50 protein-coding genes and 1 pseudogene (1 of these 51 running past the window's edge) are annotated in these 57,671 nt (G+C 69.1%); 34 read left to right on the top strand and 17 right to left on the bottom strand.

The features are described from left to right. The 10 genes in view from ACFVYE_RS38455 to ACFVYE_RS38410 are tightly spaced (at most 45 nt apart) and all read right to left on the bottom strand, a layout consistent with a single transcriptional unit that may run on beyond the window. Positions 1–66: the 5' portion of a polysaccharide lyase 8 family protein gene (locus tag ACFVYE_RS38455; RefSeq protein WP_389608497.1), read on the bottom strand. Its footprint begins 2,358 nt before the window's first position; only the first 66 of its 2,424 coding nucleotides appear in the window; its start codon is at positions 64–66; its stop codon lies beyond the left edge, outside the window. A 10-nt stretch (positions 67–76) separates the two neighbouring features. Beyond that, a complete protein-coding gene (locus ACFVYE_RS38450; RefSeq protein WP_383964812.1) occupies positions 77–1,234 on the bottom strand; it encodes an SGNH/GDSL hydrolase family protein in 1,158 nt (385 codons plus the stop codon). Beyond that, complete coding sequence (locus tag ACFVYE_RS38445) at positions 1,231–2,310, bottom strand: DUF1565 domain-containing protein (RefSeq protein WP_389608496.1); 1,080 nt, start codon at positions 2,308–2,310, stop codon at positions 1,231–1,233. The genes ACFVYE_RS38450 and ACFVYE_RS38445 overlap by 4 nt, the downstream gene beginning before the upstream one ends. Beyond that, positions 2,307–2,909, bottom strand: a complete 603-nt coding sequence (locus ACFVYE_RS38440; protein WP_383964818.1) for a DUF624 domain-containing protein — start codon at positions 2,907–2,909, stop codon at positions 2,307–2,309. Before ACFVYE_RS38440 ends, ACFVYE_RS38445 begins: the two co-directional genes overlap by 4 nt. 2 nt (positions 2,910–2,911) lie before the next feature. Next, positions 2,912–4,897, bottom strand: coding sequence for a hypothetical protein (locus tag ACFVYE_RS38435; protein ID WP_383964821.1), 1,986 nt, complete (start codon positions 4,895–4,897; stop codon positions 2,912–2,914). Between the two features lie 3 nt (positions 4,898–4,900). Next, a complete protein-coding gene (locus ACFVYE_RS38430) occupies positions 4,901–6,691 on the bottom strand; it encodes a heparinase II/III family protein (RefSeq protein WP_389608495.1) in 1,791 nt (596 codons plus the stop codon). Continuing rightward, positions 6,679–7,443, bottom strand: a complete 765-nt coding sequence (locus ACFVYE_RS38425; protein WP_383964827.1) for an SDR family NAD(P)-dependent oxidoreductase — start codon at positions 7,441–7,443, stop codon at positions 6,679–6,681. The genes ACFVYE_RS38430 and ACFVYE_RS38425 overlap by 13 nt, the downstream gene beginning before the upstream one ends. 45 nt (positions 7,444–7,488) lie before the next feature. Further along, positions 7,489–8,412, bottom strand: coding sequence for a carbohydrate ABC transporter permease (locus ACFVYE_RS38420; RefSeq protein ID WP_383964830.1), 924 nt, complete (start codon positions 8,410–8,412; stop codon positions 7,489–7,491). Beyond that, complete coding sequence (locus ACFVYE_RS38415) at positions 8,399–9,367, bottom strand: sugar ABC transporter permease (protein ID WP_327277172.1); 969 nt, start codon at positions 9,365–9,367, stop codon at positions 8,399–8,401. The genes ACFVYE_RS38420 and ACFVYE_RS38415 overlap by 14 nt, the downstream gene beginning before the upstream one ends. A gap of 12 nt (positions 9,368–9,379) precedes the next feature. Then, on the bottom strand, positions 9,380–10,648 hold the full coding sequence (locus tag ACFVYE_RS38410; protein WP_383964833.1) for an ABC transporter substrate-binding protein: 1,269 nt from the start codon (positions 10,646–10,648) through the stop codon (positions 9,380–9,382). A 226-nt stretch (positions 10,649–10,874) separates the two neighbouring features. Here ACFVYE_RS38410 and ACFVYE_RS38405 point away from each other — a divergent pair, with 226 nt between their 5' ends. Together ACFVYE_RS38405 and ACFVYE_RS38400 are read left to right on the top strand one after the other, a co-directional pair. After that, positions 10,875–11,984 (top strand): LacI family DNA-binding transcriptional regulator, encoded by a 1,110-nt coding sequence (locus tag ACFVYE_RS38405; protein ID WP_389608494.1) that lies wholly within the window; start codon positions 10,875–10,877, stop codon positions 11,982–11,984. Positions 11,985–12,120: 136 nt separating this feature from the next. Next, positions 12,121–12,447 (top strand): SIS domain-containing protein, encoded by a 327-nt coding sequence (locus ACFVYE_RS38400; protein WP_389608493.1) that lies wholly within the window; start codon positions 12,121–12,123, stop codon positions 12,445–12,447. Positions 12,448–12,509: 62 nt separating this feature from the next. Here ACFVYE_RS38400 and ACFVYE_RS38395 read toward each other — a convergent pair whose 3' ends face one another. Continuing rightward, positions 12,510–13,856: an endo-1,4-beta-xylanase gene (locus ACFVYE_RS38395; protein ID WP_389608499.1), complete on the bottom strand. Its 1,347-nt coding sequence runs from the start codon at positions 13,854–13,856 to the stop codon at positions 12,510–12,512. 989 nt (positions 13,857–14,845) lie between these two features. Here ACFVYE_RS38395 and ACFVYE_RS38390 point away from each other — a divergent pair. The 5 genes from ACFVYE_RS38390 to ACFVYE_RS38370 are packed head-to-tail and all read left to right on the top strand — an operon-like array spanning position 14,846 to position 19,595. After that, positions 14,846–15,664, top strand: a complete 819-nt coding sequence (locus tag ACFVYE_RS38390) for an ABC transporter substrate-binding protein (RefSeq protein WP_383964842.1) — start codon at positions 14,846–14,848, stop codon at positions 15,662–15,664. Between the two features lies 1 nt (position 15,665). Beyond that, the gene (locus tag ACFVYE_RS38385; RefSeq protein ID WP_383964845.1) at positions 15,666–16,652 is read left to right on the top strand and encodes an amino acid ABC transporter permease; all 987 of its coding nucleotides are present in this window, start codon (positions 15,666–15,668) and stop codon (positions 16,650–16,652) included. A gap of 14 nt (positions 16,653–16,666) precedes the next feature. After that, a complete protein-coding gene (locus ACFVYE_RS38380; protein WP_389608498.1) occupies positions 16,667–17,419 on the top strand; it encodes an amino acid ABC transporter ATP-binding protein in 753 nt (250 codons plus the stop codon). After that, on the top strand, positions 17,419–18,669 hold the full coding sequence (locus ACFVYE_RS38375) for a M20/M25/M40 family metallo-hydrolase (RefSeq protein ID WP_389608492.1): 1,251 nt from the start codon (positions 17,419–17,421) through the stop codon (positions 18,667–18,669). Before ACFVYE_RS38380 ends, ACFVYE_RS38375 begins: the two co-directional genes overlap by 1 nt. 26 nt (positions 18,670–18,695) lie before the next feature. Then, on the top strand, positions 18,696–19,595 hold the full coding sequence (locus ACFVYE_RS38370) for a MurR/RpiR family transcriptional regulator (RefSeq protein WP_383964853.1): 900 nt from the start codon (positions 18,696–18,698) through the stop codon (positions 19,593–19,595). Positions 19,596–19,639: 44 nt separating this feature from the next. Here ACFVYE_RS38370 and ACFVYE_RS38365 read toward each other — a convergent pair. Continuing rightward, positions 19,640–20,233: pseudogene (locus tag ACFVYE_RS38365) on the bottom strand (MFS transporter); the annotation flags it as partial. Positions 20,234–20,387: 154 nt separating this feature from the next. Next, positions 20,388–21,263: a phosphotransferase gene (locus tag ACFVYE_RS38360; RefSeq protein ID WP_383964856.1), complete on the bottom strand. Its 876-nt coding sequence runs from the start codon at positions 21,261–21,263 to the stop codon at positions 20,388–20,390. Between the two features lie 228 nt (positions 21,264–21,491). Between ACFVYE_RS38360 and ACFVYE_RS38355 the strand changes: the two genes are divergently transcribed. After that, positions 21,492–22,112, top strand: a complete 621-nt coding sequence (locus ACFVYE_RS38355; protein WP_383964858.1) for a LysE/ArgO family amino acid transporter — start codon at positions 21,492–21,494, stop codon at positions 22,110–22,112. Positions 22,113–22,175: 63 nt separating this feature from the next. On the opposite strand, the gene ACFVYE_RS38350 is transcribed toward ACFVYE_RS38355, so the two are convergent. Beyond that, on the bottom strand, positions 22,176–24,026 hold the full coding sequence (locus ACFVYE_RS38350; RefSeq protein WP_389608491.1) for a serine hydrolase: 1,851 nt from the start codon (positions 24,024–24,026) through the stop codon (positions 22,176–22,178). Between the two features lie 182 nt (positions 24,027–24,208). On the opposite strand from ACFVYE_RS38350, the gene ACFVYE_RS38345 reads away from it, so the two are divergent. The 16 genes from ACFVYE_RS38345 to ACFVYE_RS38270 all read left to right on the top strand — a co-directional run bounded on the left by ACFVYE_RS38345 (position 24,209) and on the right by ACFVYE_RS38270 (position 40,297). After that, the gene (locus ACFVYE_RS38345) at positions 24,209–25,318 is read left to right on the top strand and encodes an NAD(P)H-dependent flavin oxidoreductase (RefSeq protein WP_383978299.1); all 1,110 of its coding nucleotides are present in this window, start codon (positions 24,209–24,211) and stop codon (positions 25,316–25,318) included. Next, positions 25,315–26,865 (top strand): acyl-CoA synthetase, encoded by a 1,551-nt coding sequence (locus tag ACFVYE_RS38340; protein WP_383978301.1) that lies wholly within the window; start codon positions 25,315–25,317, stop codon positions 26,863–26,865. Before ACFVYE_RS38345 ends, ACFVYE_RS38340 begins: the two co-directional genes overlap by 4 nt. A gap of 169 nt (positions 26,866–27,034) precedes the next feature. Beyond that, entirely contained in the window at positions 27,035–27,298 is a 264-nt protein-coding gene (locus tag ACFVYE_RS38335) for a hypothetical protein (protein ID WP_383978304.1), read from the top strand. A 190-nt stretch (positions 27,299–27,488) separates the two neighbouring features. After that, positions 27,489–28,562 carry a zinc-binding dehydrogenase gene (locus tag ACFVYE_RS38330; protein ID WP_383978307.1) on the top strand — a complete coding sequence of 358 codons (1,074 nt, stop codon included), beginning with the start codon at positions 27,489–27,491 and terminating at the stop codon, positions 28,560–28,562. Next, positions 28,559–29,542, top strand: coding sequence for an ROK family protein (locus tag ACFVYE_RS38325; RefSeq protein ID WP_389608490.1), 984 nt, complete (start codon positions 28,559–28,561; stop codon positions 29,540–29,542). Before ACFVYE_RS38330 ends, ACFVYE_RS38325 begins: the two co-directional genes overlap by 4 nt. 30 nt (positions 29,543–29,572) lie before the next feature. Continuing rightward, a complete protein-coding gene (locus tag ACFVYE_RS38320; RefSeq protein ID WP_389608489.1) occupies positions 29,573–30,571 on the top strand; it encodes a phosphotransferase family protein in 999 nt (332 codons plus the stop codon). A 518-nt stretch (positions 30,572–31,089) separates the two neighbouring features. Next, the gene (locus ACFVYE_RS38315) at positions 31,090–31,635 is read left to right on the top strand and encodes a hypothetical protein (protein WP_383971003.1); all 546 of its coding nucleotides are present in this window, start codon (positions 31,090–31,092) and stop codon (positions 31,633–31,635) included. A gap of 134 nt (positions 31,636–31,769) precedes the next feature. Continuing rightward, positions 31,770–33,038, top strand: a complete 1,269-nt coding sequence (locus ACFVYE_RS38310) for an aspartate aminotransferase family protein (protein ID WP_389608488.1) — start codon at positions 31,770–31,772, stop codon at positions 33,036–33,038. Next, on the top strand, positions 33,035–33,949 hold the full coding sequence (locus ACFVYE_RS38305; RefSeq protein WP_383971009.1) for an inositol monophosphatase family protein: 915 nt from the start codon (positions 33,035–33,037) through the stop codon (positions 33,947–33,949). Before ACFVYE_RS38310 ends, ACFVYE_RS38305 begins: the two co-directional genes overlap by 4 nt. Further along, on the top strand, positions 33,946–34,851 hold the full coding sequence (locus ACFVYE_RS38300) for a diiron oxygenase (protein ID WP_389608487.1): 906 nt from the start codon (positions 33,946–33,948) through the stop codon (positions 34,849–34,851). The genes ACFVYE_RS38305 and ACFVYE_RS38300 overlap by 4 nt, the downstream gene beginning before the upstream one ends. Beyond that, entirely contained in the window at positions 34,838–35,701 is an 864-nt protein-coding gene (locus ACFVYE_RS38295; protein ID WP_389608486.1) for an aminoacyl--tRNA ligase-related protein, read from the top strand. The genes ACFVYE_RS38300 and ACFVYE_RS38295 overlap by 14 nt, the downstream gene beginning before the upstream one ends. Then, the gene (locus ACFVYE_RS38290; RefSeq protein ID WP_383971018.1) at positions 35,698–36,717 is read left to right on the top strand and encodes an NAD(P)H-dependent flavin oxidoreductase; all 1,020 of its coding nucleotides are present in this window, start codon (positions 35,698–35,700) and stop codon (positions 36,715–36,717) included. Before ACFVYE_RS38295 ends, ACFVYE_RS38290 begins: the two co-directional genes overlap by 4 nt. Further along, complete coding sequence (locus ACFVYE_RS38285; protein WP_383971020.1) at positions 36,693–36,956, top strand: acyl carrier protein; 264 nt, start codon at positions 36,693–36,695, stop codon at positions 36,954–36,956. The genes ACFVYE_RS38290 and ACFVYE_RS38285 overlap by 25 nt, the downstream gene beginning before the upstream one ends. 31 nt (positions 36,957–36,987) lie before the next feature. Beyond that, positions 36,988–37,494, top strand: a complete 507-nt coding sequence (locus ACFVYE_RS38280) for an MOSC domain-containing protein (protein WP_383971023.1) — start codon at positions 36,988–36,990, stop codon at positions 37,492–37,494. Positions 37,495–37,562: 68 nt separating this feature from the next. After that, complete coding sequence (locus ACFVYE_RS38275) at positions 37,563–38,534, top strand: hypothetical protein (protein WP_383971026.1); 972 nt, start codon at positions 37,563–37,565, stop codon at positions 38,532–38,534. Positions 38,535–38,914: 380 nt separating this feature from the next. Further along, a complete protein-coding gene (locus ACFVYE_RS38270; RefSeq protein ID WP_383971029.1) occupies positions 38,915–40,297 on the top strand; it encodes an MFS transporter in 1,383 nt (460 codons plus the stop codon). 119 nt (positions 40,298–40,416) lie between these two features. On the opposite strand, the gene ACFVYE_RS38265 is transcribed toward ACFVYE_RS38270, so the two are convergent. Further along, a complete protein-coding gene (locus ACFVYE_RS38265; RefSeq protein ID WP_389608485.1) occupies positions 40,417–42,831 on the bottom strand; it encodes a penicillin acylase family protein in 2,415 nt (804 codons plus the stop codon). 150 nt (positions 42,832–42,981) lie between these two features. Between ACFVYE_RS38265 and ACFVYE_RS38260 the strand changes: the two genes are divergently transcribed. Together ACFVYE_RS38260 and ACFVYE_RS38255 are read left to right on the top strand one after the other, a co-directional pair. Further along, positions 42,982–44,481, top strand: a complete 1,500-nt coding sequence (locus ACFVYE_RS38260) for an acyl-CoA synthetase (protein ID WP_383971035.1) — start codon at positions 42,982–42,984, stop codon at positions 44,479–44,481. A gap of 225 nt (positions 44,482–44,706) precedes the next feature. Next, the gene (locus ACFVYE_RS38255) at positions 44,707–47,163 is read left to right on the top strand and encodes an ATP-dependent Clp protease ATP-binding subunit (protein WP_383971038.1); all 2,457 of its coding nucleotides are present in this window, start codon (positions 44,707–44,709) and stop codon (positions 47,161–47,163) included. A gap of 192 nt (positions 47,164–47,355) precedes the next feature. Here ACFVYE_RS38255 and paaK read toward each other — a convergent pair whose 3' ends face one another. Then, a complete protein-coding gene (gene paaK / locus ACFVYE_RS38250; RefSeq protein ID WP_383971041.1) occupies positions 47,356–48,645 on the bottom strand; it encodes a phenylacetate--CoA ligase PaaK in 1,290 nt (429 codons plus the stop codon). Positions 48,646–48,862: 217 nt separating this feature from the next. On the opposite strand from paaK, the gene ACFVYE_RS38245 reads away from it, so the two are divergent. Continuing rightward, positions 48,863–50,386: an alpha/beta fold hydrolase gene (locus tag ACFVYE_RS38245; protein WP_383971044.1), complete on the top strand. Its 1,524-nt coding sequence runs from the start codon at positions 48,863–48,865 to the stop codon at positions 50,384–50,386. Positions 50,387–50,414: 28 nt separating this feature from the next. Here the strand turns inward: ACFVYE_RS38245 and ACFVYE_RS38240 are convergent, their stop codons facing one another. After that, the gene (locus ACFVYE_RS38240; RefSeq protein ID WP_383971047.1) at positions 50,415–52,043 is read right to left on the bottom strand and encodes an FAD-dependent oxidoreductase; all 1,629 of its coding nucleotides are present in this window, start codon (positions 52,041–52,043) and stop codon (positions 50,415–50,417) included. 267 nt (positions 52,044–52,310) lie between these two features. On the opposite strand from ACFVYE_RS38240, the gene ACFVYE_RS38235 reads away from it, so the two are divergent. From ACFVYE_RS38235 to ACFVYE_RS38205, 7 genes are all read left to right on the top strand, one after another. Beyond that, positions 52,311–53,432, top strand: coding sequence for a SchA/CurD-like domain-containing protein (locus ACFVYE_RS38235; protein ID WP_383971051.1), 1,122 nt, complete (start codon positions 52,311–52,313; stop codon positions 53,430–53,432). Positions 53,433–53,508: 76 nt separating this feature from the next. Continuing rightward, complete coding sequence (locus tag ACFVYE_RS38230) at positions 53,509–53,943, top strand: cupin domain-containing protein (RefSeq protein ID WP_383971054.1); 435 nt, start codon at positions 53,509–53,511, stop codon at positions 53,941–53,943. Next, positions 53,940–55,208, top strand: coding sequence for a beta-ketoacyl-[acyl-carrier-protein] synthase family protein (locus ACFVYE_RS38225; protein WP_383971056.1), 1,269 nt, complete (start codon positions 53,940–53,942; stop codon positions 55,206–55,208). Before ACFVYE_RS38230 ends, ACFVYE_RS38225 begins: the two co-directional genes overlap by 4 nt. Then, on the top strand, positions 55,205–56,455 hold the full coding sequence (locus tag ACFVYE_RS38220) for a ketosynthase chain-length factor (RefSeq protein WP_389608484.1): 1,251 nt from the start codon (positions 55,205–55,207) through the stop codon (positions 56,453–56,455). The genes ACFVYE_RS38225 and ACFVYE_RS38220 overlap by 4 nt, the downstream gene beginning before the upstream one ends. A 16-nt stretch (positions 56,456–56,471) precedes the next feature. Continuing rightward, a complete protein-coding gene (locus ACFVYE_RS38215) occupies positions 56,472–56,729 on the top strand; it encodes an acyl carrier protein (RefSeq protein WP_327277229.1) in 258 nt (85 codons plus the stop codon). A 1-nt stretch (position 56,730) separates the two neighbouring features. Continuing rightward, positions 56,731–57,210 (top strand): SRPBCC family protein, encoded by a 480-nt coding sequence (locus ACFVYE_RS38210; RefSeq protein ID WP_114242774.1) that lies wholly within the window; start codon positions 56,731–56,733, stop codon positions 57,208–57,210. 76 nt (positions 57,211–57,286) lie between these two features. Continuing rightward, positions 57,287–57,619, top strand: a complete 333-nt coding sequence (locus ACFVYE_RS38205) for a TcmI family type II polyketide cyclase (RefSeq protein WP_389608483.1) — start codon at positions 57,287–57,289, stop codon at positions 57,617–57,619. Positions 57,620–57,671 lie beyond the last annotated feature (52 nt).

Raw genomic sequence — 57,671 nt, 5'->3', positions numbered from 1 at the left:
GCCGAGCACCGCCGCCCCGGCGAGAACGGTGCGCCGGGTGGCGCCCGGAGTGGTGCCTGGGTTCATGATGCGGCCCTCACAGAAGGTGTCGGCGGTCTACGGCCGCGGCCAGCGCGGCATGACCGGCGGGGTTGGGGTGCAGTCCGTCGCCGCTGTCGTACGCGGGCAGCATCCGCGACGGTTGTTCCGGGTCGCGCAGTGCCGCGTCGAAGTCGGCGACGGCGTCGAAGACCCGGCCGGTCCGGACCGCCGCGTTGACCTGCTGCCGTACCGCTTCCAGTTCCGGCGACCAGCGGGTCCAGCCCCCGAACGGGGTGATGGTCGCGCCGACCACCCGCAGTCCGGCGTTACGGGCGCGAAGCACCAGCTGTCGGTACCCGGCCAGGATTCGCGCCGGATCGGTCTGGCTCGGCGGCTGCTGGAGGTCGTTGACGCCGAGATGGACGAGTACGGTCCGCAGCCCCGGAAGCGACAGCACATCGCGGTCGAAGCGTGCCTGTCCGTTCGGCCCGAACCGGGCGTCGTCCAGCAGCACCCGGTTGCCGCTGATGCCGAGATTGGCGACGGCCGAACCGGGAAGGCGCCTGGCCAGTTGGTCGGGCCAGCGAAGATCGGCGTCGTCCGGTGTGCCGACGCCCTCCGCTATGGAGTCGCCGAGCACCGCGATCACCGGCCCGTGCGCACCCGTCACCTCGACACCCGTCAGCAGGAACACCGATGTGGTGCGCACGCCGTCGACGGTGTGCGAGGCATGGGTGTTGCGGTGGAAGGACAGCGGCCCGGTGGGGCCGGGGAGCCGGGTCTCCACCGTCAGCGCCGCCGCTTCGGGGGTACGCAGACCGGCGACCGGATCACTGGTCAGCGAGGCGCCCGCGGCGATCCACGCCTGCCGTCGCCCGCCGAACGTCACCGGTCGGCCGGCCGCCGTCACAGGACCGATCAGGACCGGAACCGTGCCGAAGGCGTGCCCGTAGCGCAGCCGGACGGTCCCGCCCGCCGACAGCCGTACGTTGGCGGTGAACGTGCCGTCGGTCAGCCCGGCGCTCGCCACCGCGTCGGTGGCGGTCGGCGCGGTCTGCGCGGTCGACCAGGACGTCGTCCAGCGTGACCGGCCCGCCGCGCCACCGCCGGAAGCAGCTTCGGCGGGCTGTGCCCCCGGCGCCGTCGCGGCGACCGCGGCCAGCCCGGCCGCCGCCGTCAGTACCCCGCGTCTCGCGGGTCCCCGCCCGCTCACTGGGGGCACGCACCGGTCGGCGTGTACTCGCTGCCGTAGGTGCCGACCGCGTCGCCACCGGTGTTGTTGCTCATCGTGTTGGTGCACACCGGACCCTGCGGGGTGCGCATGAACTTGATGCCTCCGCCGGCGTTACCGGTGATGGTGTTGCCGTAAATACTGGTGTTGATGCCGTCGGTCGCGCTGTCGCCGCCGAGCCGTATGCCCGCGCCGACGTTGTCGTGAATGGTGTTGTAGCGGAAGATGTTGCCGCTGCCGCGCGCGTCCAGCCCACCGGAGCTGGAGTCCTTCTGACCGCTGCAGTCGTTGTACTCGACGTAGTTGTTGGTCGAGTTCTCCTTCACATCGACGCACTCATTGCCCTGGGTGGCGATGGTGTTGTGGTGGATGCGGTTGTTCTTGCTGATGTCGGGGGCCGCGTCCGGGGCGCCGTTCGCCCCCTGCTGCTCGGGGGCCGTACCGAGGTAGATGCCCTCGCCGTTCTTGCCGCCGCCGCCGAACTTGAAGTCGTACACCCCGCAGTTGGTGATCGTGTTGTCGGAGATGTCGGCGCCGGTCACCAGATAGCGCACCCGCAGGCATTCGTCGGCGGCGTTCTTCAGTGTCATTCCGGTGATCCGCAGACCGCCCACACCATTACCGGGAGTTGTGCTCATGACATAGATGAGCTTGAGGCGGTACCCCGACACATCGGTGGACGACCCGTGCAGCCCGTCCACGGTGAAACCGCTGAGCGTCGTCGAGTCGTGCTGCACCTGAATGATCCGGGCGTCGCCGGCTCCCTTCACCACGGCGTTCGACGGGCCGGTGATGGTGATTCCGGCGCGCTTGGTCATGACGTCCTGCTTGTACGTGCCGGCGGCGAGGTTCACGACCGAGCCCGTCGGTGCCAGGTCGACCGCTTTCTGGATCGTGGCGAGCGGGGCGCTCGCCGACGTACCGGAGTTGGAGTCGCTGCCGGACGGCGACACGTAGTACGCGGTGGCGGCTTCGGCGGCCACGGACGTCGGGGGGAAGACGAGCGGGGCGCCTGCGGCAAGCGCGGCGACGAGAGTGGTGCGTAGTACACGGCTCATGGAGTGTGCCTCCTGGGGTCTGCGAAGGACAGAGCGAGTAGTACGGGGATGCTGGGGCCGAGGAGCAGCGGCCCCAGCGGTACGACGAGGGAGAGCAGCGCGGCGGAGATCACCGCGCCGAGCAGTGCGGTGCCACGGGCCGCGGACCCGAAGCCGAGGGCCAGCGCACCGCGCGACCAGGTGCGGACCGTGCCGTGCGGTGACCGGCCCGCCTCGGCCGCGAGCGCCACATGATGGATGACCAGGGCGGCCGCGATGCCCACCTGCGCGGCGAGCAGTACGAACGTCCACGGCTCCGGACGGCCCAGCAGATGGACGATGTCGGCGGTCAGGATGATCCCCGCCGCGGTGGACGCCAGGGAATGGCGCCACAGGGCTCGCCAGTACTGCGGGAAGGCGCTGAACGCGTTGGTGAAGCAATGGCTGTCACCCTCCGCCCGCCACCGCTGCAGGGCGTGTCCCATTGCGGCGAGCGCGGGCAGCCAGGTCACGAAACCGAGCGACAGCACGGTGAACGCGGCCCCGGCGGCAGCCGGGTAGGCCACGAACTCCAGCCGCCGCAGCAGCGTCGGCCAGCCGGACGAGAGGGTTGCCTGCATGATCAGCCGACCTTTCCTGTGTACGGCTCCGGCACATCGAGCAGCACGTGGCCGTCCAGCTCCAGCCGGGTGGCCGCCACTACATGGGGGGCGCCGCCGTCGCCGCCGAGCAGCACCGCCGCCGCATCGGCCGAGACTGCGGTGGTACGGATGCGGCGGGCGACGGGGGAGAGGAGCACGGTCTCCTCGCCGAAGGAGATGCCCTCGCCCTCCGCGCACACGACCCGCTCGGCGGCGACCGGTCCGGCGCCCGGGGTGATCGCGGTGAGGAAGAGACCGTTCGACGTCCGCGCGGTTGTCGAACGCAGGGTGTGCAGCGTGCGGGTGAGACGCAGCTCCGGCGTACTCGACGTCGGATTGGCCTCGACCTCCGTGGCCTCGGAGACAACCGGACCGTCCAGCGGCGCGAACTGCCGCACCAGCGCCGAGGCCGCCCCGGACCGGATCAGCCGGCTGCCGTCCGGCTGCGGCTCGGTCGGCCGGTCGGTCTGGAGCAGGAACGTCCATTCCCGCTCCGCGTCCGCCTCGGCGAGGTCCAGCAGTACGAGCCGCCCCGACGGGGTGAACACCAGCGTCCGGTCCAGCCGCCGCACCCCGAGCCCGGGGTCGTACATCGCGGCGATCTCCGCCGTGGCGTGCGCCCAGCCGCAGTCGGGGGCGGCCAGCACATCACGCTGCCGGGCCTGCCGCTCGTACGGGATGTCCTTGTAGACGTGGTAGCGGTCCTCGTCCGCGTACCCCTGACCGTCCACCAGAAGCAGGTTGTGATGCGCGGCCCGCTTGCGGTTGCTGTAGCCCTCGTCGACCGCGAGGAACGCACCCTGCGAGACCAGCACGAACGAGCCCGAATCGGGGTGGTGGTGCCCCTGGTTGAGGGTCTCCCAGCCCCGCTCGGCCCGGTGCTTCGCCGACGTCTCCCACGCCTTGTGGCCACCTCCGGGGCTTGCCTTGAACGAGACGAGCGTGGCGTCGTCGTCCCAGCCGGTACGGGCCGCGAGCAGACCGAGATCCGGGAAGAAGGCCCTGGTCTCGGTGGGGCGGGCGCCGGCCACGGACGGGTCGTACCAGAGGTATTCGAGGTAGGCCTCCGGCAGAATCCCGGGCCGCACCCCGCTCTCCGCGGCTTCCTGCCACAGCAGTTCACCCGAGGCGAGATCGCCCATCCACTGTGCCTCCGGGATGCCGTACTGGGCAGCGAGACGGTAGTACAGACCGGCGCTGTGCCCGCTGCGCCGGTCGTGGCAGTCGCCGTGGTCGACATTGAACGCGAAGCCGGGGGCAGTCTGGTGCAGCCGGTAGCGGAAGGTGCGGGAGAGGAAACCGCCCCGCCCCCACCAGTCGATGCCCTCCGCCTCCTGGAGGAGATCCAGATGAATGGCGAGGAAGGGCACGCCGTAGCGCCAGTACACGACACCTTCGGCGTGCGAGCCGTCCTCGGGCATCAGATCGAGGACCGTGCCGAGGTTGTCCTTGGCACGCTCGGTCCACTCCTCCTTGCCCAGCACATATCCGGCCGTCGCCAGACCCGCGTAACAGATCCAGTTGTGGTTCTGCCAGTACGACGACGACCACCAGCCGCCCTCGCTCGCCACCGCGAACTCGTACATCCGCCGCCCCTGGAGCAGCAGCTTGTACCGCAGCAGCGCCCGCACCTCGTCCGGCAGATCGTCGCCGATCCACCGGTACGCGAGCGACAGATGGTGCAGCAGCCAGCCGGCGTCCAGATCGTGGTCCGGCATATGGGCCCTGCCCCAGTGCGGCAGCCGCACCGCGGCCTCGATCCAGCGGCGGCTCTCCGCCAGATGGGCCGGGTCGCCGCCGACCCGGTAGGCCAGCGCCGGGTTGGAGGCGGCCGGGCCCAGCCAGGTGATGCTGGCCAGAGGGTGCGTACGGGGCGGGGTCAGCCCGCGGTGGCGGGCGGCCTCCTCGTGCAACCGCACCTCCTGCGCGAGGCGCGGACCGGGCGGCGGGGTCGCCGAGAGCAACAAGGGTCAGTCCTCCGTCCGGAACCGTGCGGTGCTGCCGTCGGCCAGCACGACCGTCAGCAGTCCGTCACCGTCCAGCTGTACGTCGGTGACGGCAGGGCCCGCCGACGCCGCCTGATACACCGAGGCGAATGTGATCCGGTCCGACTTCGCGGTGAAGTCGACCCGGGTACGCATGCGCTGCGGATCGTCGGCCGGACCGGGGCCCGGCCGGGTGACCGGACGCACGGCCGCGCCGGGGGTGTGGGTGTGCCAGCCGTGCAGGGTCTCCTCGCCGTACCAGGTGGTGCGCACCGGACCCGCGGCCTGGAGCTGGATGTCCAGCGCGACACCGGGACGCAACTGCGCGGCGAGCTGCCGCTCGTCCTCGGCGGCCACGGTCAGCAGGTCGACCAGATAACTGTCGCCGAGCGCGACCCGCCGCACCGCACGCACACCTTCGTACGCCGTCGTCACCTCGGCCGTGACGCAGGAGCCGTCCGAGCCGAGCAACTTCCCGGTGCACTCGGCCTGTTCCGCGCCGTCCGCCCGGAAAGCGGGGTGGGCCTCGGTCGATGCGTACAGATCACGGAACTCGGCGTGGGCGTAAGGAACTTGACCGGGGTCGGGCTGCCACGGGGTGGTGTCCCCGTACAGATACAGCGACAGTTTGTCGCGGTGCCCGTGCGAGCCGCCGTGCGGACCGAAGTCCAGCAGTGCGTGGACGCCGGCGTGGTGCAGCACCGCGTACCCGGCGGTGGGGAACACCGTGACCGGCGTCGGCGCCGAACGTTCCGGCAGTGGAGGTCCCGCGAACCATCCGCCCAGCTCGCGGTCGAGCCCGTCGTCCTGTGCGCCGAGCTCGTCGCGGGCCCGTCCTGCCACCGCATCGAGAGCGGGGGAGGGAACCAACTGCTGTGCCAGGGCGGCAAGTTCGAGCCACTCCAGTGCGAGCGGACCGCGCAGATACGGACCGTCGTGCAGCGCGGGCAGAATGCCGCCCGGAGTGGCGATCGTCGCCAGTACGTCCGTCATCGCTGCCAGTACGTCCACCACATCGGACGGAACGGCCGCAGGGTCGGTGCAGCGCAGCGCCAGCAGCGCGGCCCGCAGCACGAACCCGTGGTAGTAGGTGCTGCCCTCCCACTCCCAGCCGTCATCGGCGACCGCGACCCGCAGATGTGCATACAGCCCGTGCTCGCCCTCCAGCCACTGCTTGGCGCCGTCCCACTCCTGGCCACGGGCCGCGGCGGCGCCCCGACTCGCCGCCACACCGGCGGCGTTGAGCCACGCGGTGTAATTGGAGGCGAGGTGGCCCTGACCGGTCAGCACGTCCCGGGCGTCCAGCGCAGCCCGCTCCAGGTCGTCGAGGAGCGGCAGCACCGCCGCCAGATGTTCCGTGGATTCCTCGGCGAGCGTGATCACGGCGTGCCCGATGTTGACAGCCCAGATGGCGTCGGTCAGCGCCTGATGGAAGAGCCGGCCGCGCAGCATCCAGGTCTGTGCCTCGCCGTGCCGCTCGGTGGCGAGCTCGGCGTACAGACCGGCGTACTCGACGAGCCGCTCCACCGCCTGAGCACGCTCGCCCCGGTGGGCGAGCACCCGAAGGTGCCGCGCCCACGCCTGGTGCGACAGCACCAGCCAGGCGCCGCGCACCGCCTCGTTGTCCACCCGGCAGCCGTACGCACACCGCGCACCGCCCGCCGGGAAGACCCCGGCGAGCAGGTCACCGTGGTCGAGTTCCACACCGTGCGCCAGGCAGACGTACGCGTGCCACCAGCCGCCCCGCTCCCGGGCGATGCGCCTCAACGCGGCCACACGCCACCGTCGATGTCCACCGTGGTGGCGGTGAGGAAGCCGGACGACGGCGACGCCAGATGCACGACCGCGGCGGCGACATCCTCCGGGGTGCCGGCCCGGCCGACCGGGATGCCCGCCTCCATCGCCTGCTGAGCCTCGGGCGCGGTGAACGTGTCGTGGAAGGCGGTGCCCTTGATGAAGCCGGGCGCCACGGTGTTGACCGTGATGCCTGTGCCGCCGAGCTCCTTGGCCAGGCCCTTCGTGAAGCCGCGGACACCGGCCTTGGCCGCCGCGTAGGCGACCGAACCGGGGCCGCCGCCGTTGTGCGCGGCCAGCGAGGACATGGTGATGATGCGCCCGGCCGACGACTTCGTCAACTGCGGCAGCGCGGCCCGCACGGTGCGGAAGGTCGACGTCAGATTGGTGGAGATGACCTGTTCGAAATGGTCGTCGGACATCTCGGCGATCCTGGCCCGGCCGATCAGGTGGCCCGCGTTGCAGACCAGGATGTCCAGGCCGCCGAGGAAGCCGGCCGCCTCCTCGACGAGCCGGTCCACATCGCCCGTCACGGTGACATCGGCCTTGAACGCTTCAGCCCTGCGGCCCAGCGCCTCGATCGCGGAGACCGTCTTCGCGGCCTCGTCGCCGGAGGAGTGGTAGTGGACGGCGACATCGGCGCCGGCCTCGGCAAGAGCGACAGCGATGGCGCGGCCGATTCCGTGGCCCGCCCCTGTCACCAGTGCGCGGGAGCCGTTGAGATCAGCAGACATGAAGTGAAAACCTTTCGATGACCGGCCGCTGGGGGCCGGAACCGGTCACTTGAGACCGGCAGTTGCGAAGCCCTGCACGAAATAGCGCTGGCCGATGAGGAAGAGAACGACCATGGGAAGGGTGGCCAGCGTGGTGCCGGCCATCAGGAAGTGCCACTGGGGGCCGTTCTCCGTCTTGAAGACGGAGAGTCCGACCTGGATCACCCGCAGGCTGTCCGTACGGGTCACCAGCAGTGGCCAGAGGAAGTTGTTCCACGACGACTCGAAGGTCAGCAGCGCCACAGTGGTGAGCGCGGGCTTGACCTGCGGCGTCATGATCCGGGCGTAGATCCTGAACTCGCCCAGACCGTCGAGCCTGGCAGCCTCCTCCAGCTCCACCGGGAGATCGAGATAGAACTGGCGGAAGAGGAAGACGGCGAACGGGGTGACGGCGCCGGGAATGATGAGCGCCCACCAGGAGTCCAGCCAGCCGCTGCCGCCCTGGCCGAAGATGTCGTTCCCGCCGGCCAGCGGCATGAAGCGGACGATCAGGAACTCGGGCAGCACCTTGGTGTACGTCGGGATCATCAGCGCGGCGACGAAGGCGTAGAAGATGAACTCGCTGCCCCGGAACCTGATCCTTGCCAGCGCATACCCGGCCATCGACGCCACCACCACATTGATGAGGGTGTGGCTGAACGCGATGATGAAGCTGTTGCGTGCGTACGTCGCGAACGGCGCCGCCTTCAGTGCGTCGACATAGTTTCCGAAATCCCAGTGTTCCGGCAGCAGTCCGGCGTCCTGCGAGGCGATCTCGACCGGCGTCTTGAGTGAGGTGAGCACCATCCAGACGAACGGCACCACCATCAGCAGCGAGACGACGGTGAGCGTCAGATAGAGCGCGATCCGGCCGACGGAGAGCGGCTTGCCCTTCGTCCGGGGCCGGGCCTTCTCCAGTGCCCCGGGCCTGTGCAGCTCAGTTGTGGCCACGGGTGCCTCCCATGATCCGCCGGTTGACCAGGGTGAAGCCCATCAGCAGTACGAACAGCACCAGTGACTGCGCACAGGCGTAGCCGATGCGGAACTCCCGGAAGGCGGACTTGTAGATCTCGAACGTCATCATCGTGGTGCTGTTGGCCGGGCCGCCGTCGGTCAGGATGTAGATCTGGTCGAACGACTGGAACGCGCTGATCATCGACGTGATGAGCACGAAGAACGTCGCGGGCTTCAGCAGCGGCAGCGTGATCGAGAAGAACTGCCGCACCTTGGACGCGCCGTCCACCGAAGCCGCCTCGTACAGCTCTTTCGGCAGGGACTGAAGCGCGGCCAAGTAGATGAGCATCTTCATGCCGATGCCCTGCCAGATGCCGACCAGGATCACCGAAGGCATCGCCCACGATGTCGACGACAGCCAGGCCGGGCCTTGGATCCCGAGGAACGACAGAAGTGTGTTCAGCAGCCCGTTGCCCGGGTTGTAGATCCACAGCCAGACCAGGGCGATCGCGACGGTCGCCGTCACCTGGGGAATGAAGACCGCGGTACGGAAGATGCCCCGCGCCCTCAGCCCGGTGTGCAGCGCCAGGGCCACGAGCAGCCCCAGCAGCATGCCGAACGGCACGGTGAAGAAGGTGTAGACGACGGTGTTGACGATGGACTTGCGGAACACCGCGTCGTCCAGCATGTCCCGGAAGTTGTCCAGGCCCACGAACTGCGGCGCCGTCAGCACGTCGTACTTCGTGAAGGCCAGAACCACCGACGCGACGACCGGCAGGCCGATCCAGAGCGAGGCGTGCAGCAGCGCGGGCGCCACCATCAGCATGCCGGCGCGTTGCCTGCGGCGCCCCGGACCGGTGGGTGCCCGGCCGGTACGTTTCTTCGCGACCGTGTGCTCGGTCGGGGAAGGCGGCCGCGCGGGCCTCGCCTTCACTACGGATGTCGCTCCCACAGTGACGGGTCCTTACATTCGGCCGATGGCGGCCTCGGCGAGCCGGCCGAGTTCCGCGATGGCGTCCTTCGCTGACTGGCCGCCCACGATGGCGGGCTCCAGCGTGGGCTTGATCTTTTCGCGGATCTCCATCCAGGCAGCGGTGCCACCCTCCGAGCACGCGTCGCCCATGCTCTGCAGGGAGAGATCGACGAACTTGTTCTCCTTCACATAGCTGGAGTCGCTGAGATCCTTCAGCCCGGGAACCGAACCTCGCTGCTTGGCCGCACCGAGGATCGACTCGGGCGTCGCGAGGTACTCGACGAGGGCACGGGCCGCCGCCGGGTGCTTGGAACTGGCTGACTGGGTGACAAGGGTGCCGCCCTGGAGCATCGCGGGCTTGCGGTTGGCGAGGATGAACGCCCCGAGCTTGTCGTCCTTGATCAGGTCCGGCGTCTGTTCGCCGACCTGCCTCCACAGTGCACTGGACGTCATCATCATCGACGCCTTGCCGGTCTGTACGTTGGTCGGGGCCCCGAGGTCCGTCTTCTTGGCGTAGACGGCGGAGCCGTCCTTGATCAGATCCTTGAAGAACTGCAGCGCCTCGACCCCGCGGGCGTCGGTGAACAGCACCTTCTTGCCGTCCGCGCTGAACAGCTGGCCGCCGTTGGCGAAGAGAAAGGTCTCCCAGCACTGGCGCAGATGGATGGAGAACGGGTCGAACCCGATCCGGCCGTCCTTCGTGAGCTGCTTGGCCACGGCGCGCAGTTCGGCCCAGTTCGCCGGGGTCTTCTTGATACCTGCCTCGGCGAAGTGGTCCTTGCGGTAGACGACGATGCGGGTGTCGAGGACGACGGGCAGTGCGTACAACTTGCCGTCGTACCGGGACGGTTCGAGGACCCGCTTCTCGTAGTCGTGCGCGGCGGCGAACTTCTCGGGCAGCTCCGCGATCGCCTTCTTCGCGGCGAACGGCGGGATCCAGCCCACGCCCATCATCAGCACGTCGGGCAGCAGTCCGCCCGCCAGCCCGGTGGTGATCTTCTCGTTGAGCTGCTCGTACGTGGTGTAGTCCACGTTCACCTTGACGTCCGGGTACTTCTTCCGGAACCCGCCCAGGATCTCCTTCTCCAACAGCGTCTTGCCGTCGGCGCCTTCGTAGATCGGGGTGAGCAGCGTGATCTCGCCTTCGGCCGGGCCGTTGGCGGAGCCGGCCGCCGAAGTGCCGGTGCCACACCCGCTGAGTGCGGCGGCAGCGGTGCCGGCACCGATGGCAGCAAGCAGCGACCGTCTTTTGAGTTCCATGGGACACCCCTCTTGAGGTGGAGATTGTGGATCGATCCAGTGATGGCAACTCAGCCATGGCTGAGAAACACTGGTAAATCGATGCACTGATGCTAGGAACGCCACGAGAGGGACGTCAACAGCTGATGCACATGAATTTTCAGGGATGTTAACGGGTGTACCGGTGAACCGAGTCCAGTAAATCGATACACTGCTAAGGTCAGATGCGTTCCGAACCGGAGGTGGCATGAGCGGGGTAACGATCCATCAGGTCGCGGAGGCCGCGGGGGTCTCCGCGAGCACGGTCTCCAACGTCCTCAACGGGCGCACGGACCGTATGCAGGCGGCCACGCTGGCCCGCGTTGAGCAGGTGATCGAGCAGCTCAGCTACCGGCCCAACCGAGCGGCCCGGATGCTGCGAACGGGCCGCATCAAGGTCATCGGTCTCATTGTGCCGTCCGTCGCCAACCCGTTCTGGGGGGCGCTCGCCCGTGAGCTGGAGGCAATTGCGCTCGCCGAGGGCTACCACGTACTGCTCTGCAACAGTGAGCGCGATCCGGCCCGCGAGCTCAAGTACGGCGAGGAGCTGCTCGCGGACGGGGTCAGCGGAGTGGTGCTGTGCTCCTCCCTTCCCTCGCTCGACCATGTGACACCGCTGCTCAGCCGCGGACTGAAGATGGTCGCCTTCGACCGCACCGCGCAGGCGGGCGACCCGCCGTCGCTGTCCTCCATCAGCGTCGACAACGCGATGGGTGCCGAGCTCGCCACCCGTCATCTGATCGAACTCGGCCACCGCCGACTGGCGTTCGTCTCCGGCTCGGTCAACAGCGTCAACCGCCGTGAGCGGTTGCGCGGCTTCCGGGCTGCCCTGGAGTCGGCCGGTCTGGACCCGGCCGACGCGATCGTCTGGCCCGGCGCCGAAACCGCCGAGTTCGGTGACAAGGACGCCGCCGAACTGGGACGGAACGCAGCCAGGGAACTCCTCGGCGGACCGCGCCCGCCCACCGCGTTCGTCGCCATCAACGACATGTGCGCGATCGGGATCTGCCGGGGCGCCAAGGACGCCGGGCGCAGTGCTGGGCAGGACGTCTCCGTGGTCGGCTTCGACGACATCCTCCTCGCCGACCTCTTCGAGCCCCCGCTCACGACGGTCCGCCAGCCGCTGCCGGAGATGGCCGCGGAGACGTTCCAGCAGCTGCGGGCGCGGATCGACTCGGCGCCTGCGGCGGGGCGGTCGCTGCTCATCCGGCCGAGACTGGTCGTACGGGAGTCGACGGCCCCGGCCCCGTCCCGCGTGGCCGCGGCGGTCCCGGAGCCGAGCGGAGCCGGGCAGCGGGTGGGGGGCCGGTCGGCGTAGGGAGCCGACGCCCAGGTCCCGACCGACGCCTGCGCTCGCCGCGCCGGAGTGCGGCAGCGCCGGCGAGGCGTGACGGGGCCGTATCGCGTACCGGGAGTTGCCGCTCGGTGGCGGCGGCACGCGGGGTGTCCGCGTCGTGTGCCTGGCCATCAGCCACACCGGCGCCACCCGCAGCACCGTCGACACCGCTCGCCGCGCCCGCCATGCAGGGGCCGAGGTCATCGGCCTCACCAGCTACGCCCAGTCGCCCCTGAGCGAGACCAGTACGCACACTCTCGTCGCCGGGGGGGGCAGGACCTCGTCTTCGGACTGGAAACCACAGCCAGCCGGATCGCCCACCTCGTCACCGTCGACGCCCTCACCCAGACCCTTCTCACCCTTCGCGCAGCCACAGCGGAACAGACCCGCCACCTCTCCGCCGACGTCACCGCCGACCACTCCTACTGACCGGCCGTCGGTGTGACACGCAAGAGCGCGGCGATCAGGGATCGCCGCGCCCTCATTTCGCTGTCGGATGCCGGACGGTCAGGAGGCGGTGCAGGCCCCGATCGTGGGCGCCGATGTGTTGCCGTCGGTCATGACAGTGAACCCGAAGGTCGTCGACGCCCCGGCCGCCAGGCTGCCGTTGCCGTTCGGCTTCATCGTCATCACATTGCCGCTGCCGTCCCAAGTGGGGCTGCCGTTCCAGGTCGTGGAGATCCGCTGCGGCGAGGTCACGGTCACCGGCACAGTCCAGCCGGTGATCGCGGAACTCCCGGCCTTCACCGTCACCTGCCCGTTGAAGCGGTCGCTCCAGGTGTCCGTCCTGGTGTAGGTCGCTGTGCAGGTCGCGCCGCCCGTACCGCCACCGCTGCCGCCACCGCTCGTGCCGCCGAGTGCGGATAGCACCGTGTCGTACGCCGGCTTCTTGCTGTAGTTGCTGTCGAACAGCAACGGGGTACCACTGCTGCGCCACGAGTACTTGTCGGTGACGCCCCAGACGGTGATGCCGGCGCAGCGCGACACGGCCAGACAGGCATTCACGACCTTGCCGTAGCTGGTGGCCTGGGCCGAACCGGAACCCTCGATGTCCAGCTCGGTGATCTGCACATCGACGCCGAGGTCGGCGAAGCGCTGCAGATTGGCCTGGTAGTCGCTGGGGACGGGAGAGGCGCTGTTGAAGTGCGACTGGAAGCCCACGCAGTCGATCGGCACACCGCGCTGCTTGAAGTCCTTCACCATGCTGTAGACCGCGTTGCTCTTCGCGTTCTGACCGTCGGTGTTGTAGTCGTTGTAGCACAGCTTGGCGCCGGAGTCGGCCGCGCGCGCGGTACGGAACGCCTCCTCGATGTAGCCGTTGCCCAGCTTGTCCTGGAACGGTGAGCTGCGCCGTGCCCCGCTGCTGACGTCCTGGAACGCCTCGTTGACCACGTCCCAGGCATAGATCTTGCCCTTGTAGTGCGTCATGACCTGGGTGATGTGGTTGTTCATCGCCGAGCGCAGATCGTCGGTGCCGAGCCCGCCGACCCAGCCGGGCAGCTGTGAGTACCACACCAGCGTGTGACCGCGGACCTTCATGCCCTTGCCCTGGGCGTGGCTGACGATCTGGTCGGCGGGGCCGTAGTTGAACGAGTTACGGGTGGCCTCCACGGCGTCCCACTTCATCTCGTTCTCCGGTGTCACCGCGTTGAACTCGGTGTCCAGAGTGGAGGCGTACTGTGCCTCGCCGAGGTGATTGGCCGCGACGGCCGTGCCGAAGTACCGTCCCTTTGCCGCCGCCGATGCGCCGAGCGTGCTCGCGGCATTCGCCGTACCGGCCAGCGAGAGGACGCCGACGGCGCCCAGCACACCTGCCGTGGTGACGACGAGAGCCCTTCGGATCCGGGTGCGCAGCCGCGGGCGTGCTGAGCCGCGCGAGGAATTGACGATCACTTTCCAACCTCTTCTTCCGGTTGTCGGACGGAGCGGAGCAAGCCGTCCGGACTGGGGGTGGACCGTTCGCGGGGTTGTGCACACGCCACAGGGCACGCCGAAGAACGGCGGTTCTGTGGTGGTGAGTTGACCGGTGAAGCAGGGGAGCGAGGGAGAGTATGCGCCCGCCGAGGGGCAACGTCAACGCCGCATTTCCGAAATGTTTCGATGAGGGAAGCCCTCTGGTTGACTCTCTATACCGCGTTGACCTGCCTATATGGCCTTCGGGTGGATTGATGTGCACTCCGGGCGCGGACGGATACACAGAATCGAGCCAGGTCATTACGAAAGACTTCCGAAATTGGTGTGGGTGTCCTGGTCGAGTTTGATTGCGAGGACCGCGATTCGGCGCCGCTTGAGATGCCGTCGACCTGGACTCTTCCCGATAGGTGCCCCGAAGGGGCCTGGCATCTCATCGAAAGGCACTCGCGGCGATACCGAAACATTTCGGAACGAGTGACTGCGGTGGCGTGCGGGCCCTCCGGCGTCACCTGTCGCAGCGGAGCGCGAGGCGGCCCAGGCGTGGATTCGATGCGTTACATATCTCCGTACCGATCGACGTTCTGAAACGAGGCTGGGGTGAGAGCTGTGAGGTGAGGGCCGTGTTGGCTGCTGGAGAATCCATAGCTGGTGGCTTGCGTCGCCATCGCGTGCGACCGTTATCGATATGTTACAGGCGTTACAGTGTGGCCAAAATGGGCCTGCCGTGTAACGTGCGGTCATCCGGTCGGCGGTGAACCAACCGCACGGCAGTTCCGCGAGAGGGGTTTGTGTTGCACACCCGCCCAGTCCGCCGCGCAGTAGCGGCCACTGCACTGTTGATCGCATCGTCCACGGCGCTGTCCGCATGCGGAAATGATGGAGCCGTCGGTGGTGCTGCCGCTCCCGCAGGCGATGTCACCGTCGCGGGTGTGCACGTCACCCGCGACGCGAAACTCCACGCCTCCCTGCCCGCGGCCGTCAGGTCCAGCGGCACGGTCCGGGTGGCCACCGACGTACCGTATGCGCCGTTCATCATGTTCAAGACCGAGGGGCAGCCCGAGCTCACCGGGCTCGACTACGACCTCGGCCAGGCGCTCGGCGCCAAGCTGGGGGTGCGATTCGCCTTCACCGCCCAGAAGTTCGACGGCATCGTGCCCGCCATCCAGGCCGGCAAGTTCGACGCGGTCATCTCGGCCATGACCGACACCAAGGAACGCCAGCAGGTCCTGGACTTCGTGGACTACTCCGTATCGGGCTCGGGAATCCTCGTGGTCAAGGGGAACCCGGAACGGATCGCACGGCTCGACGATCTCTGCGGCAAGAAGGTCGGCACCGAGGCGGCCACCCACCAGCTGGAAGTGCTGAAGGCTCATCAGGCCAAGTGTGCCGAAGCGGGCGAGGACGCCATCTCCATCCAGACGTTCCCGAAAGATTCCGACGCCCAACTCGCCCTGCGCTCAAGGAAGGTGGTCGCCGACCTGGTGACGAAGCCCGGCGCCGGCTGGACGGCGAAGACCGCCGACGGCGGCCGGGCCTTCGAGGTCGTCGAGGACCCCGCCGCAGGCGGCGGCTACGAGGCAACCCCCAACGGCATCGGTGTCAGCAAACAGCTTCCCGGGCTGACCGACGCGATCCAGAAGGCCGTACAGGCACTCATCGACGACGGCACGCTCGGCAAGATCTGCGACAAGTACGGCGCCGCCTCCATCGCGGTGAAGCAGGCCACCAAGAACGCGGCGGTGTCCTGACATGGCCGCCCTCACACCCGCCGGGGCCGTACGCGGCGCCCAGGCCCCCGCACCGCCTGCCGAGGAAGGCATCACCGTCGTACCGATCCGCCACTGGGGCCGATGGCTGGCCGCCGCGGCAGCCCTCATCGCCCTCGTCGGCCTGATCGGCTCCCTCGCCGGGAACAAGAACCTGCACTGGGACATCGTCGGGCACTACGTCTTCGCCGACCTCGTTTTCAACGGCCTGGCCACCACCTTGTGGCTCACCGCGGCAGCCATGGCCGTCGGCCTCGGGCTGGGCGTTCTCGTAGCCGTGATGCGCCTGTCGTCCAACCCCGTACTCCGCGCCCTGGCCAACGCGTTCGTCTCGGTCTTCCGCGGCACCCCGCTACTGGTCCAGATCATCTTCTGGGGATACGCGGGCGCCCTCTACAAACACATCCTGATCGGCATCCCGTTCACCCACATCACCTTCCTGGACATGGACACCAACACGGTGCTCACCCCCGCGGTCGCCGCACTCCTGGCACTGGGACTGAACGAGGCGGCCTACACGAGTGAGATCGTCCGCGCGGGTATCCAGTCCGTCGACGCGGGACAGACGGAGGCCGCCCACTCGCTCGGCATGCGACCGGCCCTGACCACCCGGCGCATCGTGCTGCCCCAGGCCATGCGGGTCATCATTCCTCCGCTGGGGAACGAGACGATCAACATGCTCAAGATGACCGCTCTGGTCTCGGTGATCTCCGCCCACGACCTGATGTCCAACATCCAGGACGTGTACGCCCAGAACTACCAGGTCATCCCCATGCTCGTGGTCGCCAGCATCTGGTACCTGATCCTCGTCACGGCACTGGGCCTGCCGCAGTCCTGGCTGGAGCGCCGCTACGGCCGTGGCACGGCACCCGCCACCCCTGCCACCGGACCCTTGCAACGCCTCGTCGCGGGCGCCGCACTCCGGATCTCCCGCACCGGCCCCGCCGCATCGACCGACACGAAGGGATGAGAGTGGAAACGCCGATGGTGCACGCCGAGGGCGTGCGCAAACACTTCGGGAAGATCTCCGTGCTCCGGGGCATCGACCTGACCGTCGAACGCGGCCGCGTCTGCTGCCTGCTGGGCCCCTCCGGCTCGGGGAAGTCCACCTTCCTGCGCTGCATCAACCATCTGGAGAAGATCGACGGAGGCAGCCTTTCCGTCGACGGCGCCCCGGTCGGCTACCGGCAGCAGGGCAACCGGCTGTACGAGCTGAAGGAACGCGAGATCGCCCGCGCCCGCCGCGACATCGGGATGGTGTTCCAGCGGTTCAATCTCTTCCCGCACATGACAGCGCTGGAGAACGTCATGGAGGCGCCCGTGAAGGTCGCGGGCGTCACCAGGGCCGAGGCACGCGCCGACGCCCTGCGGCTGCTGGACCGGGTCGGCCTCGCCGACCGTGCCGAGCGCTATCCGGCCCAGCTGTCCGGTGGCCAGCAGCAACGCGTCGCGATCGCCAGAGCGCTCGCGATGAAGCCCAAACTGATGCTCTTCGACGAACCGACGTCGGCTCTGGACCCGGAACTGGTCGGGGAAGTGCTCGACGTGATGCGGCAGTTGGCCGCGGAAGGGATGACGATGGTCGTCGTCACACACGAGATCGGATTCGCCCGGGAGGTCGCGGACACGGCCGTCTTCATGGACGGCGGTGTCGTGGTCGAGGCCGGTGACCCCCGGCAGGTACTCGGCGATCCCCAGCAGGAACGCACCCGTACTTTCCTGTCCAAGGTCCTGTGATGCCCGAGGTACGGCAGCGGGGCACGGCGGCCCTGCTGCTCGCCGACGCCCTCGCCCTCCAGCCCCGCTACCTGGCGGACCTGGAACATCTGGTGTCCATCGACTCCGGCTCGTACAGCCCCGAAGGAGTCAATCGCATCGCGACATGGACCGTGCGGCGCCTGACCGGCCTGGGGTTCGAGGTGGACCGGTCGCCCGTCACGGTCCCGGGCCGGGACATGCACTTCGGTGACCTGGTGGTGGGGCGGCTGCGCGGCCGGCTTCCTGCCGAACAGGGCGGACGGCGCATCCTTCTCGCCGGACACCTGGACACCGTCTTCGACGACGGGACGGCGGCGCAGCGCCCCTTCATTCGGAACGGCCCGCTCGCCCACGGCCCCGGAGTCAGCGACGACAAGGGCGGCCTGCTGGCCGGCCTCACCGCCGTGGAAATCCTGCTGCGCCGCGGGATGACGGACTTCGCGGAGATCGTCTTCCTCGCCACCCCCGACGAGGAGATCGGCTCCCCGGCCAGCCGCCGGGTGACCGCGGAGCTGGCCGCGGCCGTCGACTACGGGCTGGGCCTGGAGTGCGCCCGGGAGAACGGCGACCTCGTCATCGCCCGCAAGGGGGTGGCGGACTTCCTGATCACCGTCACGGGACGGGCCGCCCACGCCGGCATCGAACCGGAACGCGGAGCGAACGCCGCGCTCGCCGCCGCACACCTGCTCATCGCCTGCCAGCAGATGAACGGACGGTGGGGCGACGTCACGGTCAATGTGGGGATGATCCGAGCCGGCAGCCGTATCAACATCGTCTGCCCTGAGGCCGAGTTGCATGTGGAGGTACGCTCCTCGACCGGATCGGGTATCCAGCGTGCACGTCAGGCCATCGAGGCCGCAGCCGCCCACCTGACCGTACCGGGCACCACGGCCACCGTACGGCAGACGGAAGCATGCCCGGCCATGGAGGACACCCCGGCGGCCCGCACTGTCTTCGCCCACGCCCGGAAAGCCGGGGCGGAGCTCGGCCTCGACCTGGGAGCCGCCGCCACCGGTGGCGTCGGCGACGCCAACACCATTGCCGGAGCCGGGGTGCCGACGCTCGACGGCCTCGGCCCGGTCGGCGGCGGTGACCACAGCCCGGAGGAGTGGCTGGACGTGACGACGGTCCCGCCCAGGGTCGCTCTGCTTGCGGCACTGATCACAGCTCTCGGCTCCACGACGACAGCCGACCCGGGCACCCGGAGCACGCCGATCCGCGTAATCTGAACCCCTTTGGAAAGGTGGCCCGGCCCATGTCCTCACTCGCCGAAGAGATCCGGCAACGGTTCGGTGACCTCAGCCCCGCCGAACGCAAGGTGGCCCGGGTGCTTCTCGCCGGCTACCCGTCGGCCGGTTTCGAGACAGTGGCCACGCTCGCCGAACGCGCCGCGGTGAGCGCGCCCACGGTGATCCGTTTCGTCAACCGGCTCGGCTACAAGGGGTTCCCCGACTTCCAGGCGGCGCTGCGGGGGGAGCTGGAGGAGCGCAGCGCCTCACCCCTGCAGCTCTACAGCACACGGGGATACGGCACCACGTCACCCGGCGCACACGACGAAGAGGGGCCGGACACCGCGCGCCCCGAGGGCGGACAGGACGTCTTCAGCTCCGAGGTCGCACGTACACTGCGGGAACTGCCGCCCCACGACGTGCAGGCGGCGATCTCCCTGCTCTGCCACCCCAAGCGTCGCATCATCCTGGCCGGCGGCCGGTTCACGCATCTGCTGGCGCAGTACCTGGGGCTGCACCTTATGCAACTGCGCGGCGACGTGGTCATCCTGCCGGACCGTGACGTGGAGCGGACCGCCGTTCTGGCGGGTCTCGGCCGGCAGGACGTCCTCGTGGTCTTCGACTACCGGCGCTACGAACCGGACAAGATCGTCATCGCCGGGATGGCCGCGCAGTGCGGAAGCAAGGTCGTCCTGTTCACCGACGCCTGGCTCTCGCCGGTGACCAGCCTCGCCGACGTCGTCCTGCCCAGTCATGTCGCCGCGCCCTCGCCGTACGACAGCATGGTCCCGACGCTGGCCACCGTCGAGACGGTGCTCGCCGGGGTGCTCAGGCAACTCGGCGAGGAGGGGCGCAGCCACTTGGAGCACAGTGAGGACGTGTCCCGCCGGGCAGGCATCCAGCCGGACGACTCCGGGCCGGTCTGAGACGGTGGCGTACCGGGTGCGCTGTCGAGCACACGCCCGCACGCTCAGATGCGATTGACGCGGTACACGTCCCGTACACAGAGGTTGAGGACCGTGGTGGCCACGATGGCACCGGCACAGACCAGGAGCACGGTCCGATCGGCCCAGGCATGTGCGGCGAGCGCGGTGATGAGGGAGCCGAGCGGGATGGCGATACGTTCCCCGACACCGTTGAACGAGCTCATGCGGCCCGGCTCCTCCTGGGGCACGTGCTGTTGGAGCGCGGTGGTCGACGCCACGATGGCGACATCCAGCCCCACGCCCGCGAGCACGGCACTGAGCAGCACCCAGGGCAGGGCCAGGCCCATTCCCAATGCCGCCGGTGGCAGGCAGTGCCCGGAGCCGGTGACGACGGCAACGGCCAGCAGGCGGTGGGGCTTCCAGCGCAGGCACACCACCGTCCCCGCAAGCAGCCCGAATGCGAACGCGCCCTGGACGAGCCCCCAGAAACGCGCCCCCGAATAGTGCTCGGCGGCGACGAGCGGGCCGAGGAGCTGATAGCCGGCCAGCCATGCGGCGACCACGACCGTTCCGGCGGCGCTGTACGTCCACAGCCACGCCCTCTGCGGCTCCTGGGACCATCCCGGCCGGCTCGGTGCCCGGGGCGATGGAGAGGTGGTATCGGTAGTCCCAGCCGGTCGCGCCGGATCTCATTTCGTGCCGACCCGCTGACCGCAGAAGGTCATCCATCTGCCGACATCTGCAACGCTTCCTTCAGCACAGCCCCGCCGCAGCACACGTGCCCCCCGCTCGTCACACGCGTTGCTCGGCCAGGTCGAGCCAGTGCTCTACGTCGCCCGGCGCGAAGTGCCTGATGGCCCAGTCGACCATGCGCAGACTCATATGCGCCCAGGAAGGACGCAGGACATCGTCGGGCAGGCCGTCCAGAATGTCGTCGAGGCGGCTCGTGACGCCCGGGGCCTGCTCGTTCGCATGCAGCCCGAAGCGCAAGGTGACCAGGTCGAAACGGCGGTCGCCCCGGCCGGCGCCGTCCCAGTCGATGACGCCGGTGACCGAGCCGTCGAGGGCGAGCAGATTGCCGTGGTGAAAGTCGTGGTGCACGACGTCGTGCCCGGGCAGTTGGTGTGGGTGATCGGCTCCGACCGACTTGACCCGGTGCTCCAGGGCACCACTGCGCCGGCTGTGCCGACGCAGTGGCCCGTGAAGACAGTAGCCGGGGCCGTCGTCGAGCAGATACAGGTTCATCAACGGGACATCCGAACGCCCGGCCAACAGCCCCGCCTGCGACTCGTTGAGGGCCAGTGCCTGATCCAGCCCATGGTGGTCCAGACACTTCATCGGCGTGCCCGGCAGGCACTCCTGGACCAGAACGACCGCGTGATCCACCTGGACCGCCAACTCCGTCGACGGGCAGCGATATCCCTGCGCGTGCAGCACTTCGCACACCGCCAACGGTCCCGCCCGCAGATCCTTGAGCTGTGTGTCCGGCCGCCACTTCAGCACGGACCGGTGCCCGTCGGGCCACCGCACGTACGCGGCACCGACCTCTCCTCCCGGACAGGGCCCCTCCACAACCAGCCGGACACCTGCCTCGGCGTACAGGGCCTCTGTCAGCCGGTCGGCATCAAGTCGCTCGGCGCGCGTCCAGTTCTGCGGAGATGTGGTCATCGGAGCATTCTCCTTCGCAGGCACCCGCCCCGTGGAAGGGGTGCCGACGCCGCACTGCCGGCCCCGGACGGTCCGGCGTCAGGAAAACGCCTTGCCCACGGTGCCGCGCCGACCCCACCATCTGTCCATGGAATCGATCAACGCCCCGCTGCTGCCGATTTCCGCCGCCCGCTCGGTATACGGTCAGCAGCAGCCCGGCGGACCGCGGAGACCGGCTCCCGAACGCGCATGATCGCCGTCCTGGTCGCGGGACTTCTGGCCGGGTACGGCATTGCCGTACCGGTGGGGGCGGTCGGGACCTATTTGGTGGGCCTCACTGCCCGGACGTCCCTGAGGACGGGGGCCTGTGCGGCACTGGGTGTCGCAACTGCCGATGGTCTCTACGCGGTCGTCGCGGTGGTGGGGGGTACCTCGCTCACGCATGTGCTCACGCCGGTCATGCCGCCTCTGCGATGGGCGTCGGCACTGGTGCTGATCGCGCTGGCGGTCCGCGGCGGTACGGCGGCGATCGCGCGGTACCGGGGGCGGCGGACAGTGGCCCGGATCGGGACGGACCCTGTCGGTCCGGCACGGTCCTACCTGACGCTGCTCGGGATGACCATGATGAACCCCGCCACTGTCATCTACTTCGCGGCGCTCGTGCTCGGCAGCCGTACCACCGCCGACGCCGACCACCTGGAGCGGGCGGTGTTCGTACTGGCCGCCTTCGTGGCGTCGGCCAGTTGGCAGCTGCTGCTCGCCGGTGGGGGAGCGCTTCTCGGCCGGGCGGTGACGAGCAGCCGCGGGCAGCTCGTCACCGCTCTGGTCTCCAGCGTCCTCATCACGGCACTCGCCGTCCAGCTGCTGTGACCGTGCCGGGGAAGGGGGACGGCCCTTCCCCGGCACGGCCGGTCAATGGCTCGACAGCCCGACTCAGTCCGCTGAAGCCGTCCATCCCAGCGCCTCGATGCCCGCGGCATCCCCGGACCGGCTCTCGTCGAAGACCGTCCGGTTGCCGTCCTCGACCCGGACGGCGTCCACGTACACCCCACGCCCGACGTACAGCTGATCCGTGGTGTACCGCCATCGCAGCCGCACTTCCTTGCCGCGCCATGCGGCGAGGTCCGCGTCGAGACGGTGCCAGACCCGGCCGGACCAGCCGGAGACCGTGCCCGTCGGATGCGGTTCGGGCTCCGGCTGGTGTCGACCGGCCATCGGTGCGGTGGTGAACGGCACCGCCTGCCAGGTCGACCCTGCGTCCGCCGACGCCTCCAGGAAGAGGAAATCGGACCCGGGCTCGGTGTCCCACCAGAGGGCCGAGCTCAGCCGGGCCCGCGATGACGCGAGACGCAGCGCGGGCAGCGTGAGCGTGGCGCTGGTGGCGCTTGCCAGTCCCGAGAACCACGCCGTACGCCCCCGGGCGGGACGGACTGCGACGGCGCGCGCCATCTGGTTGGCTGCGGCGACGCGCGGCGCGCTGCCGGAGCGCCAACTACGCACCGGATGAACCGAGTTGCCGAGGACGATCAGGAACGAGTCGGTCGTGGGGTCCAGGACCAGACTGGTACCGGTGAAACCGGTGTGGCCTGCGGTACGAGGGGTTGCCATCGCCCCCATGTACCAGTGCTGATAGAGCTCGAAGCCGAGTCCGTGCGCATCGCCGGGGAACGCGGTGTTGAAGTCCGTGAACAGCAGGTCCACCGATTTCGCGGAGAGAATCCTCGCGCGGCCGTAGATCCCGCCGTTGAGCAGCGTACGGGCAAGGATCGCGAGGTCCCAGGCGCAGGAGAAGACTCCGGCGTGGCCCGCCACGCCGTCCAGGCTGTACGCGTTCTCGTCGTGCACCTCGCCCCAGACCAGCCCGCGGTCGAGGCCGGACCAGGGGAGCCTGGCATCCTCGGTGGCGGCGATCTTCGGTCTCCAGGAGGCCGGCGGGTTGTACCGAGTGCGGTGCATACCGAGCGGAGCAGTGATCTGCTCACGGAGCAGGACATCCTCCGTGCGGCCGGTGATCTTCTCCAGGACCAGTTGCAGCGAGATCAGATTGAGGTCGGAGTAGAGGTAGACCGTGCCGGGCGGGTTGGCAGGCACCTCGTTCCAGAGCAGCTCCAGCTTCCCCTCCCGCGTAGGTGCCTTGTACAGCGGAATCCAGGCACGGAAGCCCGACGTATGCGTGAGCAGCTGACGGATCGTGATGTCCTGCTTGCCGCCACCGGCGAAATCGGGCAGATACGAGGCAACCTTCGCCTCCAGCTCCAGTGTTCCGCGCTCGATCTGCTGCACGGCCAGGATCGAGGTGAACAGCTTCGACACCGAAGCCAGGTCGAAGACCGTGTCCTCGGCCATGGCGATCTGCTGGTCGGGCGGGAACTCCACCCCCGTGTCGGTCTTCTCGTCGTAGGCCGCGTAGCGCACAGCCTTGCCGATCGGGTGGTGCAGTGCCACCGTGCCACCCCGCCCGGCGAGCAGCACCGCACCCGCATACCAAGGGTGTTTGGGGGAGTCGGAGAGGAACTTCTCCGCATCGACGACCAATTGGTCCAACGGTCCCTGCAACAACCCGGCACGGGCGGCGGATCCGCGCCGCAGCGTCGGTCGGGCCTGCCCGGTTGACGCGCTCGTCCCGATCCCTGCGTGCATACCCGACGACCCCGCCCCCGACTCCATGGCCGACGCCCGTTCCGCGAACGGAATCGGCGCCAGGGCGAGTGCTCCGCCCAGGGCCAGCATCCCACCACCCAGCCTGCGTCGGCTGATCCCTCTGCCGGCCGCGTCCTCGGTCATCCGGAACCCCTTCCTGCTGCCCGAAAGTAACTTTCGAAATTTCGTCCGACGATGAAACTTCCTGCCGCCGCAGAGATTACTGTCACCACTGCTGTCGCGGAGGCCCCCGGCGCAACAAAGAATCTGACACTGCATCAGAAAATCTCTTCCCTCGGATGTCCGACTGCGGCATCCTGCGCCCCATGGAGACGGAGCTGAGCAAGAAACTGGGAGTCGAGCACGCCATCTTCGGCTTCACGCCGTTCCCCGCGGTGGCCGCGGCCATCACCCGGGCCGGCGGATTCGGCGTACTCGGCGCGGTCCGCTACACCGCCCCCGACGACCTCGCACGTGACCTGGACTGGATGCAGGAGCACACCGACGGCAAGCCGTACGGTCTCGACGTCGTCATGCCCGCGAAGAAGGTGGAGGGGGTGACCGAGGCCGACGTCGAGGCGATGATCCCGGCCGGACACCGCCAGTTCGTCCAGGACACCCTGGCCAAGCACGGCGTACCGGAACTCGCCGAGGGCGAGGCGTCCGGCTGGCGCATCACCGGATGGATGGAGGAAGTCGCCCGCAACCAACTCGACGTCGCCTTCGACCACCCCATCAAACTCCTCGCCAACGCCCTCGGGTCGCCGCCCGCCGACGTCGTCCGACGCGCCCACGACCAGGATGTTCTCGTCGCCGCGCTCGCCGGAAGTGCCAAACACGCCCGCCACCACGCGGACGCGGGCATCGACATCGTCGTCGCCCAGGGGTACGAGGCGGGCGGCCACACCGGTGAGATCGCCTCCATGGTCCTGGTCCCGGACGTGGTCGACGCCGTGGGGCCGCTCCCCGTCCTCGCCGCCGGAGGCATCGGCAGCGGAGAGCAGATCGCCGCCGGACTCGCCCTGGGCGCCCAGGGCGTGTGGCTCGGCTCGCTCTGGCTGACCACGGAAGAGGCGGACCTCCACTCCCGCGCACTGACCCGCAAACTCCTTGCCGCGGGCTCGGGCGACACTGTCCGCTCCCGCGCGCTCACCGGCAAACCCGCACGTCAGCTCCGTACCGAATGGACCGACGCCTGGGACGACCCGTCGGGTCCCGGCACCCTGCCCATGCCGCTCCAGGGGCTGCTGGTCGCCGAAGCCGTCTCCCGTATTCAGAAGTACGAGACCGGTGCACTGCTCGGCACCCCCGTCGGTCAGATCGTCGGCCGGATGAACAGCGAACGCAGCGTTCAGGCCGTCTTCGACGATCTGACCCGCGGCTTCGAGCGCGCCGTGGACCGGATCAACCGCATCGCCGGACGGAGTGCCTCATGAACCGGCCGCCCAACGGATTCTGGGCCCAGGCCACCGCCGATCCCGGCCGTACGGTTCTGATCGCACCCGACGGCGAGAGCTGGACGGCGGGCCGGCTGCACGCCGCAGCCAACCGCCTGGTCCACGGACTGCGCGCGGCCGGGCTCCGACGGGGCGACGCCTTCGCGGTCGTCCTGCCCAACGGTGTCGAGTTCTTCACCGCCTACCTCGCCGCCTCCCAGGCCGGCCTCTATCTCGTACCCGTCAACCACCACTTCGTCGGCCCCGAGATCGCCTGGATCGTTGCCGACTCCGGAGCCAAGGTGCTCATCGCCCACGAGCGGTTCGCCCAGGCGGCGACCACGGCCGCGGACGAGGCCGGACTTCCGGCCGGCCACCGCTATGCCGTAGGTACGGTCGACGGCTTCCGCCCGTACGCCGAACTGCTCGAAGGACAGTCCGACGCACCGCCCGAGGCCCGCACCCTCGGCTGGGTCATGAACTACACCTCGGGTACCACCGGCCGCCCGCGCGGCATCCGCCGTCCGCTCCCCGGCAAGCTCCCCGAGGAGAGCCACCTCGGCGGATTCCTCGGCATCTTCGGCATCAAACCCTTCGACGGCAACGTCCATCTCGTCTGCTCGCCGCTTTACCACACGGCCGTCCTCCAGTTCGCGGGAGCGTCCCTGCACATCGGGCACCCGCTGGTCGTGATGGACAAGTGGACGCCCGAAGAGATGCTGCGCCTCATCGACACCCACCGCTGTACCCACACGCACATGGTCCCGACCCAGTTCCACCGCCTCCTCTCCCTCCCCGACGAGGTGAAGCGGGGATACGACGTCACGGCCATGCGCCACGCCATTCACGGCGCAGCGCCCTGCCCCGACCACGTCAAACGGGCCATGATCGACTGGTGGGGGCGGTGTGTCGAGGAGTACTACGCGGCCAGCGAGGGCGGCGGCGCCTTCGCCACCGCCGAGGACTGGCTGAAAAAACCGGGCACGGTCGGCAGGGCCTGGCCGATCAGCGAACTCGCCGTCTTCGACGACGACGGCAACCGCCTGCCGCCCGGCGAACTCGGCACCGTCTACATGAAGATGAACACCGGCGGATTCAGCTACCACAAGGACGAGACCAAGACGAGGAAGAACCGCATCGGCGACTTCTTCACGGTCGGCGACCTCGGCATCCTCGACGAGGACGGCTACCTCTTCCTCCGCGACCGCAAGATCGACATGATCATTTCTGGTGGTGTCAACATCTACCCCGCCGAGATCGAGGCCGCCCTCCTCAGCCACCCCGCGGTCGCCGACGTGGCCGTTTTCGGCATTCCGCATCCCGACTGGGGCGAGGAGGTCAAGGCGGTCGTCGAACCGGCCGGGACACACGAGGCGGGGGAAGCACTGGCCGCCGCGATCCTGCGCCACTGCGAACACCATCTGGCCGGGTACAAGCGCCCCAGGAGCATCGACTTCATCGAGGAGATGCCCCGCGATCCCAACGGCAAGCTGTACAAGAGGCGGCTGCGCGATCCGTACTGGGAAGGCCATCGGCGGGCACTGTGAAGCACGGTCGGTCCAAGGCCCGTTGCCCGTCGAACGCTCCGGGTCGGCTGAGGCAGCGGGCAGCCCTTGCCGAACGGACGGCGTCCACGAGATCACGACCGCCGATACAGTTGTTCGGCTGTCGAACGGTAGGGGAGTCCGGCGGGGTCGAGATCACCCCTGGGGAGCCGTGGTCATTGCCGTCGTCCATCTCGTAGCCGCCGCGGGCGCAGCCGTGTTCTACGGAGGAATTCTGGACCGTCAGCCCCAGGGGCCGCAGCTGCGGGCCGCCTGGGCGGACGGCCTCACCGCCGAGGCCCGGTGTACAAGCCTGCGTACCGAGGAGGCCCAGGACTCGGAGGGCGCACGGGTCGTCCACACCCACCCCACCCCGGAGTTCCGTACGGCCGACGGGCGCACCGTCAGGAGTTCTGACAAACAGTCATCGACGTAATTCTCGGCGGGAACGGGAACGGGAACGGGGACGAAGGGGCGGCGCCCGACAGGGTCGAGACGGCGCGCCCAACGGCTCAGAAGCGCCGTTTCCCAGCAGGTGGCCCTGCGCTAACGTCGATGGCCGAACACAGCTTCGCCTTGCACGGCGCCGGCAGCAATCGCTGCCGCACACCGAGAGGGAGGTACCTGTGCGCGCACTTGTCTACCTGGGGCCCGGGTCCGTCGAGCTGCAAGAGCGTCCGGCGCCACGCATCGGCGCTGACGACGACGTGGTGGTGAAGGTCGTCGGCACCGGGATCTGCGGGACCGACCGCAAGATTCTCCTAGGCCGCTTCCCGGCAAGGCCGGGTGTGGTGCTCGGCCATGAGTCGGTCGGTCTGGTCCAGGAGGTGGGCGCCGGGGTGCGGTCGCTCGCCGTCGGGGACCGAGTGGTGGTCAACCCGACGCTGTACTGCGGTTGGTGTGCGCCTTGCGTGCGCGGGGCGACGAACTTCTGCCGCAACAAGACGGGGACGGAGGTCGGCGTCGACCGTGACGGGACATACGCCGACGGCGTGGTGCTGCCGGAGCGGTTCGTACGACGCGTTCCCGACGGGATGCCCTTCCGAAGCGCGGTACTCATCGAACCGCTCGCCTGTGTCCTCAACAACGTTCAAGCGGTCGAGCTGACGGTCGACGACACCGTGGCAGTACTGGGCGCGGGACCGATCGGCATGCTCGTCGCCCTGGTCGCCGCGCGGACCGCGCGGCGCGTCATCGTGGCCGAGACGGACGATTTCCGACTGTCCGCGGCACGCGGCTTGTTCGAGCATGTGGTGGACGTGTCCCGAACGGACGCGGCCGAGGCCCTTGTCAAGGCGTCCGGAGGCGATCGGCCCGGCGTCGTGTTCGACACCACCGGGAGCGGTCTGGAGGATGCCCTGCGCCTGGTCGACGACGGCGGCCGGGTCGTCCTCATGGGCTTCGACGACAGCTACAGCGTGCCGCTGCGGCCGCTCCGGCTGACCAATCGCGGGATCCGGCTGATCGGTGCCGGTGACTTCCGGGGGGACACCTTCCCCGTGGCCGTCGACCTGGCGGGCGGCCTGGGACTGGAACGCCTGGTGACGCACGAGTTCCCACTGGAGGCGTACGAGGACGCGCTCGGCGCGCTGGGCGGGGTCGGCCGCGACGGGATGGGCAGTCGGTACGACGCCATGAAGGTGGTCATCCGCTCCGACGTCGGCCCGGCCGGCGCGGACGGCTGGCCGGTGGGCGCGTGAACGGGCCGCGGCTGGGCTCGATCGAGTCCGGCGGGACGAAGTTCGTCTGCCTGGTCGGATCGGCGCCCGACCGGATCGAGGACGAGATCCGCTTCCCCACAGGAGAGCCGGAACCGACGCTGGCCAGAGCAGTCGCCTTCTTCGAGGAGGCCGCGGTGAAGGGGCCGTTGGACGCCGTGGGCATCGCGTCGTTCGGCCCCCTCGAACTGCGCCGCTCGCATCCCGGCTACGGACGCCTTGCAGCGACGCCGAAGCCCGGGTGGTCCGGAGTGGACGTCGCGGGAACGATTGCGGCGGCGCTCCGTGTGCCGGTCGCCATCGATACCGATGTCAACGGCGCGGCGCTCGGCGAGGGCCGCTGGGGCGCCGCGCGGGGCCGGGACACCTATGTGTACCTGACGGTCGGCACCGGCATCGGCGGCGGGGCGGTGATCGGGGGACGCGTCATCAACGGCCTGGTCCACACGGAGATGGGGCATCTCAGCGTCCCCCGGATACCGGGGGACGACTTCCCGGGATCCTGCCCCTTCCACGCGGACTGCTGGGAAGGCATGGCGGGCGGCGAGGCCGTCGCCGCCCGCTGGGGACGGCCGGCGGAGGAGCTGCGTGGTGAAGTGCTTCGACGCGCCTTGCACATGGAGGCGGTCTACCTCGCCTCCGGGCTGCGCGACATCATCTACACCACCGCGCCCGAACGCATCGTGATCGGGGGCGGGATGGCCGTACTGCCCGGTCTCTTCCCCCTGCTGCGGGCGGAACTCGCCCGGTCACTGGCCGGCTATCCGGGCCTGCCGGAGCATGCCGCCGACGACTTCGTGGTCCCTGCCGCCCTCGGCAGGCTCGCCGGACCGGCGGGGGGTCTGGTGCTGGCCGAGCGGGCCGCCGAGGAAGCACGGCACGTGGCTCGCGACGGGACGGCGCGACCGTCCGCGGACGGCTCGGGCGCAGACGTACCGCCGTTGGCGGCAGGGACCGCGTGAGCTGGGCCGCGAACGGGAAGGGTGGCCGTCATGACGATCGGTGACCATGCCGGCCTCGACACCGCGACCCGTGCGTGGCTGATGGAACGGGTGTTGCCCGGCCTGAGCCTGTCGGCGGTGAGCCCGTTGCCCGGCGGGTTCACCAACGACATGCGTCTGGTGACGACACGACAGGGGGAGCGGTACGTTCTCCGTCGCTATCGCTCCAGCGGGACCCGGATGCACCGCAACACCTGCGCAGTGGAGACGGCTGTGCTGGAGCGGGCGGCGCCGACCGTGCCGGTGGTCGACGTCGTTGCGTCCGATCCGTACGGGAACGCTACGGGAAGGCCCACGCTGGTCTATCGGTTCGCCGACGGCATTCCCCTCGGACAGGCGCTCGCCGAGGAGCCGACCGTAGCCGAAGCGGCCGAGCTCGGTGGTGCGGTGGGCGGGGTCCTGGCCCGGATCGCAGCGGTACGGCTGCCCCGGCCGGGCCCCTTCCACGACGCCGACCTCGTGCCGGCCGAGGCGGGTGACGAGGCGGTCGACCTGCCCGGTTTCGTCGAGCGATGCCTGGCCACCGGCGACGGCAAGGCCTTGACGCCCGGCGAGGCCGACGCGTTGCGCGGGCTTGCCGCGCGGACCGGGCACCGGGTCGCCGACGTGAGCGGGCACAGCCGACTGGTCCACTGCGATTTCAACCCCAAGAACGTGCTGGTCTTACGAGAGCGCGGCCGGTGGGACGTGGCGGCCGTGCTGGACTGGGAACAAGCGTTCAGTGGCTCGCCCCTCTACGACATCGGCAATATGCTGCGCTTCGCCCACTTGTATCCGCCCTCCTTCGTGGACGGGTTCGTGTCCGGCTACTGGGACGCGGGTGGTCTTCTGCCGAGCGACTGGCGTGAACTCAGCCGGACCTTGGACCTGTTCACCCTGGCGGACATCCTCACCGCGCCGCCCGACGCCGACTGTTTCGCCGGGGCACGGACGGTATTGCTCCGCCACTTGTCGGACGAACCGGGGCCGGCGATGGACCGTACCGGCTGAGCCTCATGGTGTGGTTCTTCGCCGTGCCGCTCCGGCCACAGTGTCGGAGCTTGTGCACCGTCAGGCAGGCGCGGCAGCGCGGCGGGGCACCGAAGGCAGACGTACGAAACTCCGTCGTCCGTCGTCCGCCGTTCCGGATCCTGCGATCCTGCGATCCGGGGCAGGAGCCACGGAGACCTCGAAGGTGTCGAGCCCTGCCGTCGGTCCCAGCCCGACTCCCTTCACATACGCCTCCTTGCGCGTGCCCGTCCGTCTCTTCCGACCCACTCCTCATACCCCTCTGCCGCACCGTCACTTTCTGTACGGTGAAAATGCCTTACTCCCATGCCTTCGGTGATTTCTCGGTCAGGAATTTGAAGATCGGAAGACGGATCCCCGATACTCTTGGCCAATAAGCACTCCTTAACAGGCCGATACGTTCTGGTCAGTGCAAAGTCGGACCGTTATGCTTCCGTGAGTCGAAAGATCCTTGAACAAGGGAGAATTTCGCAGTGGACAACACGAGGCCGGATAGCGTCTTGCATCCCACTTCCGGGGAAGGGATTTCGGAAGCCGGCGACGGAAAGCTGACGCTGACGCCAACGGTCAGATGCAACGGAACCCCGCCCACTCCGGAGCAGAAGGAAGGGCCCTTCTACAAGCCCGACACCCCGCACAAGCCCGACTTCAGAGGCGATGTGGAGGGCGGCACGCCCCTGCTGCTCCACGGCAGCATCGTCACCCCCGAGGGCAAGCCCGTCGGTGGTGCGCTCCTGGACTTCTGGCAGGTCGGGGACGAGGGCGTCTACGACGAGGAGGGGTTCCGGCTCCGGGGCCACCTGTTCGCCGACAGTGACGGGAACTGGCGGCTGGAGACGGTGCTGCCCGCCGTGTACCCGGGCCGCACGCGCCACGTGCACGTCAAGGTGCAGCCCCCGGGCGGTGAGGTACTGACCACGATGCTGTACTTCCCGGACGAACGGCGCAATCACCTGGACAAGTATTTCCGGCCGGAGTGTCTGATGGATGTCCGTCGGACCGCGGACGGCTGGGATGCCGCTTTCACCTTCGTGCTGGACATCTGAAATTCCAGCACCGGGATTCCCTCCACGCGGGAAACCGTGATTAGCGGGGGCTGTTCCGTGCGGATGGAACGGCCCCCGTCAAAGGGTACTTGCCGGGCACGTCGAAATTCCACGTCGTGAGCAGCAGGAGACACATGGTCGACTTGACGCACGCCCAAGAATTGATCTACTACCCGGTCAGCGACTACCTGATGGATCACGGCGAAGGGATCTATCTGTACGACGCGGACGGGAATCAATACATCGATTGCGCGTCCGGCACCTTCAATCTCAGCCTCGGCTACAGCCACCCCGAAGTGGTCAAGGCGATGCGCGACCAGGTCGAACGGCTGGTGCACGCGACGTCGACCTTCCAGACCAAGCCGGTCAACGACCTGGTGCGACGCCTGGTCGAGGTCAGCCCCGAGAACCTCACCAAGGTGCACCTCAAGGTTTCGGGCGGGTCCACCGCCAACGAGGGCGCGGTCAAGATGGCTCAGATCAGCACCGGGCGGCGCGATGTCGTCACCCTCTTCCGCAGCCATCACGGCCAGACCATGATGACGACCACCATGTCGGGTGAGGCCTTCCGCAAGGCACCCTTCCCGCATCTGATGCCCGGCGTGCTCCAGGTCCCCGACCCCTACTGCCTGCGCTGCTTCTATCGGCAGACCCCCGACAGCTGTGGACTGCTCTGTGTCGAGCGGGTCAACGACTTCCTCGACCACGCCAGTTCGGGCAGCGTCGCCTGTGTCGTCGTGGAACCGATCTCCGGCAGCGGCGGCAACATAGTGCCGCCCGACGGATATCTCGCCGCGCTGCGCACCCTCTGCGACGAGCGGGGCATCGCGTTGATCTTCGACGAGATACAGACGGGCATCGGCCGGGTCGGGCGGATGTTCGCCGCCGAGCACTACGGCGTTCGCCCCGACATCCTGACCACCGGCAAGGGGCTGGGCGGCTCCGGTGCCCAGGTCGCCGCCATCATCGCCGACGAACGGATGTCCGGGCTCGGCAGCGACCACCACTCGTTCACCTACGGCGGCAACATCCTGGCGGCGGCAGCCGCGGCGACGACCCTCGACGTCATCGGCCGCCCCGGGTTCCTGGAGAACGTACGAGCAGTGGGCGCACACATCATGGACCGGCTGCGGGGGCTCGCCGCGGCTCACCCGTCCATCGTGGACGTGCGCGGCCTCGGTCTGATGATCGGCATCGAAATCGGTGACGAGGACGGCCGCCCGCACAGCGACCGGGCACAGGCCCTGGCGCGGCGCGGGATGGCACACGGCCTGATCCTGCGGACCTCGCGCTACGGCCGGGGCAACGTCATCAAGATCCGGCCGCCGCTCATCATCACCCGAGCCGAAGCCGACCTGCTCTGCGACCGGCTCGACGCACTCTTCACCACGGAGACAGCATGAAGGACTATGTCGTACAGCTCGCCTCATCGGTGCGCGACGAGGTACTGGCCGCGCAGAACCGGCTCGACAGCCGGCTCGTGCGAGGCCATTCACCCGGTGGCGACGCGCAGTTCGGTCTCGACGACGTGGCGGAGGCCGCCGTCTGGAAGCACGTCGTCGACGGCGGCGTACCGGTCGCCGTCTACTCCGAGGACCGTGGCCTGCAATTCCACGGCGCCGCACCCGAGTACCTGCTCGTCGTGGACCCCATCGACGGCACCAGGCCCGCCGTCGCGGGACTCGAATCGGCCACCGTTTCCGTGGCAGTGGCTCGGATGTCCGACCGCCCCCGCATCGCGGATGTGGAACACGCACTGCTGATGGAGATGAGGACAGGGGCCTACCTCTACGGGGAGCGCGGCGCGGACGCGGTGACCGCCCACGGCTACGACCGCCCCGTACCGTCCCTGACCACGACCACCGACCTCTCCCGGATGTTCTGGTCCCTCGAATTCAACGGCCATCCCGCGCATCTGATGACCGACGCCTACGGCCACCTCATCGACCGCTCCGCGAACACCGGTGGCGTGTTCGTCTTCAACAGCGCCACGTACTCCATCTCCCGGCTGCTCACCGGCCAGCTCGACGCGTACGTCGACATCGGCAACCGGCTGCTGCGCGACGACCCCGGTCTCCTTCCCGAGTTCGAGCGGGTCGGCAACGGACGCGTGCTCCATCTGTTCCCCTACGACATCGCCGCGGCGGTCTTCCTCGCCGAGAAGGCCGGCGCCGTCATCACCGACGGTTACGGCGAGTCGCTCGGGAACACCGCGCTGACCGACCTGAGCGTCGACAACCAGCGCTCCTGCGTGGCCGCCTCCAGCCCCGAACTCCACAAGGCACTGCTGGAGGGGATCCGGTGGAGGGCTTGACCCGGCAGGAACACGACGCGCGCCCACCCGTTCCCGACGACACCGCCGAGTTCCGTGCGCTCCTGGAACGGCTCTCCGACAAAGCGACGGCGGACTACTACAACCCGTACACCACCTTCGACTGGCCCAAGGCGATTCCCACCGACGACTTCTGGATGTCCCCGGAACTGCTGACGGTCCACGGCACCGAAACGATGCAGACCCTGACCCCGGAGCAACTGCACGCCCTGAGCCGCTGGGAGAGCGTCCACTTCTACAGCCTGAACGTGCACGGCATCAGGGAGCTGCTCATCGAGGTCATGCGGCGAATCCACACGCCCGGCTTCGAGACCCCCTCGGAGTTCTTCCACCACTTCATCGGCGAGGAGAACGACCACATGTGGTTCTTCGCCACGTTCTGCCTCAAGTACGCCGACAAGATCTATCCCGACAAGAAGCTGAAACTTCCTGAATCCCCACGGGACGCGGGGGTCGAGAACTTCCTGGTGTTCGTCCGCATCCTGGTCTTCGAGCAGATGGTCGACCACTACAACGTCCGACTCGCGGCCGACGAACAGCTGCACACGACCATCCGCCACATCAACCGCCTCCACCACCAGGACGAATCCCGCCACATCGCCTTCGGGCGACGACTGGTGCAGCTGCTCTGGGACCGGCTCCGGGCGGCCGGCATCGACGAACGGACCCGGCACGAGACCAGCGCCTACGTCGGCCGCTACATCACCACGAGCATGGAGTCGTTCTACAACCCCGCGGTCTACCGCGACGCGGGCATCGCGGACGGATATGCGCTCAGACAGCGACTGCTCGCCCACCCCGCCCGGCAGGCCGCCCATGCCCGGGTGCTGCGCAAGACCACGGACTTCCTCACCCGGATCGGAGTACTCGGTGCCGGGTACTGACTCCGCAGCCCGCACCGGCCTCTGGACCGTGCGCGACGGTCTCGCTTCTTTCGGAGAGCCCGCGACCATACTGCTGCACGCCCTGGACGATGTGTTCACGGACTGGGGGACCCGGGCGGGAGCCACGCGGATGACGTTCCCGCCCTTGCTCAACGCCGACGACCTCCGCACTCTCGACTACTTCCGCAACTTCCCGCACCTGGGCAGCCCCGTCTCCCGCATCCGGTCCGACCGCCTCGACGCCCACAGCCGCGGTGCCGCCGACGGTCCCGTGCCCGCGCGGGACCTCGCCGACGCCGACCACCTGTTGCCCTCCGCCGCCTGCTACGGCTGCTTTCTGCACTTCTCCGGGACCACGACGGAAACCCCCCTGCGGGTGAGTACGGTCGCCCAGTGCTTCCGTCACGAAGACCACTACGACGGACTGCGCAGGCTCTGGGGCTTCACCATGCGGGAGATCATCTGCATCGGCTCCGCCGGGCAGGTCCGCGACCACCTCGAACACCACCATGTGCGGCTCGCCGCCTTCGCCGCCGACCTCGGCCTCACCCTCTCCCGGCAGCCGGCGACCGATCCCTTCTTCGAGAAGGAGGGCGCGCGCACCGTCATGCAACTGCTCGCGCCGGTCAAGGACGAATACGTGCACACCGACGGCACCGCCGTGGCCTCGATGAACAACCACCGCAACTTCTTCGGGGAACGCCGCTCCATCGCCTACGCGGAAAAGCCCGCGTTCACCGGCTGTGTCGCGTTCGGTCTGGAACGCTGGGTGCATGTACTGAACGAACGCTTCGAGGGCGACCTCCGCGCCGCGGCCGCGGCCGTACGGAAGGCCGGCGAAGCGGAATGAACCGGCTTCAGTTCGCCCTCGGCCTCGACCTCCCACTGCTTCAGGCAGGTATGGGAGGCATCGCGGGGCCCGAACTGTGCGCCGCGGTGTCCCGGGCCGGGGCGGGAGGAGCCCTGGCGCTCTACAAGGAGCCTCCGGAACGGGTACGTGAACTGGTGCGAGCCGTCGTCGCCTCGACCTCCCGCCCCTTCGGCGTGAACGTCATCCCCGAGGTGACCGGCCCCGCCGCCTGCCGGGCCCAGCTCCGCGCTGCCCTGGACCAGTTGCCCGGGCATGCCTTCGTCACCAGCTTCGGACTACCGGACGCCGACGCGGCGCACGACGTCGTACGGTCGGGCCGCGTTCTGGTGATCCAGGTCGGCACGCTCCACGACGCGGACGCGGCCCTCCGGCTGGGAGCGGGTGTCCTTGTCCTCCAGGGCACCGAGGCAGGCGGGCACTTGCTCGGTGAACTGCCCGCGGCGCGCTTGCTGCACGAGGCACGCGCCCGGTACCCCGACGCCGTGCTGGCGGTTGCGGGCGGCGTCGCGACCGGTACTGATCTGGTGCGGGTTCTGGCACAGGGCGCGGACGGGGCCATGGCAGGAACTCTCTTCATCCCCACGGTGGAGTCCGCCGCCCATCCCTCCTACAAACAGCGTGTGGTCGACGCGTCGGCGGACGACACCGTCGTCACCACACGATTCGACATCGGCTGGCCCGCCCGGCCGCACCGCGTACTGCGGAACTCCCTGACGGGGAAGGCGCCCCGGCACCCTGCGACTTTCATCGCGACGACCGGGGCGGGGGGCAGACGGCTGCCCGTCCCCCGCTACAGCGCGGCCGTCCCGGTGGCCGCAACGGTGGGCCGTATCGAGGAGATGGCCATGTACTGCGGCCGATCCTGTTCCAGGGTCGCCGGACAGCACCCGGCCGCCGTCCTCGTCGAACAGTTCCGCCGCACCTATGAGGCGGCCGGCCAGTCCCGCGAAGCATCCACGGAAGGTGGGCCATGGAAGACGTGCTCAAACCGGTGACCGACTGGTTGCGGGCCAGGAATCCGGAGGCCGGTGTGATCCCGGCCGATCTCGACCTGATCGAGAACCGGATCATCGACTCCCTCGGTTTCATGGAGTTCATCCTGCTGCTGGAAGACCTCGTCGGCCGCGAGCTCCCCTTGGAGGAACTGGACGTGGACCGCTTCCGCTCGCTTCAGGCGATTCACGACAACTTCCTGTCCCCGTCGGTTCCGAGCGTGCCGAAGCACACTTCGTAGTACGTCAGGTCTCTCAGAAGGAGGTCACATCGTGGAGCGTGGACGGGTCGTCTCCATGCATCTGGCTCCTGCCGCCGGTGCCCCCACGTTTGTTGTCACGCTGGCCCGCGCCGTCGCGGGACGCGGCCTGGAGGGCGACCGCAACTACTGGGCAGGGGCCGGGCCGCGTCCCGGGCAGCGGGGTACCGGCCGTGCCACCGGCGTCTGCGACGTCACCCTGATCGAGCTCGAAGCCCTGGAGGCACTTGCCCAGGACACCGGCATCGAGCTGTCCCCCGCGCAGTGCAGGCGCAACGTCGTATGCCAAGGCATACGGCTCAACCGGCTGGTGGGAACCGAGTTTCAAGTCGGCGGGGCCACGCTCCGTGGGCTTCGGCTGAGCGAACCCTGTGTCCGGCTCGAACGGCTGACCCGGCCCGGCCTGGTGCGCGGTCTCCTCCACCGAGGGGGTCTGCGCGCCGAAATCGTCCACGGCGGCCCGATCCACGTCGGGGACCCGGTGGGCCATGGCAGCGACATCACTGTCCGACACCGATGAGACGACCGCCTCACACCGAGGAACACCGCCCATGACCGACCGGCACACCTCCGGGGAACCCCCGCTCCTTGGAGGCCCGGGTACACATACCCGCCGCAGGACCCGCCGACCTGCGCGACGCGGTCCGAGAAGCCCTGGGAGCCGTGCACGCCCCACCCGCACCCCCAGGCACGCCGACAGCGGCCCAGTGGTACCGCACCACCTCCGGAGACTGGGGGATGGCGGCGAGCGGCCTGCGAGCCGAGGTCAGCTTTTCCTGGGACGGCCCGGAACTGCGCATCGTCGGCAGCGTCGACACGGCCGGCTCGGCGGCGATCACCCGCCTGCTGGCGGACATCGCCCGAAGGCTGCCGGGCGGCCCTCAGGACCGACTCCGGCATGCCACGCAGACCCCTCCTGCCGGGGTGGACGACGGCAACACCCTGATTCCCTGCATTGCGCCCCCTGAGCCCGCGGTGTCGGCTGCGTACCGTCTCCCGTCCGAGCTCTTCAAGCACGCGGTCATCCGCTCGCCCGCCACAGCCGCCCATCTCGCCCTGCATGTCATGTTTCGTGCCCCGGACAAGCGCGCGAGCGGCGACCTCGCGGTTCTGACCGACAACGGCTGCGCCGAAGCGGGCAGCACCGCTGCCTGGTCACGGCCGTGTCTCGTCGCAGACTCACCCGATCTCGGCCCGTCCGTCACGGTGGCGGAGATCCTGGCCCGCCTGCGCCAGGAGCACCACCACCCCCACGGCTGCCCCACGCGGCCCCGCCCGGCGTTCGTGTTCGACTGCTCGGGTCCGCCTGCGGTACCGGATGGCTGGCTCCTCCGGTCGTGGACCTACCTGGTCGCAGACGCGGTCCACTGCTCGCTGAGCGGCGCCGAAGGGTGTTACCGGCTTCGTGCCAAGGCACCACGAAACCTGGTGCGACAGCCCCGCCTGAACCTGCTCGTCGCCCTTTGGGCCGACGCCCTGACCACGTTGGTCACCCATCAGGACCGCCCCCTCGACAGCCTCGACATCCTGGGCTCCGCCGCTCCTTACGGCTCTGCGTAATCTGTGGTCCGTTCCGAACCGCGGGACAACGCTGTACGCGCCGGGCTCGGTGAAGCCGAGGCCGAGGGCCTGCCGGCCGGCTGCCGCCTCATGAGGCCGAGGAGCCCGGACGGGTTCCATACTCGGCCAGCCATGCCAGAACCTCGCTCCAAGACGCCCCGACCGGTCGGCCGCCGGTGAAGCGGGCGTCGATGGGAGAAGCTTCGCAGCATGACCCCTTGAATCAGTAGTGCCGGCCGACGGGCCCTGATGCGTCATCGGTCTGTGCCCGGGGCGCGCGGCAGCCCGAAAAACGAGTGGCATGTGGTCGCACGCTCCACATACCTTGTGCGCTCGTGACCGATTCCCACAGGCGCTCATCGAGTGGCTCGCCTGCGACGATGGCCGATCGTCCGCCGGCGCATTCCGAAACCGCAGAGGGACTGTTCTCCAGAACGTACGCGGCCACCACCTCCGGTTTCGCCGCGGTGATGTTCCTGACCGGGCTCGCCGCGCTGGCCGTGGTCCCCACACTGCCGACGGCCGCTCGGGACCTGGACGGGGTGCCGCTCTTCCCGCTGGTGGCGGGATGCTTCGTGGCGGCGAGTCTGCTGGGCGGGGTACTGGGCGGTCATTGGGCGGACCGTGCCGGGGCGCAACGTCCGCTGGCGGCGGGCATGGTGCTGGCTGTGGCCACCCTGCTCGTCTCGGCCGCCAGCACCTCGATCTGGCAACTTGCGGCTGGGCGCTTCCTGGACGGACTGGCGGGCGGGATGGTCGCCGTGTCGATCAATGCCGCTATCGGCCAGGCCTACCCCGACCGGCTTCGGTCACGTGCTCTGGCGTTGATGAGTGCCTGCTGGATCATTCCGTCGCTGGTCGGCCCTCCGCTGGCCGGGCTGGTCGCCGAATGGTGGTCCTGGCGCGCGGTGTTCTACGGCCTGGCCGCTCTGACCGTGCTGCCGGCGCTGGCCGTGGTGGCCGTGCTGCGCGGCCGTTCCCGGCCGGCCGCGCCCGCGCCGTCGGGAGACAGGCCGCCGCGCCCTGCGCTGATGGTCGCGACAGCGGTGAGCCTGGGCGCGGCGCTGGGGCAGTACGGCGCCTCTGGCTGGGACTTGAGCCACCTGCTCTTCGCGATGGGAGGGCTCGCCCTGCTGGTGGCGTTCGCGCCGCGGCTGCTACCGCCGGGCACTTGGTGTGCCGTGCGCGGCTTGCCGGTCACGGTGCTGCTGCGCGGGCTGAGTTCAGGGGTGTTCTTCACGCTGGAGGCACTCGTGCCGCTGATGCTGGTCACCGACCGGGACGTGGCCCCCGTGGTGACGGGCCTGGCCTTCACGGGGGCTGCCGTGGCCTGGGCCGCCTCCTCCTGGGTACAGAGCCGCCTGCTGGAGCGCTTCCCCCGGCACCGCCTGGTCGTGGCCGGTGCGCTGGTGCTGGCGGCGGCGGTCGTGGTCGCCGCCGTGGGGACGCTTCCCGCGATGCCCGCGTCCCTTGCCGCATCGGCGATGGTCGTCGCGGCCGTCGGCATGGGCCTGCTCGCTCCTTCGCTCACCGTGCTGTCACTCTCCCACGCCCCGTCCGGCCGGCAGGGCCATGCCAGCAGCGCGATGCAGACCAGTCAGAACCTGGGCCAGATAACGGTTCTGGGCGTCTCTTCCGCCTTGTTCAATGCCTGCGTGGGCGCCGGCTCGACCGAATTCGTCGGCTACTGCGCCGCCTTCGGGCTGCTGTTCGCGCCTTGCGTCCTGGCGGCTGTGCTCGCCACTCGCGCCCGCAGTGCGTGAGCGAAGCGCATCTCCTTCGGACAGCTCCGACTCGGCCCCGGCACCGCTCATCTGGTGCCGCTCGCGATCGGCCCCTGACCGCCCCACGGGCGGACAGGGACCGATCGCACCTCACGGAACTACCGTCGTTCGTGCACCCGTACCACCCGCAGCGCGGGCGAGCGCAGAATGTCCTTCTCGCAGAATCGGGACGTCACCCACCGCTCACCCGAGTACAGCTCGGTCTGGTCGCTGTAGTGCGGCGAATTCGGGTTGGAGGACTGGGAGTACGTGAGCAGGGTGCGTGCCACCGGGCACCTGGACCCCGTCCAGCCGACCGCCTGGATGTAACTGGACCCGGTCGAAACGTCCGTATAGGCCCCGGCTGCCGCGTCCCACACCGGCTCGGTCTTGTTCCAGATGCCGAGAAACTCCATACCGCCGCCGAGCGGGATGCGCTTCCCATTGCGCAGGACCGTCTGGTACTGCCCCAGCGGTGCGTCCAGGGCAATCCCGGCCGCCCGCAGTTCGGCCACCGTGTCGGCGAGCGCCCGGGTGACGCCGGGTGCCGAGGTGTTCAATGTGTTCGGCGTGCCGACCGGATCGGCGGCGGAGAAGGGGACCTTCCACAACTCGGCCGGCGGAAGCGTGGCCGCCCTGCGCCAGAACCGGTCGAAGAGCAGCGCACCCCGGCTGCCGGTGTCGGCCTTCCGGTCCCAGTGCCGCAGCACGTCGCACGCGGCCGACACATCTACCGCCTTGCCGTTGCTGCCGACCGCGCTGCCGCCGGGCAGCGCCGCACAGGCGTCCGCCAGGTCCGCGGCGGTCAGATCACCGGCCGGGGCGCGGTTCGCGAACTGCTGTTCCTGCAGATCGGCCACGGTCAGCCGGCCCTTCGCCGCCATCGCCGACACATCCTCGATCGCGCCCCGGGTGCGCATCGTGCGGGGTGTGGCGATCGGGCCGAAGACCCGTTCGTAGCCGGTCAGTGGTGCCGCCGCGTTGGTCAGCCAGGCGCTGTCGTTGGAGTTCTCCACGTATGGGGCGTCCTTGACGGTGGGCATCCGGCTCGGCCCGAAGATGCCAGGCTGCACGGCGTCGGGGTCCGACCCCAGCGCGCAGTCGCTCCTCGAACCGTCCAGCACCGCGAGCCCGGAGGACGGATACGTGGCCTTGCCCAGCGGGGTGGAGCACCGCGCCGCGAGTTCGTCCGTGATTCTCGGCAGCACCTGCGACTGCGAGAAGAACGAATGCCCGGACGAATCGGCGGCGATGGTGTTCAGCCACGGCAGCCCCTGCGTTCGGCGCAACGTGGCCTGGATGTCCGCAGTGCTGCGCGCCCTGCTGAAACCGAGTCCGGTGTCCGAGGACCGCAGATTCATGGCGTTCGGGTCATTGAGCGCGTACGCCGTCGTCGCGGTCCACGGCAGCGGCAGCCCGGCACCGAGCGAAGTGAGGACCGGACCGTAGCGGGTCCACCACTGGGTGCGGGTCACGGCGTCGCCGTCCTTCACCGCCACCGACACTGTGCGCTTCTTCATCCGCTCGGGCTTGCCGTCCACGAGGTACGCCGTCGGATCGGCCGGATCGAGGGTGAGTTGGTGGAGGTTGAGCGTGACACCGGTGGCCACGGTGTGGCTCCATGCGATGTTCTCGTTGTGCCCGATCGACACCGCCGTCGAGCCGAGCAGCGAACCGCCCGACACATTCAGCTCACCGGGAATCGTCTGCTGCGACTGCCAGAACCGCCGGCCGCCCTGCCACGGGTAGTGCGGGTTGCCGAGCAGCAGGCCCCGTCCGTTCGCCGTCGTACTGCCGCGGAATGCGACCGCGTTGGAACCCATGTCCGCGTTCTGCGTCGACAGCAGCCGTTGTGCCGCGTCCGCCTCATCGCCCGGCGACGGGACACCGGGCGTCTGCGATGTGACCGTGGGTGGCTGAGCGGCCGTGATGCCGTCGATGCCGCGCCCCTGTCCGCCGAGCACGGAGAGCGCGAAGCTGCGCACCGCGACATCCAGCGTCGTCACGGGGCGCACCCAGTCCGCGCCCCGGCAGGCCGGATCGGTGATCCGGTTCTGCGCCAGCCACGCGTTGTACCCGGCCGCCCAGCCGCGCTCGAGCTCCTTGACGTCGCGGCTCGGACCAGCCGGTGCCGGTACCTTCAGCAGCTTCTCCACGGTGCGGCTCCGGCGGACCCCGCGGAAGTAGAGATCGCTGGAGAGGTTCTTCGTCGCGGATGAGAGCGAACCGTCCGGAGCCGCGTCAGCACCGAAGTATCCGGACCGCTCGCCGCGCAGGGTCACGAAGCCGTCGGCGAGCGTGCACACCTGGTCGGCGGCCTGTGCCCAGCCAGTGCCGAAACCCAGGTTCGCGTAGTCCTTCGCCACGATGTGCGGGATGCCGTACTCGGTGTACCGGATCACGGCGGACAGCCCACTGCCCGACGGACGGTGAGTGCGCGAGCCGTCGGCCGCGGCGGGCGGCAATGATGCCGACACGGTGAACAGCGCGAGACCGGATATCGCCAGAAGTCGCAGGCGGTTACGGAGACGCAACGGTCCTCCCAACTGTGCGGGTGCGAAAGGCGGTTACCCGAGGGTTCGAGTCGCCACGCGCCACTCAGCCAGCTTCCCCGCACCCCTGTCAACATTCCGGCAGGTATCCGACCCCTTGACCGCTGGGTTCCGGCCGCCCAGGATCACGCCATGACAGGTGTACGGAGCAGCACAGTCGACGGTGTCGTGGCCCGCAGCGCCCGGCGTACCCCCGCGAGCACCGCCCTGCGGTACGCGGAGAGGTCCTGGACCTACGCGGAACTCGACACGGCCGTCAGTACCGCGGCGGCGGTCCTCACCGGTGACCACGGGCTGCACCCCGGCGACCGGGTCGCCTCCTACGCCCACAACTCCGACGCCTATCTGATCGGCTACCTCGCCTGTGCCCGCGCGGGCCTGGTCCATGTACCGGTCAACCAGAACCTCACCGGTGACGACCTCACGTACATCCTCGAACAGTCCGGCAGCGCGCTCGTCCTCACCGACGCGGACCTCGCCGACCGGATTCCGGCCGAGTTCTCCGTACGCGCGCTGCGCGACGCGCCGGATTCCCTCCTCGACGCCACCGCCACTGCGCGTCCCTTCACCCCCGAGCGCGAACCGGCCGCGGGAGACCTCGTCCAGCTGCTCTACACCTCGGGCACCACCGCACTCCCCAAGGGCGCGATGATGACCCACGGCGCGCTCGTCCACGAGTACATCAGCGCGATCCACGCGCTCGATCTGCGCGCCACCGACCGGCCGGTCCACTCACTGCCGCTCTACCACTCCGCGCAGATGCATGTGTTCCTGCTGCCCTATCTCGCGGTCGGTGCAGAGAACATCATCCTCGACGCACCCGATGTGAACCGGATCTTCGACCTCGTCGAGACGGGGCAGGCCGACAGCGTCTTCGCCCCGCCGACCGTCTGGATCGGCCTCTCCCAGCACCCCGGCTTCACCACCCGCGAACTCGGCGGGCTGCGCAAGGCATACTACGGCGCGTCGATCATGCCCGTACCCGTACTGGAACGGCTCCGCAACCGGCTGCCCGCGCTCGCCTTCTACAACTGCTTCGGGCAGAGCGAGGTCGGCCCGCTCGCCACCGTCCTCGGACCGGACGAGCACGAGGGCCGGATGGACTCCTGCGGCAGGCCCGTCCTCTTCGTCGAGGCCCGGGTCGTGGACGAGGGCGGCAAGGAGGTCCCCGAGGGCACGGCCGGTGAAGTGGTCTACCGCTCGCCCCAGTTGTGCGAGGGCTACTGGGACAAGCCCGAGGAGACCGCGGAAGCCTTCCGCGACGGCTGGTTCCACTCCGGTGACCTCGCCGTGCGTGACGCGGAGGGCTTCTTCACGGTCGTCGACCGGGTGAAGGACGTCATCAATTCCGGCGGTGTCCTCGTCGCCTCCCGTCAGGTCGAGGACGCCCTCTACACCCATCCCGCCGTTGCCGAGGTCGCGGTCGTCGGGCTGCCCGACGACCGCTGGATCGAGGCCGTCACCGCCGTGGTCGTCCTGCGCGATGAAGCGACACAGTCCGAGCTCATCGACCACGCCCGTGAGCGGCTCGCGCATTACAAGGCTCCGAAGAACGTCCTCTTCGTGGAGGAGCTGCCGCGCAATGCGAGCGGCAAGATCCTCAAGCGGGAGCTGCGCGACCGGTTCGCGTAGAGGGACTTGGTGAGTGTTCTGAGGGGCGACGTCCGGGGCCACGGCCGCGGGTGGAGTTCACCGACGCGCTCGCAGGGACCGTGGGCCTCTGAGCCCGCCTGTTCTCCTCCGGTCGCATGATGGCCCGTCGTGGCGAAGACTGGGTGTGTTCGGGCAAACGACGACAGCAGGGGGCGCGCGGTCGTGCGGAGCCCGCGGCAGCCCGCGCCGGATCGGGTGATCACTGTGACGACTTCCTCCTTCGGGTCAGGTGACCCGTTTGCCGACCTCTTCAACCGCTTCTTCGGCATGAGCCCGGCGGCCTCTCCGCCCGCCGTGCAACGCGTGCCCATCGGCCGCCTCCTCAGCGACTCCTCGCACGAGCTGCTGGCGGCTGCCGGCGGCCGGGCCGCCGAGGACGGATCGGACCTGGACACCGAACATCTGCTGTGGGCCGCCACCCAGGTGGCGCCGGCCCGCGGCATGCTGGAACAGGCCGGCGTCGATCCGGACAAGCTGGCGGCGGACCTGCAGGAGGTGCTGCCTTCGGGCAGCGGGAACGGGGAGCCCGACCTGACGCCTGCCGCGAAACGGGCTCTGCTGGCCGCTCACGCTCGGTCCCAGGCAAGCGGCGCTTCGTACATAGGCCCCGAGCACATCCTCAGCGCGCTGCTGGAGGACCCGAGTTTCGGTGCCGCGCAGATGCTGCGCTCCGAGGGGGCTTCCGCGCAGACGTTGCGCGAGGGCTTCGGTGCCCGGCGGCCCGCGGCCGACGGGCACAGCAGCACCCCGACCCTTGACGACTACGGGCGTGACCTGACCGAGGAGGCCCGCAGCGGGCGGCTCGATCCTGTGGTCGGCCGGGCCGACGAGATCGAGCAGACCGTGGAGATCCTCTCCCGCCGGTCCAAGAACAATCCCGTGCTCATCGGAGATCCCGGCGTAGGGAAGACCGCCATCGTGGAGGGGCTGGCACAGCGGATCGTCTCCGGTGACGTGCCCAAGGCCCTGCAGGACAGGCGGGTCGTCTCGCTCGACATGGCCGGACTCGTCGCCGGCTCCAAGTACCGCGGCGAATTCGAGGAGCGGCTCAAGAAGGTGATCGACGAGGTCACCGCTGCGGAGAAGAACATCATCCTGTTCATCGACGAGCTGCACACCGTGGTCGGTGCCGGGAGCGGAGGCGAAGGCGCCATGGACGCCGGGAACATTCTCAAGCCCGCGCTGGCCCGTGGAGATCTCAGTCTCGTCGGCGCGACCACCATCGACGAGTACCGCAAGAACATCGAGAAGGACGCCGCCCTCGAACGCCGCTTCCAGCCCGTGGTGGTACCCGAGCCGACCGTGGACGAGACCGTCGAGATCCTGCGCGGGCTGCGCGACTCGTACGAGGCACATCACCAGGTGCGCATCACCGACGAGGCCATCGACGCCGCAGCCGCGCTGTCCGACCGCTACATCACCGACCGTTTCCTGCCCGACAAGGCCATCGACCTCATCGACCAGGCGGGGGCGCGGGTGGCGTTGCGCGGTGTGGGCGGCAACACCGAGGCCGCCGACCTCAAGGACCGGCTCACCATGCTGAACCGGGAGAAGGACCAAGCAGTCAGCAACGAGGACTTCGGGCGCGCGGCCGAGCTCAAATCACTCATCCAGGAGACGGAGCGCCGGCTCGCCGATCTCGGCGGGGAACGGGCGGAGGTCGGCGACGTCACCGCCGAGGACATTGCCGAAGTGCTGTCCAGGCGCACCGGTATCCCCGTCTCACAGCTCACCGAGACCGAGCGCGAGCGGCTGCTGAAGCTCGAAGATGCCCTCCACAAGCGCGTGATCGGCCAGGACGAGGCGGTCACCGCCGTGGCCCAGGCCGTGCGTCGTGGCCGGGCGGGCATGGGCGACCCCGGCCGTCCCACCGGCAGCTTCCTCTTCCTCGGCCCCACCGGCGTAGGCAAGACCGAACTCGCGAAGGCGGTAGCGGAGTTGCTGTTCGGTGAGGAGGACCGGATGGTCCGCTTCGACATGAGCGAGTTCCAGGAGAAGCACACCGTCTCCCGGCTCGTCGGATCCCCGCCCGGATACGTAGGCTACGAGGAGGCCGGACAGCTCACCGAGGCGGTACGCCGCAAGCCCTACAGCGTCCTGCTCTTCGACGAGGTGGAGAAGGCCCACCCGGACATCTTCAATCTGCTGCTCCAGGTCCTGGACGACGGGCGGCTCACGGACGCTCAGGGCCGCACGGTCGACTTCCGCAACACCGTGGTCATCATGACCAGCAACATCGCGTCGAAGCGCATCCTGGACCACTCGGGCTCGGTGGACGAGATTAGGGACGACCTCATGGCCGAGCTGCGGGCGCATTTCCGGCCCGAATTCCTCAACAGGATCGATGAGATCGTCGTCTTCCATGCCCTGACCCGGAAGGACCTGATCCGGATCGTCGACCTGCTGCTGGAGCGCAGCCGCCGCAGACTGCATGCGCAGAAGATCAATCTGGAAGTCACCGAGACGGCCAAGGAGTTGCTGGCCAACCTCGGCTACCAGCCCGAGTTCGGAGCCCGGCCGCTGCGCCGCACGATTCAGTCCGAGCTGGACAACCGGCTGTCGAACATGCTGCTCGACGGGACGCTCAACCCCGGCGACACCGTCGTCTGCGATGCCCGGGACGGCGAGCTCGCCTGTACGATCGCCGGTTCGGAAGGCTGAGGAGCCCTCAACCGCAGGCTCCTGACCCCGCTTCCGGTTCCCCCGCCGGGACCGGGCCCGCTTTCCCAGGCCATGGCGCGCAAATCGGTGATGTCCTCACCGGCCCTGCACTGTCTGCGAGCCACCATCCAGGTGGAAGCACACGACTGGAGCGAACGGCCGCACGAGCCCGGAAGGCCCGAAGGAGAAGGCCTAACGCCCCCCGCGCTCGTCCACGATCCGCCTGAACTTGCCGGCCGACCTCTCCAGCGTCCCGGGATCCACGATCTCGACCCCGACCGACACCCCGATCCCGTCCTTGACAGCCAGCGTGATCGACTCCGCGGCGGCCATGCGCTGCTCCGGTGTGGCCTCGGCCCGCGCCTCCGCCCGTACGGTCAGTGCGTCGAGGCGGCCCTCGCGGGTCAGCCGCAGCTGGAAGTGCGGCGCCACCCCCGGCGTGCGCAGCACAATCTCCTCGATCTGGGTCGGGAAGAGATTCACCCCACGAAGGATCACCAGATCGTCGCTGCGCCCGGTCACCTTCTCCATCCGCCGGAACACCCGCGCCGTGCCCGGCAGCAGCCGGGTCAGGTCCCTCGTGCGATAGCGGATCACCGGCATGGCCTCCTTGGTGAGCGAGGTGAAGACCAGCTCGCCCTCCTCACCCGGAGGCAGCACCTCGCCGGTGAACGGATCGACGACCTCCGGATAGAAGTGGTCCTCCCAGATGTGCAGCCCGTCCTTGGTCTCCACGCACTCCTGCGCGACACCGGGCCCCATCACCTCCGAAAGGCCGTAGATGTCGACCGCGTCGATCGCGAACCGCTCCTCGATCTCGCGCCGCATCTCCTCCGTCCACGGCTCGGCACCGAAGATCCCGACCTTCAGGGAGGTCGTCCGCGGATCGACGCCCTGCCGCTCGAACTCGTCGAGGAGCGTCAGCATGTACGACGGCGTCACCATGATGATCTCGGGCCGGAAGTCCTGAATCAGCTGGACCTGGCGGGCCGTCATGCCACCGGACGCCGGGATGACCGTACAACCGAGCCGTTCCGCCCCGTAGTGAGCCCCCAGACCGCCGGTGAACAGCCCGTATCCGTAGGCCACATGGACCTTCTGCCCGGGACGGCCGCCGGCGGCCCTGATGGAGCGGGCGACCACGTCCGCCCAGGTGTCCAGATCCCGCTGGGTGTAACCGACGACGGTGGGACGGCCCGTCGTCCCGCTGGACGCATGGATCCTCCGTACGTGGTCCTCGGGGACGGCGAACATGCCGAAGGGGTAGTTGTCCCGCAGATCCGCCTTGGTCGTGAAGGGGAAGCGGGCGAGATCGGCGAGCGTACGGCAGTCGTCCGGGCGCAGCCCGGCCTTGTCGAACGCGGCCCGGTAGTGGCCGACGTTCTCGTACGCGTGGTGCAGCGTGGCCCGCAGCCGCTCCAGTTGGAGTGTCTCCAGCTCGTTGCGGCCCAGTCGTTCCGCCGCGTCCAGCAGAGCCGTCATCCGGATCTCCCTCGTCCGTGCAGGCGACCGATCATTCGGTCGATCTTTCGGTAGCAGTAATTCAGGATGTTCCGCCACATGGCAAGAGGGGCGACACGGCTCATCTGCGGCCGGCCCCTTCATCGCTGTCGCCACGCTGCGCCTGTGCCACCTTTCGCGGATACGCTCACACCGAACACGGCTGCGCGGTCCGGTCGGCCCTGTTTGGATGGCGTACATGCCGATCTTCCACGCATACGACGGGACCGAACTCGCCTACCGCCTCCTGGGATCGGGTGCACCGCTCATCTGTCTGCCCGGTGGACCGATGCGGGCCGGCGCGTACCTGGGTGACCTCGGCGGACTCTCGGCCCACCGGCAGCTCGTGGTACTCGATCTGCGCGGTACGGGGGACTCCGCGGTGCCGGACGACCCGTCGACATACCGCTGCGACCGGCTGGTCGACGACGTCGAGGCACTGCGCGAACACCTCGGCCAGGAACGCATCGATCTGCTCGCCCACTCCGCCTCCGCCAATCTGGCCGCGCTCTACGCTGCCCGACGCCCGGAGCGACTGCGTACGCTCACGCTCGTCACCCCCGGCACCCGGGCGGTGGGCATCGACGTCACCGACCAGGACTGGCGCGAGGCGGGTGAACTCCGGTGCGACGAACCGTGGTACGCGCAAGCCCGGGCCGCGTTGGACGACTTTCTCACGGGTCGCACCTTTGGCCAGGTCCGCGCCGCTGTCGCACCGCTCGCGTACGGACGCTGGGACGACGCCACCCGGGCCCATGCCGCGGCAGCGCCCGGACAGACCAACTCCGAGGCCGCAAAGGTCTATTACCAGGACGGCGTCTTCGACCCGGCCGCCACGAACGCCGCACTGGCGGCGGTCGCCGCACCGGTCCTCGTCCTCGCGGGGGAGTACGACGCAGGGCCGACGCCCGACCGCGCCGCGGAACTGGTGGCGCTCTTCCCGAACGCCGAATTCGTCGTGCAGCGCGGCGCCGCGCACTTCCCCTGGCTGGACGATCCGGGTGCCTTCGTCCGTACGGTCAACGCCTTCCTCGATCCGGAAGTGCTCAGCGTGCAGGCTGGTGGCACACGGCTCGCCTACCGGGTATGGGGGGATCCGTCGGCGCCGCCCGTCGTACTCGTCCACGGTCGCGGCGGCGACAGCAGGACCTGGACAGAGATCGCCGAACGCCTGGCCGACGAACACCGGGTCTACGCATTCGACTTCCGGGGGCACGGCCTCAGCGACTGGCCCGGCCGCTACTCCTTCGAGCTGTTCCGGGACGATCTGCACGCTTTCCTGGAGGCCCGCAACCTGGCGGGCGCCACCGTGATCGGACACTCCATGGGCGCCGCAGCCGCGTATCTGCTCGCCGAGCAGGAACCCGCACTGATCGGCCGGCTCGTCCTGGAGGAGGTCCCGCCGCCGTTCCCGCTCGACCCGCCGCGAGGGCCCGTCGAACGGCCCGACGAGGTGCTGGACTTCGACTGGCCCGTGGTGCCGTCGACCAACGCCCAGCTGAACGAACCGGACCCGGCCGGGCGCGAACGCCTCGGCGAGATCACCGCCCCGACCCTCGTCATCGGCGGCGGCCCCGCCAGCCAGATCGCCCAGGACAGGCTGGTCTGGATGGCGGGACGAATACCCCGTGGCCGCTTCGTCACCATCGAGGCCGGACACCTGGTCCACACCGAGAGGCCGGACGAATTCCTCGCGGAACTGCGGTCGTTCGGTCTGGTCTGACACATTCCCCGTACGCTCCCCGGCAGGGTCAGGTCCGGTGCAGCAGGGAGGTCAGGACCTCGTGGAGGGTGGCCTCGGCGTCGGGCACGGAACCCGTCGACCGCCAGGCCACGAAGCCGTCGGGACGCACCAGCACGGCGCCTTCGGGCGTCGTGCCGTGGATCTCGGCCCAGTCGGCCCCGTTCTCCGGCTCCAGATCGGCACCCGGGCCGATGCCGTACGCCTGGAGCCGTACCGAAAGGCGGGCGGCGACCCGCGCCGCCGCCCGCCGCCACGCCATGTCCGCACCGTCGGTGAGCAGCACGAGGGTGCGTTCGTACAGATCCAGAGTGGACTTGCGATCACCGGCCTGACGGACCCACAGATGCGGTGCACGGCTGCCGGGTTGACCGTTCAGCTGCATTCCCTGCGGCACCACGGGCTGCTGCGGATCGGCACCCAGCACGGCGCCGCGGACATAGCGGTAGCCCAGTGCCACGGTGAGCATGCCGCCCTGCTTTCCGCCACCCACGCTTGGCGCCGCTGCGTATCCCGGGTGGCTGTGCTCGCTGGAGCGCGCCGAGGCGCGCGCGCTCGTCGCCTGCGCCACCGGCAGTCGCTCCGCCTCGTATGTGTCCAGCAGACCGGGGCCCGCCTCGCCCCTGAGTACAGTGGCGAGCTTCCAGGCCAGGTTGTGCGCGTCCTGAATGCCGGTGTTGGAGCCGAACGCCCCGGTCGGGGACATCTCATGGGCCGAGTCTCCGGCGAGGAAGACCCTGCCGGACGCGTACCGCTCAGCGACCCGTTCCGCGGCGTGCCACGGGGCCTTGCCGGTGATCTCGATGTCGATGTCCGCAGCGCCGACCGCCGTACGGATGTGCTCGGCACACCGCTCGTCGGTGAAGTCCTCCAGGGTCTCGCCCAGTTGGGGCTGCCACGGCGCGTGGAAAACCCACTCCTTCTTGTTGTCCACCGGCAACAGGGCCCCGTCCGCCGCGGGGTTGGTCAGATAGCAGACGATGAAGCGCCGGTCACCCACTACATCGGCGAGCTGCCGGGAGCGGAAGGTGATGCTCACGTTGTGGAAAAGATCACCGGGCCCGGTCCGGTCGATGCGCAGCTGCTCACGGATGGGGCTGCGCGGCCCGTCGGCCGCGATGAGGTAGTCCGCGCGCACACTGATGTGCTCTCCGGTCTCCCGGTTCTTGAGCGCCGCATCCACCCCCGACCCGTCCTGGTCGAAGCTCTGCATCTCGGTGGAGAACCGCAGGTCCCCGCCCTGTTCACGGGCCAGTTTCACCAGCACGGGTTCCAGATCGTTCTGGCTGCACAGGCACCAGCCGGCCGGGCTGAAACGGGCGAGTCCGCCACCGGGGTCGATCTCCTTGAACAGCCACTCCTGGTCGTCCCCGGTGAGCGAGCCGGCTTGCAGAATGCCGTGATTGTCGGCGAGGACCGAGGCCGCCTCCCGGATGCCCGGCTCGGCACCCGCCGTGCGGAACACCTCCATCGTGCGCACGTTGTTGCCGCGTCCGCGAGGATGTGTCGAGGTGGATCGGTGTTTCTCGACCAGCAGATGCTCGATGCCGAGCCGGCCGAGGAAAAGTGAGGCGGACAGGCCCACCAGGGAGCCGCCCACGATGAGGACCGGTACGCGAATGTCGACGTTCTCGTTCATCAGTTGCTCCAGCTCGGACGCCGTTCGGATGCATTGTTCAATGCCCGTGTCGGAGCGGTTCGGACGGCCGCTCACCTGAACGGTTCATAAATCTCGCGCCACCCGGACCAGCGTTTCACGATCGGTCACGGAGACGATGCCCGCGGTCACGGGGGCGGACCGACCGCGTCCGCCGGGAGAGTCCCCGCTTCGAATCACTCGCCAACCGACGGTTGACGGCATGCCATCCGGCCTGACCACGAAACTGTCTTCGAAGGAGATCGAAAGATGACCACCACCCTCTCGGAACGGATCTCCCAGTCCGCCTTCGACGGTTCCAGGCTGCGTGTCGTTCTGCTGCTGGACCTGTACGACGGGGCCCAGAAGCAGTTCCTGGAGGCGTATGAGCACCTGCGCAATCAGGTGGCATCCGTCCCCGGGCACATCAGCGACCAGCTGTGCCAGTCCATCGAGAACCCCTCCCAGTGGCTGATCACCAGCGAGTGGGAGAGCGCACCGCCGTTCCTCGCCTGGGTGAACAGCGAGGAGCATGTCGCGACGGTCCAGCCGTTGCACAGTTGCGTACGCGACACCCGTTCGCTCCGCTTCAGCGTCCTGCGGGAGACCGGCAAGGCGTTCGAGCTGGCGTCCGACGCGGCCAAGGGCCGACTGCAGGCGTCACCCCGCCTGGGCGACGGAGTGGTGCGCCATGCGCTCACCTTCACCGTCAAGCCGGGCACAGAGGACATCGTGGCGAAGATCCTGGCCGATTACGAGTCCCCGAACGCTCGTGTCGACGAAGACACCCGACTGCGGCGTACTTCGCTCTTCATGCACGGAAACCGCGTCGTACGGGCGGTCGAGGTCGAGGGCGACCTCCTCGCGGCCCTGCGGCACGTCGCCCGGGCGCCCGAGGTCAGGGCCGTCGAAGAGGCCATCAATCCGTACCTGGAGCAGGACCGGGACCTCAGCGACCCGGACTCCGCGCGGATGTTCTTCACCCGAGCGGCGCTCCCGACCGTCCACCACGTGACCGCGGGCCGGCACAAGGCCGAGGACATCCGTCGGCACGCACTCTTCTACCAGGCCAAGGAGGGCTGCGGCATGGCACTTGCCCGGCTGCTCGCCGGCCATGACGAGGAGGCGGCCGACGACCCGGCGAGCATCATCGACAGCAGCACCATCTTCCAACGCGACGACGTCGTCGTCCGCCTCCTCGAAGCGGTCGGACCGATCGACGCGCAGCCGGCCCAGGTGGTCGGCATCGACGGCCCCGGCAAGGTGGCCAGGCTCGGACGCCTCCTCGACGGCGGCGCGAATGCCGTGCCCACGACCGAGCAGGGGATCCCGCACTTCCTGACGGAGTCCGAGATGACCCTGATCACAGATCGGCGGGCCACGGAGTCCTGAACCGCGCATCCGCACTCTGGGGGGTTCTCGCTCAACCCGTCATCACAACGCGCAATGCGCCAGGAGGAAAGCAGTCATGACCATGCACCGGCCACGCATCGTGGACCTCAGCGAGACGCAGCCCAACCGCAGGCGCGGAGGCGACCTTCGCGCCATGCTCACACCGACGGCGGTGGGAGCCACCAGCGGTTTCATGGGGCTGGCCATCGTTCAGCCCGGCGACCGCATCGGCGAGCACTACCACCCGTACTCCGAGGAGTTCGTGTACGTCGTGAACGGTCTCCTGGAGGTGGATCTGGACGGAGAACCGCACCGGATGCGGCCCGACCAGGGCCTGCTGATCCCTCCCCATGTACGCCACCGATTCCGAAACGTGGGCGATGTCGAGGCACGCATGGTCTTCCACCTCGGCCCCCTTGCCCCGCGCCCGGAACTCGGTCACGTCGACACCGAGCACACGGACTCCGCCCAGGGCGTAGCGCCGCCGGAACGAACGGAGGCCGCCTCATGACCCGCCGCGTGGGGGTCACCGGTGTCGGCGTCGTGGCCCCCGGCGGCATCGGCGCACCGGCCTTCTGGGACCTCCTCGCGAACGGACGCACCGCCACCCGGGGCATCACGCTCTTCGACCCGGCCGGCTTCCGCTCCCGCATCGCCGCCGAGTGCGACTTCGACCCGGCGGCGCACGGACTGGACGCGGACCAGGTCGCCAGGTCGGACCGGTACGTCCAGTTCGCGATGGTTGCCGCCAGGGAGGCCCTCGGTGACGCGGGGCTCGATCCGGAGAAGGTGGACCCCTGGCGGATGGGTGTGTCGCTGGGCACCGCGGTCGGCGGCACCACCCGACTGGAGCACGACTACGTCGCCGTCAGCGGCAGCGGCGCCCGCTGGGATGTCGACCACCGGCCGGCCGGTCCACATCTGGAGCGGGCCTTCTCACCCAGCTCCCTCGCCTCGGCGGTGGCCGAACAGGTCGGCGCGCACGGCCCGGTGCAGACCGTCTCCACGGGCTGCACCTCCGGTCTCGACGCGATCGGGTACGCCTTCCACTCCATCGAGGAGGGCCGCGTCGACGTCTGCATCGCCGGGGCGTCCGACTCACCGATCACCCCGATCACGGTGGCGTGCTTCGACGCGATCAAGGCCACCTCGGCGAACAACGACGACCCCGAACACGCCTCCCGGCCGTTCGACTCCCGCCGCGACGGCTTCGTCATGGGCGAGGGCGGAGCGGTGCTCGTGCTGGAGGAGCTGGAGCACGCCCGGGCCCGCGGCGCGACCGTGTACTGCGAGATCGCGGGCTACGCCACCTTCGGCAACGCCTACCACATGACCGGGCTGACCCCCGAAGGGCTGGAGATGGCCGAGGCGATCAACCGGGCCCTCGATCACGCCCGCATAGACGGCTCGCAGATCGACTACGTCAACGCACACGGCTCGGGCACCAAGCAGAACGACCGGCACGAGACGGCCGCCGTGAAGCGGGCACTGGGCGCGCACGCCTACGACGTACCGATGAGCTCGATCAAGTCCATGGTCGGCCACTCTCTGGGGGCGATCGGGGCCATAGAGATCGCCGCTTGCGTACTCGCCCTGGTCCACCAGACGGTGCCGCCGACGGCGAACTACGAGAGCCCGGACCCGGAGTGCGACCTCGACTACGTGCCGCGCACAGCACGTCCCCTGAAGCTGCGCAGCGTCCTCTCGGTCGGCAGCGGGTTCGGCGGCTTCCAGTCCGCGGTGGCCCTGACGAGGACAGGTGGGAGGACACCATGAAAACCCGTAATACGCGTCGCACCGTCGTCACCGGTATCGGTGTCGTCGCCCCCAACGGCACCAACACCGAGGCCTTCTGGAAGAGGACGCACGAAGGGATCAGCGTCCTCGACCGGGTCACCCGCGAGGGGTGCGAGCAGCTTCCGCTGCGGGTCGCGGGCGAGGTGCGGGGCTTCGAGGCGGCGGAGCTGATCGAAGAGCGCTTCGTCGTCCAGACCGACCGGTTCACGCACTTCGCGATGGCCGCCGCGGACATCGCGCTGGACGACGCCCGGCTGGGCCGCGCCGACTACGAGGATTCGCCCTTCGACGTCGGCGTGGTGACCGCTGCCGGGTCCGGTGGCGGCGAATTCGGCCAGCGGGAACTCCAACGGCTGTGGGGACAGGGATCCACCTACGTGGGTCCGTACCAGTCCATCGCCTGGTTCTACGCCGCCAGCACCGGCCAGATCTCGATCCGTGGCGGCTTCAAGGGGCCGTGCGCGGTCGTGGCCAGCGACGAAGCGGGCGGCCTGGATGCCCTGGCGCATGCCGCCCGTTCGATCCGCCGCGGTACCGAAGCGGTGGTGGTCGGCGCGGCCGAGGCACCGCTGGCGCCCTACTCGGTCGTCTGCCAGCTCGGGTACGAGGACCTGAGCACCAGTGACGACCCCGCCCGCGCCTACCGGCCGTTCACCTCGGGCGCCTGCGGCTTCGTGCCGGCCGAGGGCGGCGCCATGCTGGTGGTCGAGGAGGAGCAGTCGGCCCGCCGGCGCGGGGCCCGTGTCCGGGCCGAAGTCGCCGGGCACGCCGCCACGTTCACCGGAGCGGCCCGGTGGGAGGAGTCCCGGGAGGGCCTCGCCCAGGCGATCATCGGCGCCCTGCGGGAGGCCGACTGCTCGCCGGACGAGATCGACGTCGTCTTCGCGGACGCCCTCGGTGTACCGGCGGCCGACCGCGCCGAGGCGCTCGCGATCGCGGACGCGCTCGGCGCGCACGGCCGACAGGTGCCGGTGACGGCGCCCAAGACCGGCATCGGGCGCGCCTACTGCGGTGCGCCGGTGCTGGATGTGGCCGCCGCCGTGCTCTCCATGGAGAACGCGCTGATACCGCCCACCCCTAACGTCTTCGACGTGTGCCACGACCTCGATGTGGTCACCGGCCAGGCGCGCCCCGCGGAACTGCGAACGGCGCTCGTGCTCAGCCGCGGGCTCATGGGCTCGAACGCGGCGATGGTGCTCCGGCGCCCCACCGACATCCAAGTGTGAGTAAGGAGAAGTCCTCATGACCGATCGACTGACCTACACGGAACTCGCCGTCCTGATGAAGAAGGGCGCCGGACTCACCGTCGACCCGCGGGACATGGAGAAGCGCCCCGGGTCCGCCTTCGACGAGTTCGGCCTCGACTCGCTCGGCCTTCTCGGCATCGTGGGCGTGCTGGAGAACCGGCACGGCAGGGCGCTGCCGGCCGATGCCGACCGCTGCAAGACCCCCGAGGAATTCCTCGACCTCGTCAACACCACCCTCATGACTGGAGCCTGAAGTGTCCGGACACACCGAGAACGAGATCACCATCGCCGCCCCCCTGGACCTCGTCTGGGACGTGACGAATGATCTGGAGAACTGGCCGCGGCTGTTCAGTGAGTACGCCGCGGTCGAAGTCATCGAACGGGACGGCGACAGCACGACGTTCCGCCTGACCATGCACCCCGACGAGAACGACAAGGTCTGGAGCTGGGTCTCCGAGCGGACGGTCGACCGCGCCGCACGCACGGTCCGCGCCCGCCGTGTCGAGCCGGGCCCGTTCCAGCACATGAACATCCGGTGGGAGTACTCGGAGGTCCCCGGCGGTACGAAGATGCGCTGGTCCCAGGAATTCGCGATGCGGCCCGACGCACCCGTCGACGACGCGTGGATGACCGACAACATCAACCGCAACTCCAAGGTCCAGATGGAGCTCATCCGGGACAAGATCGAGCAGCGCGCCCGGGAGCGCCGCACCGCCTCGGTCTCCGCCGGCTGACCAGCCGTCCGCCCACGACTCGCCGCCCGGCCGCACGGCCGGGCGGCCGGGCCGGGAACCAGAAAGGCATCCCACGATGCACCACGCTCTGATCGTCGCCCGGATGGCGCCGGGTTCGGCGCCGGACATCGCCGAGCTGTTCGCCGCCTCCGACAACAGCGAACTGCCGCACCTCGTCGGCGTCACCAGGCGCAAGCTCTTCCAGTTCGGCGACGTCTATCTGCACCTGATCGAATCGGACCGTCCGCCGGGTCCCGAGATCGCCAAGGTGACGGAGCACCCGGCGTTCAAGGACATCAGCGACAAGCTCACCGCATATGTGAGCGCGTACGACCCGAAAACCTGGCGCAGCCCCAAGGACGCCATGGCCCACGAGTTCTACCGGTGGGAGCGTGGCACCACCGCTTGAGACGGGAAATCGCCCCGGGTCCGGCCGACTGGCCGGACCCGGGGCGATTTAC

This window comes from Streptomyces sp. NPDC058239 (genome assembly GCF_042882185.1).
Classification (GTDB): Bacteria; Actinomycetota; Actinomycetes; order Streptomycetales; family Streptomycetaceae; genus Streptomyces.
This window is presented reverse-complemented; position numbering and strand designations above follow the sequence as displayed.

What these genes read in the sequence shown, in the direction of transcription:
- ACFVYE_RS38445 (WP_389608496.1), bottom strand. Translation starts at nt 2,310, where the DNA reads ATGAGCCGTGTACTACGCACCACTCTCGTCGCCGCGCTTGCCGCAGGC.
- ACFVYE_RS38440 (WP_383964818.1), bottom strand. Translation starts at nt 2,909, where the DNA reads ATGCAGGCAACCCTCTCGTCCGGCTGGCCGACGCTGCTGCGGCGGCTG.
- ACFVYE_RS38425 (WP_383964827.1), bottom strand. Translation starts at nt 7,443, where the DNA reads ATGTCTGCTGATCTCAACGGCTCCCGCGCACTGGTGACAGGGGCGGGC.
- ACFVYE_RS38410 (WP_383964833.1), bottom strand. Translation starts at nt 10,648, where the DNA reads ATGGAACTCAAAAGACGGTCGCTGCTTGCTGCCATCGGTGCCGGCACC.
- ACFVYE_RS38405 (WP_389608494.1), top strand. Translation starts at nt 10,875, where the DNA reads ATGAGCGGGGTAACGATCCATCAGGTCGCGGAGGCCGCGGGGGTCTCC.
- ACFVYE_RS38385 (WP_383964845.1), top strand. Translation starts at nt 15,666, where the DNA reads ATGGCCGCCCTCACACCCGCCGGGGCCGTACGCGGCGCCCAGGCCCCC.
- ACFVYE_RS38380 (WP_389608498.1), top strand. Translation starts at nt 16,667, where the DNA reads ATGGTGCACGCCGAGGGCGTGCGCAAACACTTCGGGAAGATCTCCGTG.
- ACFVYE_RS38375 (WP_389608492.1), top strand. Translation starts at nt 17,419, where the DNA reads ATGCCCGAGGTACGGCAGCGGGGCACGGCGGCCCTGCTGCTCGCCGAC.
- ACFVYE_RS38370 (WP_383964853.1), top strand. Translation starts at nt 18,696, where the DNA reads ATGTCCTCACTCGCCGAAGAGATCCGGCAACGGTTCGGTGACCTCAGC.
- ACFVYE_RS38360 (WP_383964856.1), bottom strand. Translation starts at nt 21,263, where the DNA reads ATGACCACATCTCCGCAGAACTGGACGCGCGCCGAGCGACTTGATGCC.
- ACFVYE_RS38355 (WP_383964858.1), top strand. Translation starts at nt 21,492, where the DNA reads ATGATCGCCGTCCTGGTCGCGGGACTTCTGGCCGGGTACGGCATTGCC.
- ACFVYE_RS38350 (WP_389608491.1), bottom strand. Translation starts at nt 24,026, where the DNA reads ATGACCGAGGACGCGGCCGGCAGAGGGATCAGCCGACGCAGGCTGGGT.
- ACFVYE_RS38345 (WP_383978299.1), top strand. Translation starts at nt 24,209, where the DNA reads ATGGAGACGGAGCTGAGCAAGAAACTGGGAGTCGAGCACGCCATCTTC.
- ACFVYE_RS38340 (WP_383978301.1), top strand. Translation starts at nt 25,315, where the DNA reads ATGAACCGGCCGCCCAACGGATTCTGGGCCCAGGCCACCGCCGATCCC.
- ACFVYE_RS38320 (WP_389608489.1), top strand. Translation starts at nt 29,573, where the DNA reads ATGACGATCGGTGACCATGCCGGCCTCGACACCGCGACCCGTGCGTGG.
- ACFVYE_RS38310 (WP_389608488.1), top strand. Translation starts at nt 31,770, where the DNA reads ATGGTCGACTTGACGCACGCCCAAGAATTGATCTACTACCCGGTCAGC.
- ACFVYE_RS38305 (WP_383971009.1), top strand. Translation starts at nt 33,035, where the DNA reads ATGAAGGACTATGTCGTACAGCTCGCCTCATCGGTGCGCGACGAGGTA.
- ACFVYE_RS38290 (WP_383971018.1), top strand. Translation starts at nt 35,698, where the DNA reads ATGAACCGGCTTCAGTTCGCCCTCGGCCTCGACCTCCCACTGCTTCAG.
- ACFVYE_RS38285 (WP_383971020.1), top strand. Translation starts at nt 36,693, where the DNA reads ATGGAAGACGTGCTCAAACCGGTGACCGACTGGTTGCGGGCCAGGAAT.
- ACFVYE_RS38270 (WP_383971029.1), top strand. Translation starts at nt 38,915, where the DNA reads ATGGCCGATCGTCCGCCGGCGCATTCCGAAACCGCAGAGGGACTGTTC.
- ACFVYE_RS38260 (WP_383971035.1), top strand. Translation starts at nt 42,982, where the DNA reads ATGACAGGTGTACGGAGCAGCACAGTCGACGGTGTCGTGGCCCGCAGC.
- paaK (WP_383971041.1), bottom strand. Translation starts at nt 48,645, where the DNA reads ATGACGGCTCTGCTGGACGCGGCGGAACGACTGGGCCGCAACGAGCTG.
- ACFVYE_RS38245 (WP_383971044.1), top strand. Translation starts at nt 48,863, where the DNA reads ATGCCGATCTTCCACGCATACGACGGGACCGAACTCGCCTACCGCCTC.
- ACFVYE_RS38240 (WP_383971047.1), bottom strand. Translation starts at nt 52,043, where the DNA reads ATGAACGAGAACGTCGACATTCGCGTACCGGTCCTCATCGTGGGCGGC.
- ACFVYE_RS38235 (WP_383971051.1), top strand. Translation starts at nt 52,311, where the DNA reads ATGACCACCACCCTCTCGGAACGGATCTCCCAGTCCGCCTTCGACGGT.
- ACFVYE_RS38230 (WP_383971054.1), top strand. Translation starts at nt 53,509, where the DNA reads ATGACCATGCACCGGCCACGCATCGTGGACCTCAGCGAGACGCAGCCC.
- ACFVYE_RS38225 (WP_383971056.1), top strand. Translation starts at nt 53,940, where the DNA reads ATGACCCGCCGCGTGGGGGTCACCGGTGTCGGCGTCGTGGCCCCCGGC.
- ACFVYE_RS38220 (WP_389608484.1), top strand. Translation starts at nt 55,205, where the DNA reads ATGAAAACCCGTAATACGCGTCGCACCGTCGTCACCGGTATCGGTGTC.
- ACFVYE_RS38215 (WP_327277229.1), top strand. Translation starts at nt 56,472, where the DNA reads ATGACCGATCGACTGACCTACACGGAACTCGCCGTCCTGATGAAGAAG.
- ACFVYE_RS38205 (WP_389608483.1), top strand. Translation starts at nt 57,287, where the DNA reads ATGCACCACGCTCTGATCGTCGCCCGGATGGCGCCGGGTTCGGCGCCG.